The 56,980-nt window shown below is 64.8% G+C and carries 47 protein-coding genes and 3 tRNA genes (2 of these 50 cut by a window edge); 22 read left to right on the top strand and 28 right to left on the bottom strand.

Annotated elements, in window-relative coordinates:
- The 12 genes from NFI08_RS16465 to NFI08_RS16520 form a co-directional block, all read left to right on the top strand.
- Positions 1–564, top strand: the 3' portion of a protein-coding gene (locus NFI08_RS16465; protein WP_349590771.1) for an ERF family protein. Its footprint begins 183 nt before the window's first position; only the last 564 of its 747 coding nucleotides appear in the window; the start codon falls outside the window, past its left edge; it ends in the stop codon at positions 562–564.
- On the top strand, positions 548–1,159 hold the full coding sequence (locus NFI08_RS16470; protein WP_349590774.1) for a lambda exonuclease family protein: 612 nt from the start codon (positions 548–550) through the stop codon (positions 1,157–1,159). The genes NFI08_RS16465 and NFI08_RS16470 overlap by 17 nt, the downstream gene beginning before the upstream one ends.
- Before the next feature lie 10 nt (positions 1,160–1,169).
- Entirely contained in the window at positions 1,170–2,228 is a 1,059-nt protein-coding gene (locus NFI08_RS16475; RefSeq protein ID WP_349590777.1) for a coiled-coil domain-containing protein, read from the top strand.
- Between the two features lie 37 nt (positions 2,229–2,265).
- Positions 2,266–2,676 carry a hypothetical protein gene (locus tag NFI08_RS16480; RefSeq protein WP_349590780.1) on the top strand — a complete coding sequence of 137 codons (411 nt, stop codon included), beginning with the start codon at positions 2,266–2,268 and terminating at the stop codon, positions 2,674–2,676.
- A 231-nt stretch (positions 2,677–2,907) separates the two neighbouring features.
- Positions 2,908–4,368, top strand: a complete 1,461-nt coding sequence (locus tag NFI08_RS16485; RefSeq protein ID WP_349590783.1) for a DNA cytosine methyltransferase — start codon at positions 2,908–2,910, stop codon at positions 4,366–4,368.
- A 97-nt stretch (positions 4,369–4,465) separates the two neighbouring features.
- Positions 4,466–4,711 carry a hypothetical protein gene (locus tag NFI08_RS16490; protein ID WP_349590785.1) on the top strand — a complete coding sequence of 82 codons (246 nt, stop codon included), beginning with the start codon at positions 4,466–4,468 and terminating at the stop codon, positions 4,709–4,711.
- Between the two features lie 93 nt (positions 4,712–4,804).
- Complete coding sequence (locus NFI08_RS16495) at positions 4,805–5,011, top strand: hypothetical protein (RefSeq protein ID WP_349590788.1); 207 nt, start codon at positions 4,805–4,807, stop codon at positions 5,009–5,011.
- 77 nt (positions 5,012–5,088) lie between these two features.
- Positions 5,089–5,445, top strand: a complete 357-nt coding sequence (locus NFI08_RS16500) for a hypothetical protein (protein ID WP_349590790.1) — start codon at positions 5,089–5,091, stop codon at positions 5,443–5,445.
- 16 nt (positions 5,446–5,461) lie between these two features.
- Positions 5,462–5,776, top strand: a complete 315-nt coding sequence (locus NFI08_RS16505; RefSeq protein WP_349590793.1) for a Lar family restriction alleviation protein — start codon at positions 5,462–5,464, stop codon at positions 5,774–5,776.
- Between the two features lie 139 nt (positions 5,777–5,915).
- Positions 5,916–6,188 (top strand): ArsR/SmtB family transcription factor, encoded by a 273-nt coding sequence (locus tag NFI08_RS22910; protein ID WP_222516441.1) that lies wholly within the window; start codon positions 5,916–5,918, stop codon positions 6,186–6,188.
- A gap of 62 nt (positions 6,189–6,250) precedes the next feature.
- Positions 6,251–6,574: a helix-turn-helix domain-containing protein gene (locus tag NFI08_RS16515; RefSeq protein ID WP_181248717.1), complete on the top strand. Its 324-nt coding sequence runs from the start codon at positions 6,251–6,253 to the stop codon at positions 6,572–6,574.
- A 50-nt stretch (positions 6,575–6,624) separates the two neighbouring features.
- A complete protein-coding gene (locus NFI08_RS16520; RefSeq protein ID WP_349590797.1) occupies positions 6,625–7,467 on the top strand; it encodes a tyrosine-type recombinase/integrase in 843 nt (280 codons plus the stop codon).
- 6 nt (positions 7,468–7,473) lie between these two features.
- On the opposite strand, the gene NFI08_RS16525 is transcribed toward NFI08_RS16520, so the two are convergent.
- The 6 genes from NFI08_RS16525 to NFI08_RS16550 all read right to left on the bottom strand — a co-directional run bounded on the left by NFI08_RS16525 (position 7,474) and on the right by NFI08_RS16550 (position 11,125).
- A tRNA-Leu gene (locus NFI08_RS16525) sits at positions 7,474–7,560 on the bottom strand.
- A gap of 84 nt (positions 7,561–7,644) precedes the next feature.
- A tRNA-Cys gene (locus NFI08_RS16530) sits at positions 7,645–7,718 on the bottom strand.
- 25 nt (positions 7,719–7,743) lie between these two features.
- A tRNA-Gly gene (locus NFI08_RS16535) sits at positions 7,744–7,818 on the bottom strand.
- Positions 7,819–7,910: 92 nt separating this feature from the next.
- The gene (pgsA, locus tag NFI08_RS16540) at positions 7,911–8,459 is read right to left on the bottom strand and encodes a CDP-diacylglycerol--glycerol-3-phosphate 3-phosphatidyltransferase (protein WP_108133171.1); all 549 of its coding nucleotides are present in this window, start codon (positions 8,457–8,459) and stop codon (positions 7,911–7,913) included.
- Positions 8,460–8,553: 94 nt separating this feature from the next.
- Positions 8,554–10,368, bottom strand: a complete 1,815-nt coding sequence (uvrC, locus tag NFI08_RS16545) for an excinuclease ABC subunit UvrC (RefSeq protein ID WP_045994189.1) — start codon at positions 10,366–10,368, stop codon at positions 8,554–8,556.
- A gap of 112 nt (positions 10,369–10,480) precedes the next feature.
- Positions 10,481–11,125: a response regulator gene (locus tag NFI08_RS16550; RefSeq protein ID WP_045994188.1), complete on the bottom strand. Its 645-nt coding sequence runs from the start codon at positions 11,123–11,125 to the stop codon at positions 10,481–10,483.
- Between the two features lie 537 nt (positions 11,126–11,662).
- On the opposite strand from NFI08_RS16550, the gene NFI08_RS16555 reads away from it, so the two are divergent.
- Positions 11,663–12,412 carry a type IV secretion protein DotN gene (locus NFI08_RS16555; RefSeq protein ID WP_108450202.1) on the top strand — a complete coding sequence of 250 codons (750 nt, stop codon included), beginning with the start codon at positions 11,663–11,665 and terminating at the stop codon, positions 12,410–12,412.
- Between the two features lie 14 nt (positions 12,413–12,426).
- On the opposite strand, the gene NFI08_RS16560 is transcribed toward NFI08_RS16555, so the two are convergent.
- The 4 genes from NFI08_RS16560 to NFI08_RS16575 form a co-directional block, all read right to left on the bottom strand.
- On the bottom strand, positions 12,427–17,853 hold the full coding sequence (locus tag NFI08_RS16560; protein ID WP_349590803.1) for an ankyrin repeat domain-containing protein: 5,427 nt from the start codon (positions 17,851–17,853) through the stop codon (positions 12,427–12,429).
- Positions 17,854–17,875: 22 nt separating this feature from the next.
- Positions 17,876–19,348 carry a type IV secretory system conjugative DNA transfer family protein gene (locus tag NFI08_RS16565; RefSeq protein ID WP_349590806.1) on the bottom strand — a complete coding sequence of 491 codons (1,473 nt, stop codon included), beginning with the start codon at positions 19,346–19,348 and terminating at the stop codon, positions 17,876–17,878.
- 51 nt (positions 19,349–19,399) lie between these two features.
- Positions 19,400–20,227: a hypothetical protein gene (locus NFI08_RS16570; protein ID WP_349590809.1), complete on the bottom strand. Its 828-nt coding sequence runs from the start codon at positions 20,225–20,227 to the stop codon at positions 19,400–19,402.
- 201 nt (positions 20,228–20,428) lie between these two features.
- Positions 20,429–22,288, bottom strand: a complete 1,860-nt coding sequence (locus NFI08_RS16575; protein ID WP_349590812.1) for a hypothetical protein — start codon at positions 22,286–22,288, stop codon at positions 20,429–20,431.
- A gap of 441 nt (positions 22,289–22,729) precedes the next feature.
- Between NFI08_RS16575 and NFI08_RS16580 the strand changes: the two genes are divergently transcribed.
- From NFI08_RS16580 to nanR, 5 genes are all read left to right on the top strand, one after another.
- Positions 22,730–23,728 (top strand): sialic acid TRAP transporter substrate-binding protein SiaP, encoded by a 999-nt coding sequence (locus NFI08_RS16580; protein WP_045995038.1) that lies wholly within the window; start codon positions 22,730–22,732, stop codon positions 23,726–23,728.
- Positions 23,729–23,774: 46 nt separating this feature from the next.
- Complete coding sequence (locus tag NFI08_RS16585) at positions 23,775–24,341, top strand: TRAP transporter small permease (protein WP_108133178.1); 567 nt, start codon at positions 23,775–23,777, stop codon at positions 24,339–24,341.
- A 24-nt stretch (positions 24,342–24,365) separates the two neighbouring features.
- Complete coding sequence (locus NFI08_RS16590) at positions 24,366–25,745, top strand: TRAP transporter large permease (RefSeq protein ID WP_108450206.1); 1,380 nt, start codon at positions 24,366–24,368, stop codon at positions 25,743–25,745.
- A 105-nt stretch (positions 25,746–25,850) separates the two neighbouring features.
- The gene (locus tag NFI08_RS16595; protein ID WP_349590817.1) at positions 25,851–26,927 is read left to right on the top strand and encodes an Ldh family oxidoreductase; all 1,077 of its coding nucleotides are present in this window, start codon (positions 25,851–25,853) and stop codon (positions 26,925–26,927) included.
- Between the two features lie 143 nt (positions 26,928–27,070).
- The gene (nanR, locus tag NFI08_RS16600) at positions 27,071–27,802 is read left to right on the top strand and encodes a transcriptional regulator NanR (RefSeq protein WP_108450207.1); all 732 of its coding nucleotides are present in this window, start codon (positions 27,071–27,073) and stop codon (positions 27,800–27,802) included.
- 162 nt (positions 27,803–27,964) lie between these two features.
- Here nanR and NFI08_RS16605 read toward each other — a convergent pair whose 3' ends face one another.
- The 13 genes from NFI08_RS16605 to NFI08_RS16665 all read right to left on the bottom strand — a co-directional run bounded on the left by NFI08_RS16605 (position 27,965) and on the right by NFI08_RS16665 (position 44,110).
- Complete coding sequence (locus NFI08_RS16605; RefSeq protein ID WP_108450208.1) at positions 27,965–29,113, bottom strand: mannitol dehydrogenase family protein; 1,149 nt, start codon at positions 29,111–29,113, stop codon at positions 27,965–27,967.
- A gap of 49 nt (positions 29,114–29,162) precedes the next feature.
- Entirely contained in the window at positions 29,163–30,848 is a 1,686-nt protein-coding gene (locus NFI08_RS16610; RefSeq protein WP_108450209.1) for a UxaA family hydrolase, read from the bottom strand.
- A gap of 142 nt (positions 30,849–30,990) precedes the next feature.
- A complete protein-coding gene (locus NFI08_RS16615; protein ID WP_240184330.1) occupies positions 30,991–32,046 on the bottom strand; it encodes a zinc-binding alcohol dehydrogenase family protein in 1,056 nt (351 codons plus the stop codon).
- On the bottom strand, positions 32,043–32,894 hold the full coding sequence (locus NFI08_RS16620) for a fumarylacetoacetate hydrolase family protein (protein ID WP_108133184.1): 852 nt from the start codon (positions 32,892–32,894) through the stop codon (positions 32,043–32,045). Before NFI08_RS16620 ends, NFI08_RS16615 begins: the two co-directional genes overlap by 4 nt.
- A 253-nt stretch (positions 32,895–33,147) precedes the next feature.
- Positions 33,148–33,897 (bottom strand): SDR family oxidoreductase, encoded by a 750-nt coding sequence (locus NFI08_RS16625; RefSeq protein ID WP_108450210.1) that lies wholly within the window; start codon positions 33,895–33,897, stop codon positions 33,148–33,150.
- A gap of 747 nt (positions 33,898–34,644) precedes the next feature.
- Positions 34,645–35,256, bottom strand: a complete 612-nt coding sequence (locus NFI08_RS16630; RefSeq protein ID WP_045995046.1) for a cytochrome P460 family protein — start codon at positions 35,254–35,256, stop codon at positions 34,645–34,647.
- Positions 35,257–35,948: 692 nt separating this feature from the next.
- The gene (locus NFI08_RS16635) at positions 35,949–36,968 is read right to left on the bottom strand and encodes an IS110 family RNA-guided transposase (protein ID WP_108450237.1); all 1,020 of its coding nucleotides are present in this window, start codon (positions 36,966–36,968) and stop codon (positions 35,949–35,951) included.
- A 136-nt stretch (positions 36,969–37,104) separates the two neighbouring features.
- Entirely contained in the window at positions 37,105–38,265 is a 1,161-nt protein-coding gene (locus NFI08_RS16640) for a fumarylacetoacetate hydrolase family protein (RefSeq protein WP_108133187.1), read from the bottom strand.
- A gap of 39 nt (positions 38,266–38,304) precedes the next feature.
- A complete protein-coding gene (locus NFI08_RS16645; RefSeq protein WP_349590826.1) occupies positions 38,305–39,726 on the bottom strand; it encodes an FAD-binding oxidoreductase in 1,422 nt (473 codons plus the stop codon).
- Positions 39,727–39,784: 58 nt separating this feature from the next.
- A complete protein-coding gene (locus NFI08_RS16650) occupies positions 39,785–41,041 on the bottom strand; it encodes a TRAP transporter large permease (RefSeq protein WP_349590829.1) in 1,257 nt (418 codons plus the stop codon).
- Positions 41,038–41,529 (bottom strand): TRAP transporter small permease, encoded by a 492-nt coding sequence (locus tag NFI08_RS16655; RefSeq protein ID WP_045995049.1) that lies wholly within the window; start codon positions 41,527–41,529, stop codon positions 41,038–41,040. Before NFI08_RS16655 ends, NFI08_RS16650 begins: the two co-directional genes overlap by 4 nt.
- Before the next feature lie 59 nt (positions 41,530–41,588).
- On the bottom strand, positions 41,589–42,677 hold the full coding sequence (locus NFI08_RS16660) for a TRAP transporter substrate-binding protein (RefSeq protein ID WP_124804835.1): 1,089 nt from the start codon (positions 42,675–42,677) through the stop codon (positions 41,589–41,591).
- A gap of 119 nt (positions 42,678–42,796) precedes the next feature.
- The gene (locus NFI08_RS16665) at positions 42,797–44,110 is read right to left on the bottom strand and encodes an L-fuconate dehydratase (protein ID WP_108133201.1); all 1,314 of its coding nucleotides are present in this window, start codon (positions 44,108–44,110) and stop codon (positions 42,797–42,799) included.
- Between the two features lie 244 nt (positions 44,111–44,354).
- Here NFI08_RS16665 and NFI08_RS16670 point away from each other — a divergent pair, with 244 nt between their 5' ends.
- Positions 44,355–45,320 carry a LysR family transcriptional regulator gene (locus tag NFI08_RS16670; RefSeq protein ID WP_083970676.1) on the top strand — a complete coding sequence of 322 codons (966 nt, stop codon included), beginning with the start codon at positions 44,355–44,357 and terminating at the stop codon, positions 45,318–45,320.
- 531 nt (positions 45,321–45,851) lie between these two features.
- Here the strand turns inward: NFI08_RS16670 and NFI08_RS16675 are convergent.
- From NFI08_RS16675 to NFI08_RS16695, 5 genes are all read right to left on the bottom strand, one after another.
- Entirely contained in the window at positions 45,852–47,429 is a 1,578-nt protein-coding gene (locus NFI08_RS16675; protein ID WP_349590834.1) for an aldehyde dehydrogenase (NADP(+)), read from the bottom strand.
- A gap of 131 nt (positions 47,430–47,560) precedes the next feature.
- The gene (araD1, locus tag NFI08_RS16680) at positions 47,561–48,577 is read right to left on the bottom strand and encodes an AraD1 family protein (protein WP_108450233.1); all 1,017 of its coding nucleotides are present in this window, start codon (positions 48,575–48,577) and stop codon (positions 47,561–47,563) included.
- Between the two features lie 176 nt (positions 48,578–48,753).
- Positions 48,754–50,058: a TRAP transporter large permease gene (locus NFI08_RS16685; protein ID WP_124804832.1), complete on the bottom strand. Its 1,305-nt coding sequence runs from the start codon at positions 50,056–50,058 to the stop codon at positions 48,754–48,756.
- Positions 50,058–50,765 (bottom strand): TRAP transporter small permease subunit, encoded by a 708-nt coding sequence (locus NFI08_RS16690; protein ID WP_253029529.1) that lies wholly within the window; start codon positions 50,763–50,765, stop codon positions 50,058–50,060. The genes NFI08_RS16685 and NFI08_RS16690 overlap by 1 nt, the downstream gene beginning before the upstream one ends.
- Positions 50,766–50,915: 150 nt before the next feature.
- Positions 50,916–51,950 (bottom strand): TRAP transporter substrate-binding protein, encoded by a 1,035-nt coding sequence (locus NFI08_RS16695; RefSeq protein WP_108133327.1) that lies wholly within the window; start codon positions 51,948–51,950, stop codon positions 50,916–50,918.
- Positions 51,951–52,191: 241 nt separating this feature from the next.
- Here NFI08_RS16695 and NFI08_RS16700 point away from each other — a divergent pair, with 241 nt between their 5' ends.
- The 3 genes from NFI08_RS16700 to NFI08_RS16710 form a co-directional block, all read left to right on the top strand.
- A complete protein-coding gene (locus tag NFI08_RS16700; RefSeq protein ID WP_239452616.1) occupies positions 52,192–54,003 on the top strand; it encodes an IlvD/Edd family dehydratase in 1,812 nt (603 codons plus the stop codon).
- Between the two features lie 72 nt (positions 54,004–54,075).
- On the top strand, positions 54,076–55,878 hold the full coding sequence (locus NFI08_RS16705) for an IlvD/Edd family dehydratase (RefSeq protein WP_349590839.1): 1,803 nt from the start codon (positions 54,076–54,078) through the stop codon (positions 55,876–55,878).
- 514 nt (positions 55,879–56,392) lie between these two features.
- Positions 56,393–56,980, top strand: partial view of a LysR substrate-binding domain-containing protein gene (locus NFI08_RS16710; protein WP_124804829.1) — the 5' portion only. It continues 342 nt past the right edge of the window; the window shows 588 of its 930 coding nt (coding positions 1–588); its start codon is at positions 56,393–56,395; the stop codon falls past the right edge of the window.

Here is a 56,980-nt window from a genome sequence, read left to right on the forward strand (position 1 = left end):
GAATACAGCGCAGCGATGGCAGCCATGCAGACGGAAATGCCGAGCATCGCTGAGCGCGGCAAGACGAACAACGGGAAGTACGCCACGCTCGAGGACATCGTCGACACCGTTCGGCCAGTGATGCAGAAGCACGGCTTCGCGGTCAGCTTCCGCGTCAAGACGGTCGACAAGGGGATCGAAGTCACGGGCGTGCTGATGCACAAGGGCGGCCATCGGGAGGAGACCGCAATGCTGTTGCCCGCCGACACCAGCGGCAACAAGAACGCCGTCCAGGCCTTCGGCTCGACCACCAGCTACGGCAAGCGGTACGTGCTGTGCGCACTCCTGAATATCATGACTCGCGGCGAGGACGACGATGGCGTGTCGGCAGCGCCAACCAAGACTGTCACTGCGTTCCAAGCCGGGCAGATCGCACAGCGCTTGGCCCAGTGCCCCGAGAAGACTCAGGCATGGTTTGCCGAGACCTATGGTGACGCCAGCCGCGTCCCGCGCACCAAGTTCGACGGAATGATGGCGCAGCTCAACAAGATCATCCAGGAGGCCGGTGATGCAGATCATTCATGAACTTGAGCAGGGCACGCCCGAGTGGCACGACGCCAGGCTGGGCATCGTCACGATGTCCAGGCTCAAAGACTTGTTGGTCAATGGCAAGGGTCCTGGGGGCTTTGGTGCCGGCGCAATCAGCTACATGCACGAGCTGATCGGCGAGCGTATGACCGGCGAGCCTTCCGATGCTTTCCAGGGCAACCGCCACACCGAGCGCGGGCACGAGATGGAGCCGGTGGCCCGCGACTTGTACCGCCAGGCCACCGGCAACCAATCCAGGGAGGTCGGCATCGTCCTCAACCACGGCGCCGGGTACTCGCCTGACGGGCTGATCGGTGAAGACGGTGCGCTCGAGATCAAGAGCAAGCTGCCCAAGCTCCAAGTCGAGGTGCTGCTGGCGGATGAGATCCCCAAGGATCACATCGCCCAGTGCCAGGGCGGGCTATGGGTCAGCGAGCGTGAGTGGATCGACTTCGTCAGCTACTGGCCTGGGATGCCGCTTTTCGTGAAGCGGGCATATCGCGACGAGAAGATGATCCGAACCATCGCAGAGCGCGTCGATGCGTTCTACGAGGAAATGGAAACCCGAATGGGCCGCGTACTGGCGGCATGAGGAGGAGAGCATGACCGCAGTAGCTGAGAAAGAATCAACAGAGCTGGTCACCGTGCCGTCCAAAGAGACGGCGCTTGAGGTGTTCAAGGCTGATAAGGGCTTGGACCCATACCTGGCAACGATCCGCGAGGAGCTGGACGCTTTTCTCGCCGAACCGCCCACCCTGGATACCGCAAAGGGACGACAAGCCTACGCCTCCATGGCGCACAAGATAGCCCGAAGCAAGACTGCAATCGACAATATTGGCAAGGAGCTGGTGGCCGACCTCAAGCAATTGCCAAAGACCATCGACGCCGAACGGAAGCGGTGGCGTGACCAGCTGGACGCATGGCGCGACGAAGCGCGTGGGCCGCTGAATGAGTGGGAGGCCGCCGAGGAGGCGCGCAAGGCTCGCCATGGACAGGCTGTTGATTTGCTCCGCTGGACCGCTGCCGAACTGGACGATCTGGGCAGCGAAGAACTGAAAGAGCGCCTGGCGAAAGCCGAAGCCACCAAAATTGACGAGAGTTGGGAGGAATACGAAGCCGAGGCACATCGCACCAAGGAGCATGTCGTCGCCACGCTGCGGACCGCGCTCAAGAGCGCGCAGGAGCGTGAGGCTGAACAGGCCGAGCTAGCCCGGCTGCGCGCCGAAGCTGAGGCGCGCGAGCAGAAGGAACGCGAGGAACGCATTGCGCGTGAGGCCGAGGAGCGGGCCCGCCGTGAAGCCGAGGCGGCCGCCCAAGCAGAGCGTGACGCTGCCGCTCGCCGGGAAGCTGAAGCCAAGGCAGCGGCGGAGCGGCGTGAGCGTGAGCACAAGGAAGCAATTGAACGTCAGCGCCGGGAAGCAGAAGCAGAGCGTCAGCGCATCGAAGACGAGCACCGCCGCCGCGAGGAGGAGCGCCTGGCCGATGAGCGTCGCCAGCAAGATGAGTTGGCCCGACGCCAGGCCGACAAGGAGCATCGCGCCCGCATCAACCGCGCCGCCCTTGAGGCCATGATTGACGGTGGGATGCCGGAGGACTGCGCCAAGACGGCTATCACGCTCATTGCGAAAGGGCAGATACCCAGTATCACCATCAACTACTGACAGGCCCCACACCGGGGCCTTTTTTGTGGGAGGCGGTATGGAACAACACCAATGGAAGACCACAGAAAAACAGTACGTGAAGCGCCGTCTCGATGAGGGCGCCACCTACAAGGACATCGCAACAGAGTTGGGGCTTGGGCGAGACCAGGTCCATGGCCTGGCCAAGCGCAGCGGCTTTACTGATCCCCGTCGCCGCGGCGCGTGGCGACGGCGAGATTGGTCCGAGATCGACCAGACAGTGCAGGACTGCATCGAAGTCCAGTGCATGTCCATTCGCCAGGTCGTCAGCCATCTGCAACGGCAGGGTATATCGACCTGCTACTCCAGCATCAATAACCGGGTCAAGCTGATGCCCGCGTCGGTCCAGTTTCAGGCCAGCGTCAACGCGGCCCGTCGCCAAGCCAGCAATGCCTATCGAATGCGCCTGCGGATCAAGCGGGCGGCATGAATAAACGCGCCGTGCCCGGTGGCGCTGAATGACCGGGACGAGGCCAGGCCACCGTGTCTCAAAACGGAGTCAGCCCGCTGGCCGCCGTCTCCTCAGCTCTACCCGTGCTGAGCGCGGGCGAGTTCACTGCACAGCAGTAGGCGGCAGGGCGGGCCGGGTGCCGCACGTGAAGCGGCAATTTCTTTCCAGCCTCGGCACACGCCGGGGCTTTCTCATGCCACGGAGAGACGCATGACCAGTCTGAACCTGTTCGGCCACGAGCTGGTGGTCGACAACTTCGCCGGCGGCGGCGGAGCCAGTGAGGGGATCGAGCAGGCCCTGGGCCGGCCAGTAGACCTCGCCATCAATCACGACGCCACGGCCATCGCCGTGCACACCGCGAATCACCCAGGCTCTGAGCACAGTATTGCTGACGTATGGGATATCGATCCCGAGACGGCCGCCGCTGGTCGTCCGGTGGGGCTCGCCTGGTTCTCGCCCGACTGCCGCCACCACAGCAAGGCCAAGGGCGGGCGCCCCGTCAGCAAAAGCGTGCGCGGCCTGGCATGGGTTGCCGCGCGCTGGGCCGCCAAGGTGAAGCCTCGGGTCATCGCGCTGGAGAACGTCGAAGAATTTCTGGACTGGGGCCCGTTGATCAAGAACGCCAAGGGCCAATTGGTGCCGGATCCAGCTCGAAAGGGGCAGACCTTCAACGGCTTTGTGCGCGCCTTGCGTCGGCATGGGTACCAGGTGGATTGGCGGATCCTGAAAGCCTGCGACTTCGGAGCCCCAACCATTCGCCGTCGGCTATTCCTGGTGGCCCGCCGTGATGGTCTGCCCACCAAGTGGCCGAAGCCAACTCATGGCGACCCGGGCTCGCCTGCCGTTCGGAGGGGGAGGCTGCAGCCCTGGCGCACCGCCGCGGAGTGCATCGATTGGTCGATTCCGTGCCCGTCGATCTTCGAACGTACTCGCCCGCTTACCGATGCCACCCTGCGCCGCATTGCCAAGGGCGTGATGCGGTACGTGGTCGAGAGCGGCGACCCCTTCATCGTGCCAATCGCCAACTACGGCAATGGCTCGGAATTGGTCAACGCTATAGGCGAACCTCTACGCACCGTCACGGCCTGGCCAAAGGGCGGCAGCTTCGCCCTCGTCTCCGCATTCCTCGCCAAGCACTACGGCGGCGTTGTAGGGGCGGACCTACGGGATCCCCTCCCCACGATCACAGCCACAGATCACAGCGCGCCGGTGGCCGTCAGCTTGGTGAACCTCAAGGGCAGTGAGCGAGGCGGTCGGGATCCGCGGCAGCCGATGCCCACCATCTGTGCCGGCGGCACCCACGCGGCGGCCGTGGCTGCCTTCCTGGTGAAGTACTACGGCCGCGGAGTAGGGCAATGCCTGGAAGACCCAATTCACACCATGCCGACCCGGGACCGCTTTGGCTTAGTCACCGTGACCATCGCCGGCGAGCAGTACGCCATCGTCGACATCGGCATGCGGATGCTGCAGCCCCATGAGTTGGCTGCAGCGCAGGGCTTTCCAGATCACTACGAATTCGCCCAGGTCAACGGCAAGCCGGTGCCGAAGTATCAGCAGGTGAGGCTGATCGGCAACAGCGTGTGCCCGCCGCTGGCCAAGGCCATCGTCGAGGCGAACTTCACACACGAGCGTCGGTTCATGCCGGCAACTGAGCAAGGGGAGGCCGCATGACACCAGCCGAGTGGGTCGAAGACATCGAGGTCTGGGGCGAGGTCGGCGCCAGAGCTGTCGAGCAGGCGCTGGCCGATCAGATGTGGAGGGAGTGGGTATGCAGCGAGTAGACAGGCTGCGCGGCCTGGTGTCCGTGCAGCAGGAGATCAGGGTGCGGGAAGGACTGCCGGTGCGGTTCAGCGCCCGGCACGTGGCGGCGGGCCTCGGCGCCGTGATGGGCCAGTACCGGTTGGTGAAAGCGCCCGAGGCAGCCCAAGAGGCGATCCGGCAGTGGCACGAGCACGGGCGGATTCAGCGCGACGGCACGCTCGACGGGATACCGGCTTGGAGGAAGGCGACATGATCGCGGCCATCGTTCTCGGCCTGCTCATCATGGCCGGCGGGGCGCTGGTCCTGAGAGAGGCGAAGCGGGCGTACACAGAGCAGGAGAGTCGACATGGGTAGGTGCATCGAGAAGGCGCGGATGCCAGAGGGTGAACTGGACCCCGATGGCAAGAGCGAACGGGAGCGGCTGCTGGAGCGGAAACTCTGGCGGCTGCGAGAAGACGTCAGGGCGGCACGGGAATGGGCGGGCGACAACCTGCCGGCCAATGTCGGGCTGACGATGGTCGGCAAGCTGGAGAAGGCGCTGGAGGATCGGTGATGGCCACATTGCAATGCAGCCGCTGCGGCGGGACGCGATACGACACCAGCCACAGATGCGAGAAGGGGTGCGGGGTGATGACAGCGAGTAATGAGGTGGAGAGTCTGAGGGAGAGGCTGGAGAAGGTGGAAGCCGAGAGGGATGCGCTGTGGGAAACGTTCATCAAGGTTGCTGACATGCTCGAGATTGATGCAGAAAAAGCCCGCACAGCGCCTGGCAAGCCGAGTGATGTATTCGCGAACTACCTCGCCCGCCACGATGCAGAGCTTCTGAACAGGCCGTTCGAAGGGCTGCCTGGTTGTACCGATGGGGGCTGTGTCGTGAAAAAGCCCAACGGCATGCACACAAACGGTGGCTGTCAGTGCATCAAGCACCAGACTGCCAGCACCATCGTTCAGCGTCTTGCGCACCTTCGCGACCAGCGCCGGCGTTAGGCCGAGGGAGGCGGCGATGAATAAGCTCTTGCCCTGTCCGTTCTGCGGAGGAGAAGCCGAGTTCGAGCGCATAGGCACGCCACGACAGTCCTGCATCGTGGCCTGCACTGACTGCGGTGGACGGCTCGAGTCCAACGAGGAGGGTGGCGCGTGCGGCTCTCAGTGGAACGATCGCCACGTGCCAGACGGCTGGCAGGTGGTGCCGGTGAAGCCGACGCGGGAGATGGCAGAGTCAGGCCAGCTTGCTTCGGAAGCTGGGTGCCATGTCGAGGGCATCTACTGCGACATGATCGCAGCGGCGCCGAAGCCGGGAGGAGGCGATGAACCTTAGCTGGTGCGGTTCCTGGTATGCCAGGTATAGATTCAGCGGCGCCCGTGGAAAACAGAGTGAGCCTGGTGAGCATCATTGTGCCCACCCGAGCAAGGGTTGCGGGGTATAGTAGGTGAAACGCAAAAACTGGAAGCCATTCATGTCCTTCGATGTCGACGAGCTACTGTATCTAGCCGCTTTCCCTACTCGTGCCGAAATTCTTAATGTAGTCCAAAAATTCGATCCGATCTGTGTGTCTAGGATTTCTGAGGTGCTATCTCTGACCCAGAATCAGACCAGCAAGCATCTCACCAAAATGCGCGAAGCAGGTCTTGTAAAGGCGGATCGGTCAGGCCGTACCGTGTACTACCGCCTTGCAGATGAACCTTGTTTACGCGACTTCCTTGAATGGCGGCGACGATACCGCCAGTGAACTGCCGATCATCATGCCGCCCACCGAGGCGGCTTTCTTTTGCCCTGAAGGAGAGCTTGATCATGACACCCCTGATGCCGCCGAGCGAGGTGGCGGAACTCTTGGCCATCAGTGAGCGCAAGGTCTATGCGATCAAGCACCTGATTGGCTATGTCGCCCTGGGCGGCAACGTACGGTTTGAGCGAGAGGCGGTCGACGCTTACATTGAGAGCTGCAAGCGCGGCCCCTCACGAGGGGAGCAACAAAAATGGGTATCACGGTTCGATACCGCGCATCTCGGAACAGGTGGGTCGTCACCGAGTCGGGTGAGCGCGGCAGATATCAGCGAACGTTTATCACGGAAAAGGAAGCAAGGCAGTTCGCCACGAAGCGAGAGGCTGAACTAAACGAGGCTCAATTCAATGGCCTCATGGGGCGGCAGGAGCGGAGGACCTTCATGGAGGGACTTCTGCGCTGGGTCGACGAGTACGATACGAACAGCCAGGGCGCGAGCATTCGTGCAGTCGCCCGCTGGTTCGACGAGAACGCACCAGACGTGCTTCTTGGTCAAGAGGTGTTGGATGTCGCCCGGTCGATGCAGAAGGATATGCGCAGGAAGCGGCTCAGCCAAAGCACAATCAATAACCGGACCCAGGTGGTCAAGCGAGTGCTGAGCCTGGCGTATCGGGAGTGGGATTGGCTGGATCAGCCGCTGGACGGCAAGCTGCGCAAGCCTACCCCGAAAAACGAGCGCCACGTCTACCTGACGGCAGGAGATATTCGGCGTTTGGTTGAGGCTGTGCCGGAAGAGTATCCGGAGGAGCGGCGAATCATCACGCTGGCCGCTTTGACGGGACTGCGCCGCGGCGAACTCCTGTCGCTGGACCCTGGCAACATCCAGGGTGGTCGCATCGTGTTGCGACCAGGGCAGACCAAGAGTGGCAAGGCCAGGGTCGTGCCGCTGCCGGAGGATGGTGCGGCATTGGTGGCCAACCTGCCGTTTGCATCTGACGCTCATCAATTGCGTAAGGCGTTTGAAGCTGCCCGGCGGGCTATAAAGCGTGATGATCTGCGCTTTCATGACCTTCGCCACACCTACGCCAGCCTGCTAGCTGAGGCGGGGGAGGTGATGACGACGGTGCAGGCGCTACTTGGCCACAGCAGCTTGGTGGTGACCAGCCGGTACGCGCATATGTTCGACTCGCGCTTGGATCAAGTGGCTGGCAGGCTGCCGAAGCTTTGCGACCAAATTGCGACCAGAGAGGAGGGTGTCGAGGGACTAGGTAGCGTAAGGCATTGAAACGAATGGTGCCCGGAGCCGGGCTCGAACCGGCACGGTGTTGCCACCGAGGGATTTTAAGTCCCTTGCGTCTACCAATTTCGCCATCCGGGCAGGAACGTCGCCAGAGGTAAGGCGATAGGGTCCGAAGGGATCGGACACGGCTTCTGGGAAGCGGGGCACACCTGAAAGGAAAAATGGAGGCTGGAGTCGGAATCGAACCGGCGTACACGGAGTTGCAGTCCGCTGCATAACCACTCTGCCATCCAGCCTCATGAGTCATCCATCGTCTGATGATGGAGCGGGAAACGAGATTCGAACTCGCGACCCCAACCTTGGCAAGGTTGTGCTCTACCACTGAGCTATTCCCGCCTGACTCGAGGACGTATTATACGGATAAGTCGGTGACTGTCAAACGCTTTTCCCTGAATTTTCGAATAGGCCCCGGATCGCCAGAGCGCTGCCTACAGCGAGCGGCTCAGGTGCGGCCAGGCGGCCCGCAGGTACTGGATCATCGACCACAGCGTCAGTATGGCGGCGGCGTACAGGGTGACAACGCCCAGTTCGGCGATCAGGTGGCCGGGAGGGAAGGCCAGCAGCAGCAGCAGGGCGACCATCTGCAGGGTGGTCTTTACCTTGCCGATCCAGGACACCGCGACCGAACCGCGCTTACCCATCTCCGCCATCCACTCGCGCAGTGCCGAGATGACGATCTCGCGGCCGATGATCACCAGCGCCGGCAACGTTAGCCAGGCGGCGTCGTAGCGCTCGATCAGCAGTGCCAGCGCCACTGCCACCATCAGCTTGTCCGCCACTGGGTCGAGGAAGGCGCCAAATGGCGTCGACTGGTCCCACTTGCGCGCCAGATAGCCATCCAGCCAGTCGGTGATGGAGGCCAGGCCGAACAGGGCGGCGGCGGTCAGCATGCTGTATTCGAAGGGCAGGTAGAACAGCACCACCAGCAGGGGGATGAAGACGATGCGTGCCAGGGTCAGAATATTGGGAATGTTCATCGATACCGCTGTCCTTGCTGGAGGGGGGCGACAAGAAGCGACGGACGACGTTGGCGCCCGTCAAAGTGGTTCATTCTATCCGTGATACCTCAACTCATCCATGCAGGGCACGATGAATTGTGTCTGCCATGGTGGCGCTGATGCCGGGGACCCGAGCCAGTTCATCGCGGGTGGCCTGCTTGATGCCCTGGAGTCCGCCGAAGAAGCGCAGCAGTTCACGTCGGCGTTTGGGGCCGACGCCGGGGATATCCTGAAGTGTCGAGGTGCGCCTGGCCTTGTCTCGCTTGGCACGGTGGCCGGCGATAGCGAAACGGTGCGATTCGTCGCGGATGTGCTGGATAAGGTGAAGACCCGGCGAGGTCGGTGGCAGCGCCAGAGAGCGATCCACGGTCTCGACAAAGAGGGTCTCGAGGCCAGCCTTGCGGGTGGTGCCCTTGGCCACCCCGAGCAGAATCACGCCGTTGATGGCGAGCTCGGCGAGCACCTCCCGCGCCATGTTCAACTGGCCCTTGCCGCCGTCCACGACCAGGATGTCGGGTAACACGCCTTCCCCTTCGTTGAAGCGCTTGAAGCGACGAGTCAGCGCCTGCTGCATCGCTGCGTAGTCATCGCCGGCGGCGACTCCCTTGATGTTGAAACGCCGATAGTCGCTCTTGCGCGGGCCGTCCTGGTCGAACACGACGCAGGATGCCACCGTGGCCTCGCCGTGGCTGTGACTGATATCGAAGCATTCGAGCCGTTGCGGCGTCTCGTCGAGCTCGAGTGCCTGGCGAAGATCTTCGAAACGTTTGGCGAGCTGGGTCTGGTTGGCCAGTTGGCCAGCCAGTTGCTGCTCGGCGTTGGTGCGGGCGAGTTCACGCCACTGGGCGCGGTGACCGCGGACCTTGTCGGTCATGCGTACCCGGCGTCCGGCATGCTCGCTCAGCGCCCGGGCGATCAGTTCGGCGTCGGGTACGGCGTGGCTGGTCAGCACTTCGGTGGGGATCTCCCGGGCCTGTCCGAGGTAGTACTGGCTGACGAAGTCACCCAGCAGTTCCGGCTCCCCGAGATCGAGGCTGTTGGCGGGGCTGTAGTGCCGCGCCCCCAGCAGACGCCCCTGACGAATCGACAGCACCGAGATGCACAGGGCACCCGGCTGGGAGGCCAGGGCAAAGGCGTCGGCGTCTCCGCTGCCGGTATCCACCACCTGGCGCTGCTGCAGACGGCGCAGATCCTGCAACTGGTCGCGCAGACGTGCCGCTTCCTCGAAGTCGAGGGCCTGGCTTGCGGCCTCCATGTCGCGGGTCAGCTCCTGGCTGACCGATTCGCTGCGTCCTTCCAGGCACTGGATGGCGTGTTCGATATCGCGGCGGTAGTCTTCTTCGCTGATGTAGCCCACGCAGGGGGCGCTGCAGCGCTGAATCTGATACTGCAGGCAGGGCCGGGTGCGGTGTGCGAAGACGCCGTCCTCGCAGTTGCGGATACGGAACACCTTCTGCATCAGTGATAGCGTTTCGCGCACGGCGCCGCTGGAGGGATAGGGCCCGAAATAGCGGCCGTCATCGTGGCGGGTCCGTGCGCGCTTGTGTTCCAGAGCGGGGAAGGGATGACGGTCGGTGACAAACACAAAGGGGTAGGACTTGTCGTCACGCAACAGGATGTTGTAGGGCGGTCTGAGCTGCTTTATCAGGGTCTGTTCGAGCAGCAGCGCCTCGGTCTCGCTGTTGGTCACCGTGACCTGGATGTCGTGGATGCGAGCGACCAGCGCCTGAGTCTTGGTATTGAGTGCGCCGCGGAAATAGCTCGCCAGGCGGGCCTTCAGGCGGCGAGCCTTGCCGATATAGAGGGTATTGGACTGGTCATCGAACATCCGGTAGATACCGGGTGATTCGCTGACGGTCTCGAGAAAGCGTCGGGCATCGAAGGTCATGGTCTGGTAAGGCTCACCCTGTCACATCACGTCAGGGAGCTCATGCTACCAGAGCCTGGCGGGGGACGTATCGTCCCCGACGGCACATTGGGTAAGAGCCTCAGGCTGGCTGTTAGTCTTCCTTGAAGCCTTCGACCAGCCCATGCCGCAGCCCCAGGTGGGTCAGCGCCACGTCGGAGTTGACGCCGAGCTTTTCGAAGATGCGATAGCGGTAGGTGTTGACCGTCTTCGGGCTCAGGAACATGCGATCGGCGATGTCGGCTACGCGTTGGGCGTTGACGATCATCATCGCGACCTGAAGCTCGCGCTGGGACAACTGATCGAACGGATTTTCCTCGTGGTCGATGCGCGACAGTACCAGCCGTTGAGCGATCTCCGGGCTGACGAAGCGCTGTCCGGCGAACACCGCGCGGATGGCCTTGACCATCTCGTCGTGCTGGGAACCCTTGCTGATGAAGCCGTGGGCACCGGCCTCCAGCAGCCGCTGGGCAAAGGCTTCCTCGATAAAGGCCGTCAGCACAAGAATACGGATGTCCGAGGTCAGTCGGCGGATCTTGCGAGTGGCCTCGAGCCCGCCGATGCCCGGCATGCGAATGTCCATCACCACCACGTCGGGATTGAGGCGGCGAGTCTGAGCAATGGCCTCTTCTCCGTCCGCGGCTTCCCCGACGACATTGATGTCCTTCTCTGCATTGAGCAGATGAACGATGCTGGTGCGTACCAGGTGATGATCGTCAGCGACAAGAACCCTGATCAATGCCGATACTCCTGGAAAAGGTGAAAACTGGGATCATGGATTTGACCGAGGCGAGCCAATGCTCATTGCGGGGTCTTCTCATGATGATTCGCAGTAGACTGTCACAAATTGATCCTAAGGGGAATTGGGTCTCCGGGGGGCGACGGCGTTTTCAGCATAGCTGCATTGATAGTGTGCTATATCTCTGATAGCGGCGCGCCGCGGTATCGGGCGCTTGCCGCCCGGGACTGCTGCATGAGCCCCAACGTCCTGGTTGGCTTGATGTGATGCCGCCTGTCGCGTCATTTCATGTTACCAGCCGCAGGGCGGGTGTGCAGTGTCGTAGGCGTGAACCGGGCGCCGCCACGGCGAGACCATGGCGATGGACGGGCGAAACCGTCATGCGGACGCGCCGGCAGGCTATGCTGAACTTGACCGGCGTCAATGAAAGCACGATTGCGTCCACGACACGCCTTGATCTGGTGCGCACTGGCTGCGTAGTGCGGCCCCGTGTCCCGATCGAGTCCTCTGGATGGCCAGTCTGGCCAAGGTTGCGCCATGTCCTGTCCCCTGTATGAACAAGACTCCCTGCTCGCCGACAAGTTGCGTTTTCGCCTGGCGCGCCCCACCAGCGCCTATGACGTCCTTGGCTATCAGTGCACGGGGACACCTTGCGCCCCGCCAGGCGCGCGTGAAGCGGTCTGGGCCAGGGACGACTACCGTTGTCGCTTTTGTGGCTTTCGCAGCGCCAAGTATCAGCAGGCGGTGACCCTGGGGACTGACAGTCGCAATGTCGATGATATCGTGACGGCCTGTCTGTTCTGTGATCAGGTGAATCGCCTGGATCTGGTGCCTTCCATGCGTTCCGGTGTACTGGTGTGGCTGCCCGGCGTGACCCAGGCGGACCTCAATCGGCTGGCCCCCGTCATTTTTGCTGCGCGCCTCGACAGGCGGCTGCAACTGCGAGCACGCGCCCTGCTGGAGCGTGTGATGGAGGCGCGAACCGCCGCCAGAGAACGCTTCGGTAGCGACGATCCCCTGGCCCTGGTCGAGTTGCTGAGAGCGAGGGGAGAGGGGCGAGCGGACGGCCTGATGCAGCAAGGCTTGCGCCTTTTTCCGCTGGATCGGCGGGTCGTCGGTCAACAGGGGCTTTGCTTCAATCAGTTCCCGCAGATTCTGGCGTACTGGCGCTCGAGGAAGGGCCCGCTAGGGGGCGAGCGAATCGCCGAAGCGCTGGCGATGAGCGAATCGCGGCTGATGGCCGGGGGCGGTTCAGATGCCACCGCCTCTTCGGTTCCGTCGTCCTGACGTCCGTAGCTTGGTCAGTCCAGCGGCGCGTGGATGCGCTCGGGCAATCCGGCAGCGATGGGTTCGTCATCGAGCATCTCGATGTTGCCGCTGGCGCTCAGCATGAAGCGGGCGAGAAAAAAGGCGTCGGCATAGTAGAGCGTCGCCAGGTAGCGATAGACGTCTTCGTCATCGGCCGGGTCCTGGCGCGGCGCGTGACAGCTTCCGGCGACGATGGCCTGAATATCGGGATGGGCCGGGAGCAGCGGATCCTCGAGCGAATCGACAATATAGAAGGGACCGTCCGGCCCCCTGACGAAGAAGCAGAAGAAGCGCAGGTAGCCGAGCGCATTGGCAGCGCAAAGCTGGATCGGCTGGCGAGCGTTCAACTCGTGGATCGGCGGGGCAGTACCGGTCAGCCGGGTCAGCGGGCGCGGCGCGTGGTCTCCAGCCGCACCTTCCTCGACGAAGTACAGCGCCAGGCCCTGCATCCAGTCGGGATGTTGCAGGCGTATCAGGGTGGCGTCGGGGTACCAGGGCAGTCGGCAGGCGTCGGCCACCAGTCTGTTGTCGGCGAGATGCTTTCCATCAATACGGCTGCCGCAGGGCCAGTGGGACTCGACAAATGCCGGCCTGCAGCGCCGCCAGGGGTACTGCCAGGGGTTGCCTTCCAGGGTCGGGGCGAGAGCGCCGCGGGCAATCGCTGGATCGGGGTCCATGTCGTTGGGCGAGGTGCCTGCGCACTGTTCCTGGTCCCCATCCGCCGCAGGGGCGCGCAAGGCCGCCACCGCTTTCTCGATAACCGCGGTGGACTGACCCGCGCCTTCGAGCCAGGCAAGTATCCTGGGGTCGGCCACCGGGCCGTCCTCGAGGGCGCGTCCAGCGTCGTCGCGAGTGCATGTCCGGGTCAGACGTTCAGCGTATACCTGGGCGACGCTGCGTCCGTCGCGAGTTCGCATGGCCGCATCGGCGTTTCGCTGAATCAAGGCCAGCGCCAGTGGAAACTGGCCTAGTGACAGCGCGATCAGCACCGGTGCATCGCGGTCACGAGTGGCCATGTCAATATCGGCTCCGGCGTCTGCCAGCACGATAGCGATGTCCTTGTAACCGCCTTCGGCGGCCAGTTGCAAGGCGGTGACGCCTGGCTGTTCTGCGCAGGCATCGACCTCTGCGCCGGCGGCTACAAGCCGTTCGACCAGGGTTTGGTGATTGAACTGTACGGCCAGGTGCAGAGGGTGCCAGCCCTCGGCGTCGCTGGCGTCACAGTCTGCCCCCGCCATGATAAGCGTCTCGACCAGGTCCAGCGCGCCGCCGACACAGGCTAGGTGGAGCAGAGTGGGGGCTAGGGGCGCCTTGGCGCTTTCTCTTGTGGCAACGCCTGGCTCGGTTGCCTGCTCGATGTCCGCCTGCTCGATGACCCCCTGCCCGATGAGCAGGACCTTGGCCGCCTCGCTCGCGCCCTTGAGGCAGGCGAGCTGCAGGGCGCTCATGGCGTGCTTGTCGAGGACATCCACCGATACGCCGCCGAGATCCAGCAATGCCGTGACGACCTCGGCTCGATTGGCCAGGGCGGCCAGGTGAAGCGCCGTGCGTCCATCCGGGGTGGTGGCCTGCATGTCGGCCCCGTGGCGAGCCAGCAGCCTGATTGGCTCGGCATGTCCCTGATCGGCGCACAGGTGCACCAGGTTCCAGCCGGCAAAGGGGCTGCGACCAGGCCAGTGCAATGGGGTGTTCGGGTCGCTGCCGGCGCGTAGCAGTACCTCGGCACAGGCGACATGACCACCGGTCACCGATGCCTGCAGCGCGGTCTGATGGATCGGTTGCTCTGCCTTGGTGTCTTCTCGATGGTCTCTGGCGTCGAGTGTGGCAGTTGTATGGCAGAGCAGGGCCAGGGTATCCGGGTGGCCGTGCTCGGCGGCCAGGTGCAGCGCTGTGCGGCCGTCGCCGATCGCCGCGGCGGGATCGGCCCCGTGCTCGAGCAACAGCTCGGCCACCCTGGTGGCTCCGCGGGCGGCGGCGATGTGCAAGGGGGTGTGTTCGAAGTCGCCGAGCTTGCCTGACGGGACTCCCTTTGCGCCTTCCTTGCGCCAGGCATCCAGCCGTTCCCGGGCGCTGCTTTCCTTGCCCCAGTCCGCGGCGAGCGCGAGGGCACCGAGGTCGGCGCCGCGTTCAATCAGCCAGCGGGCTATTTCCGGATGATCATTGTAGGCGGCCAGGTGCAACGGCGTGGCGTCGTTGGCCAACCTGGCGTCGATCTCGAGTCCTTGGGCCACCAGCGCCTCGGCGGCCTTCACATGATTGCCGCGGGCGGCGAAGTGCAGATAGCTCCAGTGCGTCTGATGGGGGGCTGCCGGGTCGGCCCCGAGGGCAATCAGGTGGCTGATGGTGTCGGCTCGATCGTTGGCGATCGCCTGTTCCAGCGGGGTCTGACGGTTGGCGTTGGTGAGGTCGGGGCTCTGGCCGCGTTGCTGTATCAGGTAGTCGAGCACCCTGTGCTGGCCGGCGAGCGCGGCCAGGTGCATCGGTGTCTGGCCGTGGGGCGCTTGCTGTGCGTCCAGGCTGGCCCCTGCTTCCACCAGACGCTGCAGGCAGTCGACGGCTCCTGCCTGTGCCGCCAGGTGTACGGGGCGCCAGTGGTCCTCATCGGCGTGGTCAGGATCGGCACCGGCCGCCAGCAGCGGTTGCAACAGGTCGAGGCGGTTTTTCCAGACCGCCCAGAAGGTCGCGGTGCGGCCATCCTTGCGCGGTAGATCGACCGCCTCGGGCCTTCTAGCCACCATTGCCGCGATGATATCGGCGCGCTGGTAGAAGGTGGCCAGGATCAGGTGTGTCGGCTTGCGAGGGCTCTGGGTGACCACCGCTGCAGGATCGGCTTCCAGCAGCAGCAGGGTGAGGCAGAACTCCCGCAGGCGGGCAAGCTCCTTGGTCGTTGGCGGGCCTTCGCCGAGCACATCATGCCAGATCGCCAGCACCCGGGCCGCGCGATCCAGGTAGAGCAGGCGATAGGCGTTCCAGCGCGCGGCGTCCGGCGGGCTGGCAAGACAGTGCTCGGCTTCCCCCACCAGTTGGCGGACGCATTCGCGTACCGGGCGCTCCCGTTCCAGCCACTCGCTGGCCTGGGGCCAGTGGTGGAGTACCGCTTCGTGGACCAGGCGGACACGCCCGTGGCGTTCATCGATCAGCAGGCGCCGCTCGCGCAACGCCCGGGCCAATTGAAAGGCGTCTGTGGCATCCGCCGCGGGGAAGACCGTGGCGGGTAGCGTAAAATGCTTTTCGCCGACCTGGCGCCAATCCACCAGGCGACGTAGCAGGTCACCGACGACGCTATCCGACCACAGTGCGCCGGACGCCGCCTTGGCCTGCTCGAAGGCCTCATTGGCGAGTTGGGTGATGGCGCCTTCGATACTGTCGTGGCCCTCGGCGTTGGCGGTGTCCAGTACCCACAGGGGGGGCTCCCGCTGGCGGTCGCCCCCGTCGGGGGTACGAAGGTGACCGGTGGTCTGGAAGGCCTCGGAGCCAGACGCGCTCTCGGTGAAACCTGCTCTGGCGCTGGTGCCGAGCTCTTGGGTGTCGTCGTCGGCCTGGCGGTCCCCACTGCGGCCAAAGCTCGTGGTGATAGCGTCACCCAGGGACGCCGAGTCAGCGATGGTGGCTTCTTCGGCGAGCCGCAGGCCGTGCTCGTAGAGATTGCGCAGCGCCAGTGACAACAGCGGCAGCAGGCTGTCCTGGGCGTCGCCTCGACCATGATGGCCGCGAATCCGCTGGATATTGTCCTTGAGCCGGGCCACCAGGGCGTCGCTGATGGCCAGGCGTCCGGTCAGCCGAAAGGGCTTGCGAATAATTTCGTCGAGACTGTTGTCAGGAGGAAACGACATCCTCGTTACCTGGCCAGTGGCATGGAGTTCGTTGAGCAGACTGTCGCGCTCCACCAGCTCCTGACGGTTTCCCTGGAGGGTGACAAAGATGCCCAGACGCGGGGCCAGGGCGCGGCATGAATGGGCCGCGTGGAGCCACTGCACCAGCGGATCCCAGAACTCGGCTTCCTGCTGTTCGCCATACAGAGCGTCGACGATCTCCTCGAACTGGTCGAACCCCAGCAGCAGACGAGGAGGTCGAGCCAGGCGCGTGGTGGCGGCGTCCAGCAGCAGACACAACTCCTCGTTCAGGGCTTCGATACGCAGGTCCGTTGACGTCCTTCCCAGCAGACGGCGAGCTCGCCTGGCAGTTGGTTCATCGCACCAGCCGGCGCCTTCCAGGCGTTTCACGATGGCGTCGAAGAGCATTGTCAGCACGCATCTGTCGCCGCTTGCTGTGTCCGTGGCTCGGCTATCCGGGGCCAGGTCGGAAGGGCGCAATATGCAATCAAGGCAGCGATGATCGGCGCTGTCCGCTACCAGGGCACCGATGATGCCGGCACGCAGGAACGACGACTTGCCCGAGCCGCTTCCGCCCTCGACCCAGACCACGGGGACCCGGTCCTGCTGGTTCCAGCGCTGCTTGAGTTCCTCTCTCAAGGTGCTTCGCTGGTCGGAGCGCCCGCAGAAAAGCGCGTGGTCCCCGACGTCGTAGGACTCCAGACCCTTGAAGGGGTCTCGGTCCGACGCCGTCAGGGCCAGGTTCAGGTCCCGCTCCATGAAACGTCTCAATTCACCGATAAAGGCGTCCTGAGAATCGATGACACGAATGACGTGGCCGCGACGTTGCACGAAGGCAACCAGATTGATCAGTTGCTTGAGCTGCTGGGTGCGGTCTTCCAGGCGCCGGGTGATGCAGGCCGAATCCGTTCCGCACTTGTCCTGGCATTCATGAAAGTGACGATAGTTGCCCCAGGCGGCTTTCAGTGGCTCGGTGGTGTCCAGCAGTTCCCTCGGCCCGACCAGACACAGCAGCAGTGGCAGTGCGCGAGATCCGGCCGATGCCTCCTGGCGCTGTCGCTCGCGGTAGGCCAGGGTGGCCAGCAGTTCAAAGGTGGAACCGGTAAGGGCGAATCCACCACGGTCGGCCCAGGCGTTATCCCAGGGAATCACCAGGCCTGGGGTATCGCCGCCGTCGTCGGGCTTGATGGGATCGAGGACCCGCAGGTCATCGATGGGGTGCTGGCTTGCCAGAGGGCTACCGACCTTTTCACCGAAAAGGCAGATCACCCCTCTGCAGAGGGGATCCGAGGGGTGGGGAATCTGCTGCTGGGCCGGCACCGCATCATCGAAACCGTCTTCGGCGGTATCGACCTCCCAGGCGTAGAGCCGAAGGCCGTGATCGTCGGCGGCCTGGTGATGCAGCGTCTCGATCTCGTCCCTGCAGGCGCGGCGCAGGTAGGCCACGTCACCGGGTGACGCAAGAAAGATGCTGGGGTGTTCCAGCGACGGAAAGGTGTTTTCAGATGAACCGGATGAGCCGGCTGTCCCGGGAGGGGGGAGGTCGGTCGCTGTGGCGTTCGGGGGCTCGCGGGAGACGTCGCTCATGGGCTGGGTCCTGTCCCGGGCGTCAGGCCCACTGCGCCAGCAGTCGATCCAGGAAGGCAGGATCGACCACCGGTGGTGGCGTAGGCTTGGGCCGTGCCGGACTGACTCTGCGCAGACGACGTTGCGGACGCAGCGCCTGGGGCATGATCTCTCGGCTGCTGTCGTGCAAGGGGTTGCGGTCGAACTGGCCACGAAACAGCGGGTCGCTGCGGTATTCCGGTCGCCTGGCCAGGCGTGCCTCGTCGCCGGCGATCAGCAAAAGCATCTCGTCGAAATCCAGGTCGAGCAGCTCCTCCGGGCGCGGGAAGCCGGTCAGGGTCGCCAGGTCCATCGCCGCGTTCATGTTGGGTACGCCAAAGGACTGCACCACCCGACAGTTGTTGAGCATGGTCTGCCAGTCCTGGGGATACAGCTGTCGCAACTGGCTCATGTCCTGCCAGAAGCTCCAGGTCTGCAGGCCGTAGCCGCGCAGCAGGGTGATGGCCTGTCGCAGCTGCGGCAGAGGACCGAGCTGGGGCGCCTCGTCGAGCAGGAACAGGGTACGCAGCGCTGGCGCCCGGCGTCGGCGCACTACCGCCGCGATCAGTACGCCGATCCACAGTCTCAGCAGGCGGCCGTGGGATTCGAGCTTCTCGGGGGGAATCACCAGGTAGATCGACACCAGTTCCCCGCGGGTGACGTCGTCCAGCGAAAAGGTGGAGTCCTGGGTAGCCTCCAGTACCGCTTCACCGCGCAGGAAGCCGAGACTGTTCTGGGCGAAGGCCATGTAGCCGGCCAGGGTGGTCTCGGCCGGCAGAGTCAGACTGGCGGCGGTGGCTTCCAGGTCCGGATCCTGCATCTGGCGCATGCGCTCGGCCAGCTTGGCCAGCTCTTCGGTATCCTGGCTGACCATCTTGCGTAGCTTGCCGAGCAGCCCCTTGCGCTGTTCCGGCTGGCTGCGGATCAGGTAGAGCAGCAGACCATTGAGCACCTGCTGGGCGCGCTGCAGCCAGAAGCGGTCACGGCCGTCGAAGCCGTGTGACTCCATCATCAGCTCCGACAGCATGGCGATGTCATCGAGCTCGGTGCGTGAATTGGGGATGACGATGTCGGTGGGGTCCAGCCGATCTGCCGGCAGGTCGGTGATGCCCATGGGGTCGAGCACGATGACCCTGTGGCCCATCTGGCGGCGGCGACGGGCGGTCACCGCCGCGTTCTCGCCCTTGGGGTCGACCACGATCACCGGCCCCGGATAACGCAGCAGGGTGGGGATGATGCAGCCGGTTCCCTTGCCCGAGCCGGTGGGGGCAATGGTCATCAGATGGCCGCTGCCCTCGAACAGGATCGGATCGAGCTGCTCCTGGTTCGCGTTGGTGCTTGGCGCCCCGATGCGGAAACCGAACGGCTGATGAGGCTGACCCTGCTCCAGCGACCAGCCCACCAGCAGACCGTCCCCCTCCACCGATGACGGCAGGCGACGAGGGGGCAGAGGCGAATCATCCGGTACCAGGGTCATGGTGTGGGGTCCTCGTGGGCAGGCAAGGGGGCTCAGCGCAGGTAAGCTGATTCAGGGCAGGCGCACCGCGCCGATAAAGCGTTCCAGTCGCAGCGGCAGATCGTCGAGCAGGGTGCGGTCCTCCTCCATGTGGACCTCGCCGTCGCGCAGCACCGTGAAGTCGCAGTCCCACAGCGAGCGCCCGTAGACCACCGGTACCTGGATGTGCCAGGCGACGACCGGACTGTCGACGTCGCTGTTGAGGGAGCGCTGTTCAGCCAGATCCCCGCTGTGCAAGGTCATGGGGGCTGGCGCGTCGGCTTCGTCGTTGGCGCATACCACACGGGGGGGATAGCTCACCTTGGACAGCGCCTGACGGACCGCATCGAGCGCCTGAGGCGGCGGATCGGCATCGACCCAGGGAAAATAGTCGGCGGATTCCAGCACACGAAAACGGCCGCTCTCGGCACCTCCGATGATGAACCCGGTGAACAGGTGCAGGTATTCCAGCGCCGCGGCCGGGGAGGTGGCGGGGTCTCCATGGACACTGTTCAGTCGAAACAGCGCCTTGCTGGTCAGGTCCAGCGGCCAGACCCCGCTCTGGCCATAGATGAAGGCGAACAGGCCGGGGCCTTCTTCGGTCTCCAGCAGGACGTCGCAGAGCAGATGGCGGCGATAGCACAACAGCGGCATGGCGCGGATCGCCAGGGCGGTAAAGCACTCGCAGGTGGGCCGGATATCGTCGGCGAGCTGGGCCTGGGTCAGGTCCAGCAACAGCGGCAGACTGTCCTCGGGGGACAGCGTCTTCCAGTCCCCCGGGACGGGCGGCACGCTGGGAAAGGCCTGGTCTGCAGGCGTGAGGTGCTTCTCGAGAAATGTCTCCCAGCGATCTCGGTCCATGCAGGCCTCCGCCTGTATTGGGGCTACCGCTTCAGAAGCCCCGGTGGTGCAGCAGGGGCCGGGGGGCTGTCTTCACCCTAGATAGCCGCTGTCGTCTTGGCAACGGCTTCGGCGCCAAACAGAGCGGCAAAAATCTGGTGTCTCTCGATCATGAATCCCGTGTTCAAGGCGGCCAGGTCAGCAGGTACTTTTCCGACGGTCCTAGAATCCGGGCACCAGCTCCCGCTCGCTGTAGATCATGCTCCAGACCTTGAGGTCGTCGGCCATCGTCAGTTGCAGCTGACCGAGCAGACGACGGACCACGGGGCGCTCCGGTGTGTTCAGGCGAGAGGTCAGCTTGCTGCCCAGGCGCTTCAGGCGTTGACTCATGCGCCGGGACTGCTGAGCGGCGGCACGTAGATCGCCGGTTGCGCGGATGCCGAAGATGGCCGCGCCCAGCACCGGCAGAAAGCCGCCGAGCAGGGTGGCTACGGGCTTGTAGAGCTCCACCGGAAGTGCCGGACCGTTGAGGTAGACCAGATAGCACACCAGGTACAGGACGCCACTGGCCAGCGTCAGCCAGAGCGCCCCCTTCGCCAGGTACTCGAGGCGATCGTCCTGAGTCTCCAGGCGCTCGGCGGTTTTTTGGTGATAGCCGATCTGGCCGTCGATCTCTTCGTGCAGGGCCACGTCCAGGGCCCGCCTGAGGCTATCACCGGAGACGACGGCGTCGGGTGGGCCGATTTCCCGCAGTGAGCAGCGCACGTACCAGGGAATCCAGTCGAAGCGACCGTTGTCCACCGGCGGCTCGGCGGCGCCGACGGGTGAGGTACCGATCAGCAGCGATAGCCGTGCCGGTCGGATCGCCTCGGCCAGGCTGCGGTAGGCCAGCCAGCGGCTCTGCCACTGCCCACGACGCCCGAGCCAGGTGATGAGCAGGATGCTGGCGATGATCGCAAGCTCCGTGCTGACCAGCAGCGCCTTGACGCCCTTGCTGTCCCACGCCAGCACCGCCAGCAGACCTACCAGCACGGCGAGCGCTGCCAGCAGGAAGTTGGTGGTGTAGGCGCTGCGAAAGCGGTGAGCGTAGTCGATGGCGCGATTGTCTGCGGCGATCCAGCGTTGTCGCAGGCGCTGGTCCAGGGTCGCCTCGTAGCTATCACCGCCAAGATGGTGTGCGGCTCTGAGTGTTTCCTTCCAGGCTCCGCTGCGTTCACGTTCAAGCCCGAGGTCGACCGATGCGGCGAAGGGTACGTCGCGCACCAGCAGGGCACGCAGCCACTCATGAACACAGTGACGGGTGCGCGGCCGTGGGGACTGGCGGGCAAAGTCGCCAAGGCCCTTGAGCGGGCAGCTGGCGTCGTCGGGGCCGCGGCCCAGCAACAGCAGCTGCTCGAGTCGGTCGTTCAGTAGCTGGCTGATGTCACCTGGCGTCAGGGCTTTCCAGTCGCCGTCGTCGAGGGGCTCGACGACGTGTTCTCGGGGGACCCACAGGTGCAACTGGCCCTGCAGGTCGAGCCGCAGTGTGATCAGGCCACGCAGGCGTGCCTCGTCGATGATCTCGGCGGTACCTCCACGCCCTCGGGAGGGCTTGCCGTCCCATACCGCCAGCAATACGTCGGAATGCGCCAGCACCAGATGGCCGGCCGCCTCGTAACCGGCTTCCCGCTGATCGCCGGGCTCGCCGAGGTCGAGTTCGGTACAGCTGGTCACCGCCGGATGCTCGAACCAGCGCCAGTAGTCGGCCAGGGCGTCGCCATCGAAGTCGTCGGCGTATTGCCGACGTCGAAAGGGCAGGATCAGGTTGATCTCGTAGCCACGTGAGGCCGCCGCCTCGGCGACCAGCCGGTCGGCTCCCTCGGCGATGGCGCTGGCCAGTCGCATGCAGGCAGGCTCATCGGCATAGAGGCCGGGTTCGGCCTGTTCTCCCAGCCGGCGCGTATCGGTGGCGAGGCGTTCGAGTATGTCCTGGGCCGCCTTGCCCAGCGCATCATGGTCGGCCTCCGCCAGGTCCTTGGGGCGGTGCCCGGTCACGCCCACGCGCAGGGTGAGTCGAGGGGTAAGATAGGCATTGTCGGTCACGGCGTGTCTCCGGGCTCGTCGAAGGGATCCTCTGGGGATCGCGTCGTGGCTTACTGGAGCATAGGTGAGGTCGCCTCGTTTCGCCGGCCAGCGAGTCTGACGGCAGGCTGCTGGCGTCCAGGGCGAGCGTCTGCGGGACCAGGCTCAGGCCGGTGATGTCAGGGCGATGCAGGATAAGTCCCAGGTCCTGTGGGTAGGCGCCATGATCTTCCGCACACGCCTGCAAAGCCCCCTTGCACTGGCACCTCGTCATGGCCGACGTTGGTGGAGCATCGACCAAAGTCTCGTCGTCACTTCCTTGCATGGGCCAGTGGGGACAACTAGATTCAGTCTCGGTGGTATGACACGTATACAGTCGCCCAGGCATGGAGCCTGTCGATTCGATTGCGTGCATCCACCTTGCACACTCCACACGCCACAAGAGCCCGGGAGAACAACAAGATGCGCCCCAATCACTGCCAGCCGCCCGCCCGCTTCATTCGTCGTAGCCTGATCGCCGCCATGGTCGGCGTCAGTCTGTCGGCGGCCGCCCAGGCGGAAACGCTGACCTTCGCCCACGTCTACGAGACTTCGGAGCCTTACCACGAGTGGGCCGTCTGGGCCGGCGAAGAGATCGAGAAACGCACCGATGGCCGCTACTCGGTGGAGGTGCACCCAGCCTCTTCACTGGGCAAGGAAGCCGACATCAACGAGGGGCTGAGCCTCGGCACCGTCGACCTCATCTTTACCGGCAATCAGTTCGCCGGCCGTTCCTACGGTCCCATCGGCATCGCCGGTGCGCCCTACATGTTCCGTGACTTCGATCACTGGCAGGCCTACGTCGACAGCGACCTGTTCGCCGAGATCGCCCAGGGCTATGAGGACGCTACCGGCAACGTGCCGCTGGCGATGAATTACTACGGCAAGCGCCACACCACGTCCAACGAGCCGATCAATACGCCGGAGGACATGCAGGACCTGAAGATCCGCGTCCCCAATGCGCCGATGTACATGATGTTCCCCGAGCAGGTCGACGCCAATCCCACGCCGATCGCCTTCGCCGAGGTCTATCTGGCCCTGCAGCAGGGTGTCGTCGACGCCCAGGAAAACCCGCTGCCCACGATCAAGGCCAAGGCCTTCTACGAGGTGCAGGACGTCATCAACCTGACCGGTCATATCACCGACTCCCTGATCACGATTGCCGGCGGTCCGCTGTGGAATCGCCTGTCCGAAGAGGATCGGCAGATCTTCCGCGACGTCTATGAAGAGGCCGGCGAGAAGATCACCGCCGACATCGTGCAGCAGGAGCAGGACCTTGTGGCCTGGTTCGAGGAGCAGGGCGTCACCGTCAACGAGGTCGACACCGCACCGTTCCGCGAGGCGGTGATGCCGGCTCACAACGGTGACGCGGCGACCTGGGACCAGGAAACCTACGATCGCCTCCAGGCTATCGGCCAGTAAACGACGGAGGGGAGGGCGCCGTGCGCCCTCCCTCGGGAGATCCTTCATGACCCGATCTGACGTGAGTGACCCTGGCGTCGAACACGAGACCACCAGCGCCTTCGAGGTGCCCGATGACGACGACCGGATCCGACCGGGTGACTACGGCATCGAGGACTATCTGACGCTGGTGGTCTTCTGGCTGCTGGCGTTGGACGTCTTTGTTCAGTTCTTCAGTCGCTACGTGCTCGGCAACTCCATCGCCTGGACCGAGGAGATCGCCCGCTACCTGCTGGTAGCGGTGGGCTTTCTCGGCAGCGCCATGGCCGCCCGCAAGGGCTCGCATATCGCCGTGGAATTCTTCTATCGCTACCTGTCGGAGCCCACCGCCCGGGTCATGTGGACCCTGGTGGATCTGGTGCGTATCGCCTTTCTCGGCATGCTGGCCTGGATCACCTGGCAGCTGGCCCAGCGCACCAACTCGATGATGGTGTCGGTGGACCTGCCCAAGAGTCTGCTCTATTACGTGGTGCTCTTCGGGGTGGTGCTGATGCTGGTGCGCTCGATCCAACTGGCGGTGCGTCACTGGCGCACCGGCGAGAGTGAATTGATGTGTCGCGATGAAGACGACTGAGCGCCTCGAACAAGGAACAACCCCATGACTGAAGCAATGATCAGTGCCCGGCGCGGATCGCCAGTGCCCCCGGTGGTGGCGGCACTGGCGGTCGTCGGCTGCATCGCGCTGGCGTTTTTCGAGAACTACCTTTCGTTTCTGTTTGCCGCCCTGTTCACCCTGCTGGTCTGCGGGGTGCCCATCGCCATCAGCCTGGCCGGCTCCTGCCTGATGTACGTTCTGCTGACAGGACGCGTGCCCGACGTGGTCGTGGTGCACCGCATGGTCAATGGCATCGACAGCTTCCCGCTGCTGGCGATCCCTTTCTTTATCCTCGCCGGCAACCTGATGAACAACGGCGGCATCACCACCCGCATCTTTGACTTCGCCAAGGCGCTGATGGGCTGGATGCGTGGGGGCTTGGGCCACGTCAACGTCGGTGCCAGCATCGTCTTCTCGGGGATGTCCGGTGCCGCCGTGGCCGATGCCGGTGGCCTCGGCACCATCGAGATCAAGGCCATGCGCGACGCCGGCTACGATCAGGAGTTCGCCGTAGGCATCACCGCAGCGTCTTCGACCATCGGCCCGATCATTCCGCCAAGCCTGCCCATGGTGATCTATGGGGTGATGGCGTCGGTCTCGGTGGGGCAGCTATTCGCCGCCGGCCTGGTGCCGGGCCTGCTGATGGGTCTGACGCTGATGGTGATGATCACCTGGCTGTCGCGGCGTCGCGGCTACCAGCGCGATGCACGGTTCTCGGTCTCGGTGCTGGGCAAGACGTTCTCGCGGGCCTTCCTGTCGCTGCTGACCCCGGTGATCATCGTCGGCGGCATCGTCACCGGTGCCTTTACCCCGACCGAGGCGGCGATCGCGGCGGTGGTCTATGCGCTGATTCTGGGGGGACTGGTCTACCGTACCCTGACCTGGCGGCGACTGTTGAAGGTCAGCATGGAAACCATCGAGACCACCGCGGTGATCCTGTTCATCGTTGCCGGCGCCTCGATCTTCGCCTGGATCCTGACCAGCAACCAGGTCACCCAGCACGTCATGGGACTGCTGGGGCCCTTCCAGGACAATCCCATTGCCGTGCTCCTGATCATCAATCTGGTGCTGATCGTGGTGGGCTGCTTCATGGAGACCATCGCCGCCATTACCATCCTGGTGCCGGTGCTGCTGCCGGTAGCGGTGGCCTCCGGGGTGGACCCGGTGCACTTTGGTGTGATCATGGTGCTCAACCTGATGATCGGCCTGTTGACCCCGCCGGTGGGCATGGTGCTCTACGTGCTGTCGCGGGTGTCGCATATCTCCTTCGAGAAGTGCATGCGCGGCACCCTGCCTTTCCTGATCCCTCTGGTGGTGGCGCTGTTGCTGGTGACCTTCATTCCGGCGATTTCGCTGTGGTTGCCGACGCTGGTCTACCGCTGAGTCCCGGGTCGCCGCTGCGGCGGTGACGCGGTATGGCCGAGTCAAGGCGGCGCCGAGCGATCGGCGCGCGCCTTGCGGCCCTTATCCCCCTCACAAGGAATCCCCATGAGTGCCAGTCAATACGAGGCCTGTCGGGTCGATTACAAGGATCTGCATCGCTTTATCGAACAGGCGCTGGCGGCTGCCGGCGCCGATCAGGCCTCCCGGGAAGCGGTGGCCAAGGCGTTGGTCACGGCCTCGCTGATGGGCACCGACAGCCACGGCCTGAGGCTATTGCCGCACTACCTCAACGCCCTGCAAGGCGGGCGGATCAAGGGCAGCCCGACGCCGAGCATCAAGCAGCGTCTGGCCGGCACTGCGGTACTGGACGCCGATGATGGCTTCGGCCACCTGGCCGGGTATCGGGCCATCGATCATGCCGTCAGCATGGCCCGGGAGGTCGGCATCGGTGCGGTGGCGGTCGGCAACTCGTCGCACTTCGGTGCCGCCGGCTGCTACGCCCTCGCCGCGGCAGAGCAGGGCATGCTCGGCATGGCCTTTTGCAATTCCGATCCGTTCGTCCTGCTCCACGGTAGTCAGCGGGCCTTCCACGGCACCAATCCGATCGCCTTCGCTGCACCGGTGGCCGGCGAGGATCCGTATCTGCTGGACATGGCCACCAGCTCGGTGCCCATGAATCGGGTGCAGCAGTATGCGGCCATCGGACGGCCCTTGCCGGCGGACATCGCCGCGACCAGCGACGGCAGCACGACCACCGATGCCCGCCAGGTCAGCGCCTTGTTGCCGGTAGGTGGCGCCGGCTTCGGTTTCAAGGGGGCCGGGCTCGGTGGCATGGTCGAGGTGCTGAGTTCGACCCTGGCCAACATGGTCCACGGTTTTCGCGTGCTGCCGATGGGCGGGCCGGACATGTCGACTCCGCGCGGCGTCGGCCACTTCTTTCTGGTGATGGACCCGGGCGCCTTCGAGGAGCGCAGCGCCTTCGAGCGTCGCCTGGCCGAGTACCTCAAGGATCTGCGCCAGATGACGCCGGTAGAGGGTCAGCGGGTGCTGGCGCCGGGGGATCGCGAGTGGCAGACCCGCGATGAGCGCAAGCAGACCGGCATTCCCCTGGACCATGCCCAGCGCGATCAGTATCGCCAGATCGCCGAGCGCTTTGCGCTGACGGCGCTGACCGAGCACTGACCGAGCGCCGTCGAGGCTTGGCCTGGCCCGGGGGGTGAGTGTGCCGCAGTGACGCCTTGCTGCCCAGGGGGTGCGCCTTGCAGTACCATGTGCGCCGTGTCCCGGAGACGCTCCGGGTGATGGATCGAGGGAGACCCGCGTCGATGAGCAAATATCGGGTGGAGCGCAAGACGCTGTCCGAGCAGGTGGCAGAACAACTGGAGGCTGAAATCCTCGAAGGGCGGCTGGGCGAGAACGATCAATTGCCGTCCGAACGTGAATTGATGGAGCAGTTCGGGGTCGGGCGCCCGGCGGTGCGGGAGGCGCTGTTCTACCTGCAGCAGCTAGGCTTGATCGCGATCAACAGCGGCACCCGGGCACGGGTTATCCGGCCCACCGCCGAGGCCGTGATGGCGAGGCTGTCCGGGGTCACCCGGCAGTTGTTGGCCAAACCCGAAGGGCAGCAGTACTTTCAGGAGGCCCGGGCGCTTTTCGAGGTCGCGCTGGCCCGTCAGGCGGCGCAGCACGCAAGCGATGAGGAGATCCAGGCGTTGCGCGACGCTCTGGCTCATCAGCGTTCGGTGATCGGCGATGAAGCCGCCGTCAAGCGGGCCGATAACGACTTTCATGGCGTCCTGGCGAGTATCGGGCACAACCCCATCTACGACGCCATCCATCAGGCACTATCCGAGTGGCTCGATGACCGTCGCGCCCTGGCGCTGCAGCAGCCCGGGGAGGACCTGGCTGCCCTGGAGGCCCACACCGAGATCGTCGAGGCCATCGCCGCCCGGGACCCGGAAGCCGCCGAGGCCGCCATGCGACGGCACCTCGATCGTCACTACGGCACCTATATGCAGCTCAAGCAACGCCTCAAGAGTCGCCAGGACGACGCCTGAGCCTGAGGGAGCGGAAACTCGCGTGCTGCACCGGGCAGCGAGAACGGCCTTGGGCCAGAAACGTGAGCCGTAGCCATACGCCGCCGCCGGATGACATCCGGCGGCGGCGTGTTATTGAAGGGTGCCTTGTTGGAGTGATCCGCCAGTTTGCCCAGGACGTTGTCAGGTCGAGGACAGGGACGAGGTCGACGCGGAAGCCGTCGAGGGGAAAGCGCTGGCCAGGCGTGGTACGTCCCGACCCTGGCGGGCGGCCATCTGTACCACCGGCGCCAGCCTTCGCTCCAGCTTCTGGGGATGATTCTGGGCGATATCGGCCAGTCGGTGGTCCAGCCATGGATTGCGGAAACGATCCAGAATGCTGTCGACGTAGTCCTCGAGTTCCATGCCCGGAAGTTCCTGATCGAGCACCGGTACCACCTCCTGGCGCAGCATCTTCTCCAGTTCGTCTCCCAGGCGGGGGTCGTCTATCGCCTGGCGAACCAGTGTCACCTCCTCGCCGAGACCGAGATCCATGACGCGAGCGACCAGCCAGGTATGAGCCAGGTTCAAGAGGTGCAGCTTGCGCCGCTCGAAGGGACGGATATCGTCGACCAGATGTACGTCCGGGTGGGAGAACGGCATCACCAGCCCGGGCGTTTGCTGAATCGCCCAGAGGCCATAGGGCTCGGCGACGGCGCCCACCGGATCCAGCTCGGCGGAGACGATGCGGTCCACCAGGGTCACCGCCCACACGCAGTCCCGCTCGAGCCATGCCATGAAGCCATCGTCGTCGTAGTGGGCCTGTGCCAATTCCAGGATGACGTCCTTGAGCTTGAGGGCGTTGTCGGTCAGAAGCTCGCATGGCAGCAGGGTGACGCCGGGACGGCCGGCGTCGAAGCGGGTCTTCAACAGGTGCGTCAGCTTGGCGGGGAAGCTCTCGGGGCAGTCCCGCCGTGGGCCATCGCCCGCCGGGACCTGATAGCCCGCCTCGGAGGTGTTGGAGACCACGTGAGTTACCTCATCGCGAAAACGCCGCTCCACTTCTGCCCAGGCTTCGCTGGCAACCAGCGCGGTGGTGATGCTGTCGACCTGATGGGTGGTATCGATCAGTTCGCCATCACGTCGGCCGCGCATCTTGACCGGGTAGACCGGGTCCCTGGCCAGGGCGTGGGCCTTGGTTCGCCCGGCCGCACGGTTTGAGCTCTGTACCGCAATGATACGGATATCACTGCCGTGTTCGTCCCGGGCCTGGCTGGCGAACAGGTCGACGTGGGCCAGCAGAAAACGGCCGATGCCGAACTGCATCAGGGTGACGGTGGTTGCGTTTTGCATGTTGCCAGTCTCTCTCAAGGGAAGCTCACAGGCTCTTTCACAGGAACGCTCACAAGGACACCCCGCGCTTCCAGGGAATGAAGTCGTGCTGGGCCAGCCCCACGGCGCGGGTGGTGTAGCGCCCAGACGCGGTCTCGATGCACAGCGCCAGCAGGTCATCGGCGAGCTCGTCGATGGAGGCCTCGCCCCGGATCACTGCTCCGCTATCGAAGTCGATGATGTCCGCCATGCGGCGGGCCAGGTCCGAGTTGCTGGCGACCTTGAGGGTCGGTGCAACGGGGTTACCCGTGGGCGTGCCGAGCCCGGTGGTGAAGATCACCAGGTTGGCGCCGGAGCCGACCAGAGCGGTAGTGGACTCGACATCGTTGCCGGGACTGCACAGCAGCGCCAGGCCGGGTCGCGTGGCGGTCTCGGTGTAGTCGAGGACCTCGACCACCGGGCTGTCGCCGCCTTTCTTGGCGGCCCCGGCGGACTTCATGGCGTCGGTGATCAGACCATCGCGGATATTGCCCGGCGAGGGGTTCATCGAGAAACTCGCGCCGACGGCGTCGGCGTGGCGCTGGTAGGCCTGCATCAGCGACGAGAAACGTTCGGCGGTGGCGTCGTCGACGCAGCGCGACAGCAGTTCGTGCTCGACCCCGCAGAGCTCGGGAAATTCGCTGAGGATGCCGCTGCCGCCAAGGGCAACCAGGCGATCGATGACACCGCCCACCACCGGGTTGGCCGACAGACCCGAGAAGCCGTCGGACCCGCCGCACTCCACCCCGATGCGCAGGGCCGATAGCGGCGCCGGCTGGCGGGTCACCTGGTTGGCCTCGCGCAGGCCATCGAAGATGGTGCCCAGGGCCTGTTCGATCAAGGCGTCTTCGCTGGTGCTGGCCTGTTGCTCGAGGTAGTGCACCGGGCGCAGGCCCTGCGGGTCCTTGCTTGCCACCGCCTGCTTGAGCATGGCGATCTGGGCCTTCTGGCAGCCAAGGCTCAGCACCGTGGCGCCGGCCACGTTGGGGTGGGTGATATAGCCCGCCAGCAGGTTGCACAGCGCCTGGGCGTCGTCGTCGGTGCCGCCACAACCCAGGGTATGGGTCAGAAAACGCACGCCATCCACGTTGGGAAAGGGCGAGGAGGGAGGCTCGGTCACATGGCTCGGGCTATCGCCATGAAGCATCTGGCGTGCCATCTGCTTGTAGTCGCGGAAAGGGTCGTCACCCAGGGCGTCCGCCACACACTGGCGAAGCACCTCGATATTGCGGTTCTCGCAGAACACCAGCGGCACCACCAGCCACAGGTTGGCGGTGCCCACGCCACCGTCCGGACGATGGAAGCCATCGAAGGTGTGATCCTCTAAGGCGGAAACGTCCGGTGCCTGCCAGTGTTCCCGGCGGGTGACCGGGGTATCCGAGTGGGTGAAGTGCTCCAGGTTGTCGGTGCGGATCACGCTGCCACGGGCGATCGCCCGGGTGGCCCGGCCGACGGTGACGCCGTACATGGTGACGGTGTCACCGACGGCCAGATCCTCGAGGGCGAACTTGTGCTTGTGGCGGATGGCTTCCACCAGCGTCAGGGTGTCGGCACCCTCGTCGATGCGGTGCCCCTGGGGCAGGTCGCGCAGGGCGACACGCACATTGTCGGCAGGATGGACCCGCAGGCTTTCCTGGGCGGGCTGGTCGCTGGCGATGGTCGCGTTGGACGACGCTTCCTTGTTCGATGCAGCGGTGGTCGATGACTGTGTGGACATGGGACGGTCCTCGGCAAAGGCGTTGACGTTGTTATCGTGACGGCCTGGTGATCGGGTGCAGCAGATGACGGTGGGTGCCGTACGCCGCCTGGTGAAAGAGTGTTCGGTGCCCGTCGAAGGGGGCGCCGGTGCTGGCGCCGACTTATCGATCGAGGTGAATCATCGCCTTGATCACGCCGGCCTCACCGCCGCACCACACCGGCATGGTCTCCGGCAGGGCCTCGAGCTTGGCGCGATGGGTGATCATCGGGCGCACCTGGATACGGCCTTCTTCCAGCAGTTCGGTGACGCAGTCGAAGTCTTCGCGGGTGGCGTTGCGGCTGGCGAGCAGGGTCAGTTCTCGGCCGTGAAAGCTCGGGTCGTCAAAGCGAATGTCTGACTTGACGATGCTGACCAGTACGTAGCGGCCGCCGTGTCCGGCCAGGCCGAAGCCGGCCTCCATGGCGCTCGGGTTGCCGGTGGCGTCGAACACCACGTCGGCCAGTGCGCCGTCGTTGAGACTGGCCAGGCGCGCCTGCGGATCGTCCTCGCCCACTACCAGGGTCTGCTCGAAGCCGAGCGCTTCGCGGCAGAAGGTCAGGCGTTCGGCGCTGGTATCGAGCAGCAGTACCCGTGCACCGCGGGCCCGCGCGACCTGGGCGACGCCGATGCCGATGGGGCCGGCGCCGACCACCGCCACCAGTTCATCCGCTTCCACCGCGGCCCGGCGCACCGCGTGGGCACCGATGGCCTGGCACTCGATCAGTGCCAGCTCGTCTGGTTCCAGTGCCGGGCAGGCCACCAGATGATCGACCGGAACCTTCAGCCACTCGGCCATACCGCCGTCGCGATGGACGCCGATCACCTGCATCGCCTGACAGCAGTTGGTCTTGCCGCGCCGGCAGGCGCGACACTCGCCACAGTGCAGGTAGGGGATCACGTACACCGGCTGGTGCTCGAGGCGGGCACGGGTCGCCTCGTCCACGTCGTCGGCAAGGGCCTCCACCGTACCGGCCAGTTCGTGCCCCAGCACCCTGGGGTATTCGAAGTAGGGCTGGTTGCCGCCGAAGGCGTGGATATCGGTGCCGCAGACCCCGATGCGCGAAATGCGCACCAGGGCCTCGCCGCCGGCAAGCTCGGGGCGGGGGCGCTGTTCCAGGGCCATCTGCCCTGGTTCAACGCACACCGCCACGGTCATGGGCACGTCGCGCTGGCTCATGCGTCCGAATCCGCCACGACCTTCTGGGTCTGCACCCCGAGGCCCTCGATGCCCAGGCGCATGGTCTGACCCGGACGCAGGAACACCGGCGGATTCTGGCCCAGGCCGACACCAGGCGGCGTGCCGGTGGAGATGACGTCGCCTGGCTGCAGGCTCATGAAGCGGCTCAGGTAGCTGATGAGGTAGGCCACCTGATAGACCATGGTGCGAGTATTGCCGTCCTGGTAGCGCTTGCCGTCGACCTCGAGCCACAGGTTCAGCGCCTGGGGATCTTCCACTTCATCCGGGGTCACCAGCCAGGGGCCGAGGGGACCGAAGGTGTCGCAACCCTTGCCCTTGTCCCAGGTACCGCTGCGCTCCAGCTGGAATTCCCGCTCGGATACGTCGTTGATCACGCAGTAGCCCGCCACATGCTCGAGGGCGTCGGCTTCGTCGATATAGCGACCGCCCTTGCCGATGACCACGCCGAGTTCGACCTCCCAGTCGGTCTTGGAGGAATCGCGGGGAATGATGACGTCGTCGTCGGGGCCGCAGATGGCGCTGGTCCACTTGTTGAAGATCACCGGCTCCGGCGGCACCTCGGCGCCACTCTCGGCGGCGTGGTCGGCGTAGTTGAGGCCGATGCAGATGAACTTGCCGACCTGGCCGACGCAGGGGCCGATGCGGGTGTCGGCGGGAACCTCGGGCAGGCTTTCCAGATCGAGGCCGGCGATGCGCGCCAGGCTGTCACGTCCGAGGGCCTCTCCGGCAACGTCATCGATGACGCCGGACAGGTCACGGACACGTCCGTTGGCGTCGAGAATACCGGGAGCTTCCTGGCCGGGGGCGCCGAATCGCAGCAGTTTCATGGGGTGTCCTTTGTCGTTGATTGGATGGATAAGGTCGAAGGATAGGGTCGATGGATTGATGTCGTTGTGTCGTCTTTTACTTCAGCCAGCCGCCATCGATGATCTGGCTGGTGCCGGTGACGTTATATCGCGCCGACGTCATGGCATTGCGTCTACTGATGTCTTCACGCTAGCCAGCCGCCGTCGATGATCTGGCTGGTGCCGGTGCCGTTATATCGCGCCGACGTCATGGCATTGCCGTCGATCAGTGTCTTCACGCCAGCCAGCCGCCGTCGATGATCTGGCTGGTACCTGTGGTATACGCCGATTCATCCGAGGCCAGATAGACGGCCAGTGCGGCTATTTCCTCGGGCCTGCCCAGGCGTCCCATTGGCTGGCGGTCGAGGAAGGCCTGGCGCACCTGGGCTTCGTCCTGTCCCTGAGCCTCGGCCTGGGCGCGAATACGCTGCGCCAGGGAGGGCGACTCCACGGTACCCGGACAGATGGCGTTGCAGCGGATGCCGTGGGTCACGTAGTCCGCCGCCACCGAGCGCGTCAGACCGATGACGGCGGCCTTGCTGGTGCCGTAGGCAAAGCGTCGGGCAACACCTTTAAGGCTGCTGGCGACCGACGCCATGTTGATGATGCTGCCACCACCGGCCTCCAGCATACCGGGAAGAAAGGTCGAGATGGTGTGGTACATGGCGGTGACGTTGATCGCCATGGAGCGATCGAAGTCCTCGATGGAGCACTCGAGCAGGCTGCCGCTATGCACGTAACCGGCACAGTTGAACAGGATGGTCGGTGTCGGAATCTTCGCCCCCAGCTCGGCGATCGCCGCAGGGTCGGTCACATCCAGGGTGTGGCAGCGGACACCCCGGCGATCTGCCAGATCCTCGAGCTTGGCCGGATCGAGGTCGGTGGCGTGGACCTCCGCGCCCTCGGCGATAAAGCGCTCGACGGTGGCGCGACCGATGCCCTGGCCGGCGGCGGTGATCAAGGCGGTCTTTCCTGACAGACGCATGATGTCTCCTGTTGGCAGGGGCGACGAGGTTGTTGTCATGGCGGCGAAACATCAGGTGTCGTAGTGACGAAGGCCTGGTGCTCTCCCTCTAGCTGAAGCCTGCTGGTGCCGCGAGTTTTCGCTAGGTGGTATGACAGGCTGCTAGCATGACGTTATCCGTAGTATGGCGCAGGTTGGCTGGATTGCAATTGGCGCCAAGGGCCGACTTTGGTCGCAAGGGATCAAGAGTGCCGGGGTAGCGGAATATGGCTGATAGCAAAGAGCGGGGACGGATATCGCTGGTCCGCGGGAAGAGGGCGCCGAGAACATAAAAAAAGGCGGCCGGGGAGGGCCGCCAGGAGGGCAGGGAACGCAAGAAGGATGGCGGATATCGCTGCCGAGAGACATCCTTCTCTCGGGGCAGCCCCTATGCCACTTCTGGACTCCGGGGCGAATCCAGTGGCTCGCCGGTAGACGTACCCTGCAAGGCCACAGGGTGACGCAGGGTCACCGCCATCGCTTCATGCTCGGTGGTGCCAGGTGCTTGTCTTGCCGGCCTTCGTGCTACTGGGTATCGGGTGTTTATATGTCTATACGGCCGGCTGCGGTTCGCATGTGCACGTACCGCACGTTTCTACATAGCACCTTTCATTGGCACCTTTCATTGGCACCTTTAGGCACCATATTCCAGATGGTCCCCGTTCCTGACTCTGACTCCCTGGCCGATGGTTCAGGCCCTGGACTGTCGGAACGGGGCCAGACAGGCGATCAGCCGTCGTTGCCAAGCTGGGACTGGGTGCCGCCACCGGCGTCGTCGCCGGCGCCCTTGCCGGCGGTCAGTACCGGGTAGTACTGGGTAAAGACGAAGTCGTCGGCTGCCGCCGCCGCGTGGCAGGCGTTGCAGGCCGCGGTGGGGAAGGGCGCCGCTGTCTCCTTGAGACTCGAGTGGTCCGGCGTCGAGAAGCTGTAGTAGGCCCAGTTGCCGGGTTCATCCGGGAAGTGCTCGCTGCTCTTGATGGTCGCCTCGAGGCCGATGTATTCGCCCATGAAGTAGCCGTTGCCGCTGGCCGCCTGCTTGCTGCCGACGCTGATCAGCTCCTTGATCATGATGGCGCCATCGCGGAATTCACCGGTTTCCTTCCAGTGGTCCCAGCTTTCCGGATCGATGTAGACGGCGTGGAACTCGGGAAAAGGCGCCTTGCCGTTGTTCATGTCATTGGGCGTGAGCGGGGTACCGACGAACACCCATTCGCGGAAGCCGGTGGGGCGCGTGAGCTCCCCGTCGGTGATCTCGAAGTAGGTCTCGGCGACCGCGTCAAAGGCGATCAGGCTGGCGCCCATGGCGGCGGCGAAGGCGGTGAGACGGGAAATCCTGAGCATGGTCTGTCCTCCTTGGTCACCGAGGCGCACCTGGACGCATCCATCCACGGGTGCTGCGCTGACGGCGACGAGTCACGGCAAGGGCGGCGCAGGCTTCTTGGGTGGCCTTTGGCTTGCTCCCTGTCCTTTATCCGGGCCTTGAGGCCCTTGTCTGATGATGGTCGATGTTCCTTGGTCCCCTCGCTCGCGCGAGTGCAGCGATGACGTTGCCGGTCTTGTTCCTGACCTTGCGTTGTTCCTGATCTTGCGTTCGCGATGCAACGCGCCTTGCGCAAGAACAACCGTCATATGTCGAAACACTGACTGACATCGGCGGGAGGGGTCTTGAAGGTATATGTCAGGCCCATGTCACTCGCCATGTCCGGCGCGGGAACTCGCATACCGCATGCGCGAATGCTTGAGTAGCAGCGCGTAATGGCACAGTTGGCGGCCTGAAACAAAATGTATGGTCAGCCTGGCTTTTGCAACGTGGATCTACGACATTGACAAAGTGGGCTTGCGCCAATGTATTCGGGCTCTCGATGGGCACGCATCACTGGCGCCCGGCCCTCGATGAGAAGCCGCGCCTGTCCGACCTCAAAAAAGCCTCAGCATCAATGTGCTGTTTTTGTTGTCAGGTTCTCGGACAGGCAGTGAGCCGTTTGTCGTCATCGTGATCCTACGCCGCAAAACCCGTGACAGGGTATCTCCTCTCAGGCGAGTGTCGCCCCCGGCGATGGACGGAACTCACCCCCTTTGGCCAGGATCGCCCAGGCGATTCTGGCCATCTTGTTAGCCAAGGCACAGGCCACAACATTCGAATGCCGTCGGCAACCCAGTGCTCTCAGCCAGTCACCTAATTGATCGTTACGCTGATCCTGGCGCTGCATCACCGCGCGGGCACCCTGCACCAGCAAGCGTCGTAGATGGCCATCGCCGCGTTTGCTGATACCCAGGAGTCGCGGCTTTCCGCCGGTTGCGTACTGGCGAGGCACTAGCCCCAGGGCGGCGGCGAACTCACGCCCCGAACGGTAGTGCGAGGCATCACCTACCGCGCCGACGATGGCGCTGGCCGTGATGGGTCCGATTCCTGGCACCGTCATCAAGCGGCGGGCACCATCGTTACAGCGGGTATGCTGCTCGAGCGTTTTCTCGAGAACCGCGATCTCGTCACTTAGCCAGGTATAGTGCCCTTGGAGGCGTTGAGCCAACGCCACGAAAGCGGGTGGCAAGCCTTCCAGATAGCTCGTGAGACGACGGATCGCCGCATGCCCGACCGGCAAGGCCACCCCGAATTCGAGCAGGAAGCCGTGCAGGCGATTCATGATCGCGGTGCGTTCGGCGACCAGCCCTTGGCGAGTACGGTGTAGCGCACAGAGGATCTGCTGGTCTTCGCTCTTGATCGCTGCGAAGCGCATGGCCGGACGTGAGGCCGCTTCGCAGATCGCCTCGGCATCCACGAAATCGTTCTTGTTGGTCTTGACGAAGGGCTTGACGTACTGGGGCGGAATCAGCCGTACGTCGTGCCCTAACGCCTGGATCTGGCGGGCCCAGTAATGGCTTCCGGCACAGGATTCCATGACCACCCGACAGGCAGGCTGCTGGGCCAATTGCGACAGCAGTTTCTGGCGTGACAGCGCCTTGCGGAACAAGGGTTTGCCGTGGCGAGTTTGAGCATGCAGATGGAAGCTGCGTTTGCCCAGGTCGATACCGATGATGGCGGGAGCGGTCATGAGCGTGGTCCTCTGAAAAGAAGAAGCCCAGCAAGCATAGCCTGCTGGGCTTCGAGGTCAGGCTGACCATCTCATTAAAGCCTCGCCGAGGGCGAGGCAGAAGGGAGATGTCGGTTCGTGCGGGTCTTGCGTGGTGTCAGCCGCGCTGGTGGGCGAGCCAGGCGCGGATACCGTAGGTCCAGGGGGGCAGCTGGTCGGAGCGTTCGACGCGATTGACCAGAGCGCCCAGGCTAGGCGTCGAGATGGTGACCACATCACCCAGGTGATGGGTAAAGCCCTGGCCGGGCCCGTCGCGGTCCTGAATCGGCGAGAACATGGTGCCGAGGAACAGCATGAAGCCATCGGGGTACTGGTGATGCGCGCCGATGGTCTGGCCCACCAGGTCCAGCGGGTCGCGACTGATCTCGCGCATGTCGCTCTGGTCCTCGAGCAGGAAGTCGTCGTCGTTGCCTTCGATGCGCAGGCTGACCATGGCCGAGCGCACGTCGTCGATCGAGAAGTGGTCATCGAACAGGCGAATGAAGGGCCCGATGGCACAGGAGGCGTTGTTATCCTTGGCCTTGCCCAGCAGCAGGGCACTGCGTCCTTCGACATCGCGCAGGTTGACGTCATTGCCCAGCGTCGCGCCGCGGGCGTTGCCTTGTGCATCCACCGCCAGCACGATTTCGGGCTCGGGGTTGTTCCAGCGCGATGACGGGTGCAGCCCCACCGCCGCGCCCTGGCCCACCGCGGACAGCGGCTGCGACTTGGTGAAGACCTCGGCGTCGGGGCCGATGCCGACCTCCATGTACTGGGACCAGGCGCCACGGGACTGAAGCTCGGCCTTGAGCGCCATGGCCTCGTCGGAGCCGGGACGGATCTTCGACAGGTCACCGCCGATCACGCGCTTGAGTTCCTCGCGCAGCTCGCCGGCGCGGGCGGCGTCGCCACCGGCCTGCTCCTCGATGACGCGTTCCAGCAGGCTGACCGCGAAGGTCACTCCACAGGCCTTGATCGCCTGGACGTCGCAGGGCGCGAGCAGGTGCGGGGCGCGCTGGGGTGTCTGGCAGGAATTTTCCAGCAGGCTGTCCAGGCTACCCAGGGACTCGCCCTCGGCGTTGGCGATCAGCTCGGCGGCGTCGTCGCGTTCGAGCAGGTCGGCCATGACATTGATGGTGGCCGACAGGTCGATAAGCTGGCCATCGCGAACGGTTACCAGGACGGGGCCTTGCTGGTCGTCGCGCCACACTCGGCCGACCAGCAGGGCACGGTCGGCGTCGTCGGGCAGGATGTCGCGGGCGGTAAGGCGGGGACTCATGTTAGGACCTCTATCTGTTGAAAAGGGGAAGTCGATGGCTCAGCGCTGCATTCTCGGCAGGATACGCCCGGGGCTCATCAGGCCGCGGGGGTCCAGCAGGCGCTTCAGGCCACGCATGATGTCGTGCTCCGGCGCCGACAGGCTTTCGAGGAAGTAGGGCTGCTTGACGCGACCGATGCCGTGCTCGGCGCTGATGCTGCCGTCGAACTCGGCGACAATGGCAAACAGCTGCTCTTCCAGCTCATGCAGTAGACTGCGCTTGTCGTCGTCGTCCAGATGCGCCGGCGGCAGGATATTGAAGTGCAGGTTGCCATCGCCGACGTGGCCGTAGGCGATGACCTGAGAGTCTGGCGAGGCCTCGGCGATCGCCGCCTCCGCCTGGTCATGGAAGGCGGTAAGCTGCGAGATTGGCAGCGAGACATCGGTACGCAGGTGCTCGCCGCGGCGCTGCTGGCCTTCCAGCATGGCCTCGCGCAGCTGCCATAGCTGGGCCGCCTGGGTGTCGCTTGTGGCCAGCACACCATCCTCCAGCAGGCCGTCCTCGAGTCCTCGCTCGAATAGCGCCTCGATCATGCTGTCGAGATCGGCAGGCCCGCTGGCGGCGACTTCCATCAGTACGTACACCGGGTGGGGTGCATCCAGCGGGTCCGGCAGTGAGGGATCGGCCTCCAGGGCAAGCTCCATGCAGGCCCGCGGAATCAGCTCGAAGGCGGTCAGCAGGTCGCAGCAGCTGCGTCTTGCCTGGGCGTAGAGTTTCAGCACCGAGGCCACGTCGGGGCAGCCGATCAACGCAGTGCGTGTCACCTGGGGACGGGGGTAGAGCTTGAGTACCGCGCCGGTGACGATGCCCAGGGTACCCTCGGCACCGATGAACAGCTGCTTCAGGTCGTAGCCGGTGTTGTTCTTGTGCAGTGCCTTCATGTCGTCGAGCAGGCGGCCGTCCGGCAGTGCCACCTCGATACCCAGTACCAGCTGGCGCATCATGCCGTAGCGCAGCACGTTAAGGCCGCCGGCGTTGGTGGCGATATTGCCGCCGATCTGGCAGCTGCCCTGGGCGCCGAGGGCCAGCGGAAAGGTGCAATCCTCGGCCTCGGCGGCGTCCTTGATGGTCTGCAGTACGCAGCCGGCGTCGACGCTCACGGTGAAGTTGATCGGATCGATGGAGCGAATTTTATTAAGCCGCTCCAGGCTGATGACCAGCTCCGGTGTCTGGCTGTCCGGCAGGGCGCCTTCGACCAGGCCGCTGCCGCCGCCCTGAGGGACCACCGGAATATCGTGGCGATGGCAGTAGCCGAGTACCTGCGCCACCTGCTCAGAGCTCGCCGGGCGAGCCACCGCCAGCGGCAGACCGCCGCGGGCGCCGGCCCAGTCGACCCGATAGCGCTCGAGGTCGTCTGTCAGCACGCCGGTGCTGCCCAGGGTCTCTCGCAGAAAGGTCAGCAGGTCGTCGTTGGCGCTCATCGGGGGCTTCTCCGCTCGGCGGGCGGCCAGGGGCCGCCCAGGTTGTTCAAGTTCGGGGTTATCGGAACCACAGCACCACTCCCGGGAACAGCAGGAACACGACCAGCAGTGCCACCAGGGTGAAGTAGAAGGGCAGCAGGCTCTTGACCAGGCTTTCCATGCCGACCTTGCCGACGCCACAGCCGACATAGAGCACGGTGCCCACCGGCGGGGTGATCAGGCCGATACCCAGGATGAAGGACATCAGCACGCCGAAGTACACCGGGTCGATGCCAAGCTTGACCACCACCGGCGTCATCAGCGGTGCCAGGATCACCATGGCAGGGGTCAGGTCCATGAAGAAGCCCACCACCAGCAGGAAGGCCGACAGGATCAGCAGCAGCAGAAGCTTGTTCTCGGTGATGGCCGACAGGCTCACTACCAGTTGCTGGGGGATCATGTTGGCGGTCAGAAGCCAGGCCAGCACGCTGGCGAAGGCCAGCAGCAGCATGACCACACCTGTCAGGCGACCGGTGCTCACGCACAGCTCAAAGAAGCGCTTGAGCGATAGGCTGCGATAGACAAAGAAGGACACCGCAAAGGCATAGACCAGCGCGATGGCGGCGCTCTCGGTGGGGGTGAAGACCCCGGTGAGGATGCCACCGACGATGATCACCGGCAGCAGCAGCGCCAGGATGGCGTCCTTGAGGGCACTGGCGAGCTCCGGGAAGGAGAAGGCCTGGCCTTTGCCGTTCTTGCGTGATTGCACGTAGGTGGTGGCCGCCAGTCCCAGGGTGATCAGGATGCCGGGCACGATGCCGGCCAGGAACAGCTGGGAGATCGAGGTGTTGGTGACCACGCCGAACAGGATCATCGGGATCGACGGCGGGATGATGATGCCGACCACCGAGGCCGCGACCACGATGGCGGTGGCCATGGGCGCGCTGTAGCGATGCTGCTTCATCGGCTCGATCATCATGCTGCCGACCGCCGAGGCGTCGGCCACGGCGGAGCCGCTGATGCCGCCGAAGAACATCGAGGTCATCACCGCCACCTGACCCAGACCGCCGGCGACGAAGCCGACCATGGCGCTGGCCAGTCGGACCAGACGGGTGGCGATGCCGCCTTCGCTCATCACCTCGCCGACCAGGATGAACAGCGGAATGGCCAGCAGCGGAAAGGAGTCCAGGCCATTCACCGCCTGGGCGACGATGGGCGACAGCGAATAGTCGAAATAGAAGAAGATGAACAGGCTGATGGCGCCGAGGCCAAACGAGATCGGCATGCCAATGACGATGCAGATGGCAAGCCCGATAAGGATGCTCCACAGGATCATGGTTCGGACCTCCTGAGCAGGGCCACCAGGGCCAGGGTGTTGGCGATCAGGGTCAGCCCTGCCATCACCGGCATGGCGCTATAGAGCCAGGTCTTGGGGATGCCGAGCATGGGGGTGGCGCTGGTATAGCCGGAGATCAGCTCCTTGAAGCCGAGCAGGATGCAGATGCAGACGAGGTAGATCACCGCCACGGCGGTCAGTCCCAGCACGCGGCGCAGCCCGGCCGGGGCCAGGTCCTTGAAGTAGGTCACCGCCACGTGTTCCTTCTCGAGGCTGCCGAGCCCGGCGCCAAGCAGTACCAGCCAGATGAACAGCACCCGGGATAGCTCCTCGGCCCAGGCGTAGGACGTATTGAGCACGAAGCGACCGAAGACGTTGGCGGTCACGCAGAACACCACGCCGAGCACCAGCAATCCGACGGCGATGCGCAGCGTGGTAATCAACCACCCCAGGAGTCCCGGGGTGGAAGTGGAGGATAGGGTGGTCATGGGTCACCTCCGTGGTGACGACGACCCCGCCGCCGACAGCGGCGGGGTCGGGCTAGGGCTTACTGGGAAACAGCGCGGATATCGTCGATCAGCTCTCCGCCGATCTTCTCGCGCCACTCGTCATAGACCGGCGACAGGGTCTCCTGGAAGGTGGCCACCTGTTCCGGGGTCAGCTCGGTGATGTTCATGCCCTCGTCCATCAGCTCCTGCTTGATCTGGTCGTTGAGGGTGCGGCTGACTTCACGCTGGTAGTCGCCCATCTGCTTGGCGGCGTCGGACAGCAGATCCTGATAGCCCTCGGGCAGACGGCTCCAGAAGCGCTCGGAGACCAGGGTGATAAAGGGCGTGTAGACGTGGTTGGACTCGGTGGCGTAGTCCTGCACTTCGTTGAACTTGGACGACTGAATGGTGATCCAGGGGTTCTCCTGGCCGTCGACCACGCCCTGCTCGAGGGCGGTGAACAGCTCGGCGAAGGACATCGGCGTCGGGTTGGCGCCCAGGGTCTTCCAGATATCCAGGTGGATCGGGTTCTGCATGGTCCTGACCTTGAGGCCATCCAGATCCTCGGGCGAGGCCACCGCGTTCTGGCTGTTGGTCAGCTGGCGATAGCCGTTCTCGGCCCAGCCGAGGGCCTTGAGGCCGTTGGTGCTGGCGGTTTCCAGCATGCGGTCACCGATCTCGCCGTCGAGCACCTCGTCGGCCACTTCCGGGGTGGGGAACAGGAACGGCAGGTCGAACACCGCGAATTCCGGGAACATGTTGACCAGCGGCGACGTGGACGGCGCGGTCATCTCCAGGGTGCCGGACTGCAGCGCGCTGACCGCCTGGAGGTCATCGCCAAGCTGTGCGCTGTGGAACAGCTCGACTTGGATATGGCCGTCACTGCGTGCCTCGACGATGTCCTCGAAGTACTCGAGGCCACGGTACTGGGCGCCGGACTGGGTGGTGCCGATGCTGAACTTGAGGGTGTAGTCGTTGCCGTCACCCTCGGCCACGGGGCCGTCGACCTCGGGGATCGGCGGCATCTCGCTGGCGGCCTGGGCGGTGGCAACACCACCCAGCGTCAGGCTGCCGATGGTCAGGGCGGCGATGGCCGCGCCCAGGCGGCGACGGGTGAAGGGGGCGACGGACGTTGTGATTGTTGTCATGCTTCTCTCCAATTTGCGTGGCGTGCTGGCCATTGCGTAACGCTCTGGCCCTTGCTTGGCGTGCTGGCCAGCGGCTCCGGGAAGCGTTTCATCCCGGGGCCGCTGGCCGGTGGAGCGGCTCAGGCGTCTTGCCAGGCCGCGCCTTCGGGGTAGCGATGCATCTCGAGGGACTCGGGCTTCATGGTGATGCTGTAGCCCGGCGCCTCGGGCACCAGGTAGCGACCCTGACGGATACGCACCGGGTCGACAAAGTGCTCGTGCAGGTGGTCGACGTACTCCAGCAGGCGACCTTCCAGCGAACCGGAGACGGCGATGTAGTCGAACAGGGAGATGTGTTGGGTGTATTCGCATAGGCCCACGCCACCGCCGTGGGGGCAGATCGGCACGCCGTACTTGGCCGCCAGCAGCACCACGATGATGACCTCGTTGAGCCCGCCCAGACGCGCCGCGTCGAGCTGACAGAAGTCGATGGCGCCTGCCTGCAGCAGCTGCTTGAACATCACCCGGTTGTGGCAGTGCTCGCCGGTGGCGACGCCGATGCCACCTTCCAGGCCGCCCCTGAGGCGACGACGGATCTCGGCGTGACCGAGGATGTCGTCGGGGCTGGTGGGCTCCTCGATCCAGTGAGGATTGAACTCGGCCAGACGGCGCATGTTGACGATGGTCTCGTCCACATCCCACATCTGGTTGGCGTCCATCATCAGGGTGCGTTGTTCGCCGATCTCCTCGCGCAGGATCGCCGCGCGCCGGCGATCCTCCTCGATGTCGCCACCGACCTTCTGCTTGAAGTGCTGCCAGCCCTCGGCCAGGGCTTCGCGGCACAGTCGACGCATCTTTTCCTCGGAATAGCCAAGCCAGCCCGCGGAGGTGGTATAGCCGGGGTAGCCCTCGGCCTTCATCTCGGCCTCGCGCTCGCCCTTGGTGCCGGCCTTGCGACGCAGCAGGGCGATGGCCTCCTCGGGGGTGATGGCGTCGGTAACGAAGCGGAAGTCCAGGCAGCGCACCAGCTGTTCCGGGCTCATGTCGACCAGCAGCTTCCAGATCGGCTTGCCTTCACGCTTGGCCCACAGGTCCCAGATAGCATTGACCAGGGCGGCGCTGGCCAGGTGCATCACGCCCTTTTCCGGACCCAGCCAGCGCAGCTGGCTATCGCCACTGGTCAGCTCGCGCCAGAAGGTGCCCATGTCGGCGGTGATGTCCTCGAGCTTGCGGCCCACTAGGGTGGGTGCCAGGGCGTTGACCGCAGCGACGCAGAGATCATTGCCGCGGCCGATGGTAAAGCTCAGGCCGTGGCCCTCGTCTTCCTGATCGGTGTGCAGGATGACGTAGGTGGCCGAGTAGTCCGGCGCCTCGTTCATGGCATCGGAGCCATCGAGCTGGCGTGAGGTGGGGAAGCGGATATCGCGGGCGTCGACCCGAGTGATGGTGGTCATGCTGGCGGCCTTGTGGTGAATATTGTTGGTTGTCCGACGAGTGGCCAGGGAAAGCATTGTGGGCGTCGATCAGCGGTTGGCTCCTTGCGGAAAGCGCCTGCCTCTCTGGTTGCTATCTCGCTGACCTCTTGCTGCTGTCTCTCGCTGCTGTCCCGTCGTTCTATTGTCAGTGAGGGCAGTCTAAACAGAGCGCTAAAAGAACGGCCAATCCAAGTTTTTGGCCATTTGATAACCTCAGGTTATCATGTGTTTTTCAATCATCGGGATGATGCGCTACATGCCCCATGACAGCGGTATTCACGCCAAGACGTGGCTGCGGATCAGGCATATGGTATTGCTGGTCGCCTTGGACGAAAGTCGTAACATGCACGCGGCTGCAAGGCAGCTGAACATCAGCCAGCCGGCGGCCAGCAAGATGCTCAAGGACATCGAGGGATTTCTCGGAATACCGCTGTTTCTGCGTGAGCCCGGGCGGATGGAACCGACCGACGCAGGTGTGACGGTATTGCGCTATGCACGGCGTCTGCTCAACGACACCGATCGGCTGGTCGAAGAACTGGCTTCACTGCGCGAAGGTGGGCACGGTCGGCTGGCGCTTGGCTCGGTACCCGGTGCCGCCCCGGTGATGTTGCCAAGGGCCATGGCGGAGCTGAAGTCGCACCGGCCGCGGCTCGCGATCTCGTTGATCGAGAACTCCAGCGATCGACTGCTGGTGGATCTCGAATACAAGCTGCTCGACGCCGTCATCGGCCGCTATACCGAGCCGTCCCAGCGTCATCTGTTCGACTTTCTGCCGCTCAAGGAGGAGCCGGTGTCGGTGGTGGCACGACCCGACCATCCGCTGTGTCAGGGGACGCCTGAGTTGGCCGAGGTGGTGCGCTGGCCCTGGGTGCTGCACCCCATGGCGAGCCCCATGCGCGGGTTGTTCGAGGCGGCCCTGGCCGAGGCCGGCGTCGCCTCGCCGCGCAACGTCATCGAGACCACCTCCACCCAGGCCTCGCTTCAGCTGGTGGCGAGTACCGATACCCTGTCGCTGTTGCCAAGCTCGGTGGTCAAGACCACCTTCTCTCAAGGCCGTTTCGCGGTACTGCCGCTGACCATCGGTGAGCCGCTGGGCTACTACGGCGTGCTCACGCGCAAGGGCGAGCCCTGGCCTGAACTGCTGACCGAGTTTGTCGCCAGCCTGGTCGGAGAAGAGGATGCGCCCTGAGCAATATCGTGGGCAGGAATGATCGTGGGCGTGAAAGGATGTTTCGGGGATGTCTTGGCCAATAAGTTGGGCGTTTCATGCCGTCAATAATGACCAGAATATTCGCTGAATAAGCGTGAAATGTCACCGATTATGGATTGGGTGTGATTGCAAAGGCAGGAGGGAACGGTAGCGGGAGGATGTCTGGATAGGTGTCTGGATAGATGTCTCGATGACTGTCTTCAAGGCTATCTTGATAAGCGACGTGATTTGGGGGGTAAGTGTGCCAATAGCCGTCGCTGAATCATGAGCCAAGGCCATCGTTCCCTGCAGGTCTTTATCAGGCGATACGGACCGAAGGACGATGACAGAAAGGCGGGGCCAGAAAGACCAGGACAGAATGACAAGAACAAGAAAAAGAAGACGAGACAGGAGGCGCCGATGATCGGCGCCTCCGTCCGTTCGCTTCAACTATGGCTTCAGCTACGTGTTCAGCCATGTCTTCAACTACGTCATTTCAAGACCCTTGGTTGAAGACGTGTGCCAGGCGGTTTACGCCTCGCGCTTGCCGTCCACCAGGCGGCTGACGTTCAGCGGGTTGCCGTCCTTGAGCGCTTGCGGCAGCAGGGCGTCCGGCAGGTTCTGATAGCACACCGGGCGCAGGAAGCGGTGGATGGCGGCGCTGCCGACCGAGGTGGTGCGCGAGTCAGAGGTGGCCGGATAGGGGCCACCGTGGACCATGGCGTGGCACACCTCGACCCCGGTGGGCCAGCCGTTGGCCATGACCCGACCGGCACGCCGCTCGAGGATCGGCAGCAGGCCACGGGCCGCGTCGATGTCGCCGTCGTCCATCTGCAGGGTCGCGGTCAGCTGGCCCTCGAGCCCTTCGGCCAGTGCCTTGACCTCGTCCAGGTCAGCACACTCGACCACCAGCGAGGTCGAACCGAACACCTCGGCCTGCAGCGCCTCATCATTGAGGAAGTCGCTGGCCTTGGCCACGAACAGGCCGGCCTGGCACTGGTTGGGTCCGTCGCCCTGGGGGCCGCGCGCCACTTCACGGGCCTTGTCGCTGCCGCCCAGGGTGTTGACGCCCTGGGTGTAGGCGTCGTGGATGCCCGGCGTCAGCATGGTCTGGGCGCCGGCACCCTTGACCGCTTCGGCGGCGGCCTCGACGAAGCCGTCGAGCGCCTCGCCCTTGACCGCGATCACCAGCCCCGGGTTGGTGCAGAACTGGCCGGCCCCCATGGTCAGCGAGCCGACGAAGGCCTCGCCCAGCTCCTTGCCACGGGCCTTGAGCGCCTCGGGCAGCAGGAACACCGGATTGATCGAGCTCATCTCGGCGTACACCGGGATCGGCTCGGGACGCGCCTGGGCGGTCTTCATCAGGGCGGTGCCACCGCTGCGCGAGCCGGTGAAGCCCACCGCCTTGATCCGCGCGTCGCTGACCAGGCCCTGGCCGACCTCGCGACCGGAACCAAACAGCAGCGAGAACACACCTTCCGGCAGTTCACAGCGGGTCACCGCCTTCTGCAGCGCGCGGCCGACCAGCTCGGAGGTGCCGGGGTGGGCGGAGTGGGCCTTGACCACCACCGGACAGCCGGCGGCCAGGGCGGAGGCGGTGTCGCCGCCGGCCACCGAGAACGCCAGCGGGAAGTTGGAAGCGCCGAACACCGCCACCGGACCCAGCGCGATATGGCGCTGGCGCAGGTCGACCCGCGGCATCGGTTCACGGTCCGGCAGGGCCGGATCGTGCCGCACGTCGAGCCATTCGCCGGCGCGCACCACCGAGGCGAACAGGCGCAGCTGGCCGCAGGTACGGCCGCGCTCGCCCTGCAGACGTGCCTGGGGCAGGCCGGACTCCTGCATGGCGCGCTCGATCAGGGTGTCACCGAGCGCCTCGATCTCGTCGGCGATGGTCTCGAGAAAGGTCGCGCGGGCCTCGAGGCCGGTCTCGCGGTAGCTATCGAAGGCCGCCCAGGCCAGTTCGCAGGCGCGCTCGACCTCGGCCTTGGAACCTGCCTTGTAGCCAGGCTCGAGGGTCTCACCGGTGGCCGGATTGACGGCGTGGATGGGCTCGCCCTTGGCCTCGACGGCCTGGCTGCCGATCAGCTGCTTTCCTTCCAGAGTCATGTTGGCTCCTTTTCGCTTGCGGGGATGGGGTTGTCGGTGTGCTGTCTGGTACCAGTGTCAACGCCGGCTCGACCTGCGTTCAATGCTCGTGTCGTCATTGTGCGGGACGGTCGAAGCCTGTCGCCGGTCGATTACATCGGCGTGACGCTGGTCTGTTCTTCGTCCTCGGTGGGCGGCGCCAGCGGATTGCGCAGGGGACGCCCGAAGGCCGGTAGCTCGATCTCGTAGCGCTCGCCCGGTTTGACACTGACACCGTCGGCGAAGCTCAGGGTGGCGGTGCCGAAAAAATGGACGTGGACGTCACCGGGCCGACGGAAACCTGGGTACTTGAAGTGGTGGTGCTCCAGGTTGGCGATGGTGTGCGCCATGTTGTCCTCACCGGTCAAGAACGGCTTCTCCCACAGGGTCTCGCCGTCTCTGGTGATACGCGAAGTACCCTCCAGATGAGAGGGTAGTTCACCGATCAGCAGTTCGGGGCCGAAACTGCAGGCGCGAAGCTTGGAGTGGGCCAGCCACAGGTAGTTGTAGCGTTCGGTGATGTGATCCGAGAATTCGTTGCCGATGGCGAAGCCCAGCCGATGGGGGCGGCCCTGATCATCGATGAGGTAGAGCCCGGCGAGTTCCGGCTCTTCGCCTGCATCCTCGGCAAAGGATGGCCAGGGCAGCGGCGCCTCGGGGGCCACCACGCAGTCACCATCCCCCTTGTAGAACCACTCGGGCTGGGCGCCCACCTGACCTTCGGCGGGCTTGCCGCCCTCGACGCCGAGCCTGAACATGCGCATGGAATCGGTCAGCTTGGCGTCGTCGGTTTCGGACGAGTCGGCGTGCATGGCGCTGCGGGTATCGGCGCTGCCCAGATGGGTCAGGCCGGTGCCGGTGACCAGGCAGTGCGCGGGATCCGGATGGGTCAGCGGCGGCAGTAGCTGACCGCTCGCGACCAGATCGGCGTAGTCGAGGGTCTCGTCACCGAGGCTTGCCTTGACCGTGGTCGCCAGGCCCTTGCCCTCGGCCAGCGCACGGCGTGCCAGGGTATAGGTGTCGGCATCGGTCAGTCGCACAAAGTCCGGTCCTTCGACCAGGGCGGCCCTGACGCTGCCCTGGTGGCGGCACTGGATGATGCGAAGGGTCTCGGGGGTGTCATGATGCATGGCGATATCCTTGCGTGACGTGGGCGCCTTGTCCCGGTTCACGGTTGGCCCCAGAGGCATCTTACGCCCCTGGGGTGGTGTATGGTCAACATACAAAGGTATGGGTTGACGTTATGGAAAGGTGGCTTTGCTGGCGTCTAGCCTGGCGCCTGGTCCCGGAGAGGGGCCGATCCGCTTCATTGCACCAGCCACATGGCCATTTCGGGCCACACCAGCAGCGCCGCGAGTACACATAGCTGCAGGGCGATAAAGGGCAGCACCGAGACGAAGATGTCCTTGAGGCTGATCTCCGGTGGCGCCACGCCCTTCAGGTAGAAGGCCGCGGGACCGAACGGCGGCGACAGGAAGGACACCTGCATGTTCACCGCGAACAGGATGCCGAACCAGATCGGGCTGTAGCCCAGCTGCACGATGATCGGCACGAAGATCGGCAGGGTCAGCATGGCCACCCCGATCCAGTCGAGGAACATGCCGAGCACGATCAGGATCGCCATCATCACCAGGATGATCACGATGGGCGAGACGTCCAGATCCATGATCATGCCGGAGATGAAGCGGTTGCCGCCCATCAGGTTGTAGACCCCGACCAGGGCGGCGGCGCCGATGCCGATCCAGATGATCATGCCGCAGGTCACCAGGGTCTGGGACAGGCTCTGGTGCATCATCGAGAACGAGAACTCGCCCCGGGCCAGCACCGCCAGCAGCACGCCGAACACGCCCATGGCCGCCGCCTCGGTGACCGAGGCCACGCCACCGTAGATCGAGCCCAGCACCATGAAGGCGATCAGCGCCGGCACGATGATCGAGCGCAGCGCGGCACCCCTGGAGGCGAAGCCGGCGTTGCGGTCCTCCTCGCTCATCGGCGGGCCCATGGCGGGGTTGCGCAGGCAGCGCACCAGCACATAACCGATGTAGGACAGCATCAGGATCACCGCCGGGGTGATCGCCGCGGTAAACAGGTCGGCGATGGAGACGCTGGCGATCAGGCCGTAGATGATCAGCACGATGGACGGCGGCATCATGGTACCGAGCGCCCCGCCGGCGCAGACCACGCCGATCGACAGGTGCTTGTCGTAGCCGAGGCGGAGCATCTGCGGCAGCGCCAGGATGCCGAGCAGCACGATCTCGCCGCCGATGATGCCGGACAGCGCGGCCAGGAAGAACGCCACCACCACGGTCTGCACGGCGACGCCCCCGGGCAGTCGCCCGGCGAACACCCGCATGGCGTTGAACAGATCCTTGGCGATGCCCGATCGGTCGAGCAGCGAGGCCATCAGCACGAACATCGGCACCGCCACCAGCGAGTACTCGGTGACGAAGCCGTAGACCCGGCTGGTCACCAGCGGCAGGGCGTTGGGGCCGAACCAGCCGAAGGTAAAGGCCAGCGCCACCAGGCCGGTAATAAAGGCCAGCGGCAGGCCGGTGACCAGCAGCGCGAAGATGGCGCCGACCAGCAGCAGGGTTCCGTCTGCGATGCTCATCAGTCAGCGCCTCCTTCGGGTGCGTCGGGGGCGGGCTTGCCCTTGATCGACTGGATCAGGTGAATCAGCGCCTGGACGCACATGATCGCCACCGCGGCGAGGATCATGCCCTTGACCAGGGCGGGGAACGGCGGGTTCCAGGAGGTGCCGGAGCGCTCCAGTTGCCACTCGCCGAGGGGGTTGTGGGAGGCGCCGTAGAACATCACCCAGGCGGCGTAGGTCATGCCCAGGCAGAAGCCGAAGGTGACTAGGTCATTGAAGCGGTCGAGCCACAGCCGGAACCTCGGGCCCACGGCGTCGTAGAGCACCTTGACCCGGATATGGCGGTTGGAGGCCAGCGCGGCCGGGCCGCCGAGACAGAAGCTGACCGCCACCAGCATGACCACGCTCTCGTGGACCCAGGAGGTGGGCGCGCCGAAGCCGTAGCGCATGATCACCTCATAGACGCTGATGGCCATGGCGATAAACACCAGCCAGGCGGCGAACTGGGCCACCCGAACCACGCCACGGTCGAACCGACTGCGCACCACATCGGGTGCACGCTCGGGCGTCCTGTCCGCCGACGGGTCGGGGTTCGGGCCGCGAGAAGGCTCGGGTGAAGGATCATGCGAAGGCTCGTGCGAAGGCTCTTGTGACGGATCAGGCGGCCGCCCGGCGCCGTCATGTGGCGATCCGGCGGGGGTGTTGTGGGAGGAGGGAGGCGTCATGGTTGCTCCAGGCCGCTGGCGGCGTTGGTCAACAGGTTGAAGGTCACGACCACGGGTGCGGTCAGCAAGTCGTCACGGATCTGCCCCCCGGTGTCAGCAGGCTGGACCGGGGGGCAGGGCCCCCATCGGGGGCAGGACGGCTGGCGAGGCTTACAGTTGGCCGCGGGCGGTCAGGAAGCCGGTGGCGGCGTCGTAGACCTTCTGGGTCATCTCGTTCTTGCCGGCCCACTCCTGCCATTCCTGTTCAGCCGCCTGACGGAAGGCCTTGCGTTCTTCGTCGGGCAGGTCGAACGGGTGAACCTCCGGGTCCGCCTGGAGACGGGCAAGCGCTTCGATGTCCTGGGCCTTGAGTCGGGCGATCAGGTCGTAGGCCATGGCGTCGAAGGCGGTCTCGAGGGTGGTCTGAAGGTCTTCGGGCAGGCCGTCCCAGATATCCTTGTTCACCGATACCGCGATCATCGGCATGGAGTGGAAGCCCGGGTACAGCGGGTAGGGCGCAAAGGCATGGAGGCCCTGGGCGTCGTTGTTCGACAGCACCGTGGAGTCGGCGGCGTCGATCACGCCCTTCTCAAGGCCGGTGTAGACCTCGGAGCCCGGCAGGTTGACAGGCGTGGCGCCGATGCGCTCGAAGATGTTGTAGACCATGCCCTGGGGCGCACGAATCTTGAGTCCCTCGAAGTCTTCCAGCGACTCGATGGCCACCGTGGACGGGATCGACTCCAGCGGGAAGGTCGCCGCCGCCACCAGATGGGCGCCGTAGGGCTCCACCAGCTCGTTGTAGAGATCCTCGCCGCCGGCGTTGTTCATGAACTCGAGGAAGTCGTAGGGGTCGTTCCAGGCGCCCACCAGATTGCCGAGCATGCCGAAGGCCGGGTTCTGGCCGGAGAAGTAGCTGGGGTCGGTCATATGGCCCTGCAGGATGCCGGAACTCACCGCCTGCAGGGTTTCGGTGGGACCTACCACCGAGTTGATCGGCAACACCTCGATGGCCACACGGCCATCGGTCATGGTCTCGATGCGCTCGGCCCACTCCTGCTTGATCTTGAAGCTCGGCTCGCCGGCGGTCTCGGAGGCCTGGAAGGTCCACTCGTATTCAGCGGCCTGGGCACTGGCGGCAGCAGTGATGGCGATGGATGCCGCACCGATGGAGGCGGCAAGACGGGAAAGCCTGGGGATAGCTCGCATGGTCGATCTCCCTGATGAGAGCGTGATCGTTATTGGTGTGGCGGCAAGTCTTGACCGAGTTGCGAGTATGTTCAACATATACTTTCGTATGTGTGTACTTTGTGGCGCCCGCGACGTAGGCTTGCCCAGGACCCGACGAGCGGGTCGGTATTCGCCATGACGTCAAAGGCCAGCGATTGGCCCGAGACAGCAGGCAGACCGGTTGCCGCTCGCCCCGTGACAGAGTTGAAGGAGCCAGGCAATGGCCGATAGTGATCAGGATTCCCCAAGCGTGGGTGTCGAGGCAGCAAGCGACGAAGCGGCGACCGAAGTGCCCCAAAAGGCACGCTTTCGTAGCGCCGAGTGGTTCGGCAGTGCGGACAAGAACGGCTTCATGTACCGCAGCTGGATGAAGAATCAGGGGATTCCTGACCACGAATTCGATGGCCGCCCGATCATCGGTATCTGCAACACCTTCTCCGAGCTCACACCGTGCAACGCCCACTTCCGCAAGCTGGCCGAGCACGTCAAGAAGGGGGTGCTGGAGGCGGGCGGCTACCCGGTGGAGTTCCCGGTGTTCTCCAACGGCGAATCCAATCTGCGTCCCACCGCCATGTTCACCCGCAACCTGGCGAGCATGGACGTGGAGGAGGCCATTCGCGGCAATCCGCTGGACGGCGTGGTGTTGCTGACCGGCTGCGACAAGACCACTCCGGCGCTGTTGATGGGGGCGGCCAGCTGCGACATCCCGGCCATCGTGGTCACCGGCGGGCCGATGCTCAACGGCAAGCACAAGGGCCGGGATATCGGCTCCGGCACCGTGGTCTGGCAGCTGTCCGAGGAGGTCAAGGCAGGCAAGATATCGATCCACGACTTCATGGCCGCAGAGGCCGGCATGTCACGCTCCGCCGGCACCTGCAACACCATGGGCACGGCCTCCACCATGGCCTGCATGGCGGAATCGCTGGGGGTGTCGCTGCCCCACAATGCGGCGATTCCTGCGGTGGACTCGCGCCGCTATGTGCTGGCGCACCTGTCGGGCAATCGCATCGTCGACATGGTCAAGGAGGACCTGCGGTTGTCTCGGGTGCTGACCCGGGAGGCCTTCGAGAACGCCATTCGCACCAACGCCGCCATCGGTGGCTCGACCAATGCGGTGATCCACCTCAAGGCGATCGCCGGACGCATGGGCGTCGAGCTCGAGCTCGATGACTGGAACCGGGTAGGGCGTGGCACCCCGACCATCGTCGACCTGCAGCCGTCGGGGCGCTTTCTGATGGAGGAGTTCTACTACGCCGGCGGGCTTCCGGCGGTGCTGCGGCGCCTCGGTGAGGCAGACCGCCTGCCCCACAAGGAGGCGCTGACGGTCAACGGCCAGACCCTGTGGGACAACGTCAAGGATGCGCCGCTCTACAACGATCAGGTGATTCGTGAGCTGGACAACCCGCTGGTGGACGACGGTGGCATGTGCGTGCTGCGCGGCAACCTGGCGCCCAAGGGAGCGGTGCTCAAGCCCTCGGCGGCGAGCCCCGAGCTGATGCGTCACCGTGGTCGCGCGGTGGTGTTCGAGAACTTCGACGACTACAAGGCACGGATCAATGACCCGGATCTGGAGGTCGACGCCGACAGCGTACTGGTGATGAAGCACTGCGGTCCCAAGGGCTACCACGGCATGGCCGAGGTGGGCAACATGGGCCTGCCGGCGAAGCTCCTGGCCCAGGGCGTGACCGACATGGTGCGGATCTCGGACGCTCGCATGAGCGGTACCGCCTATGGCACCGTGGTCCTGCATGTGGCGCCGGAGGCGGCGGCCGGCGGTCCCCTGGCGGCGGTAGAGAACGGCGACTGGATCGAGCTGGATGCCTACGACGGGCGCCTGCATCTGGACGTCGACGAGGCCGAGCTCGAGCGGCGCCTGGCCGCCAGCGATCCCACCGAGGCGTCGCGCCGTATCGCCTCCAGCGGTGGCTACCGTCAGCTCTACATCGAGCACGTGCTGCAGGCCGATGAAGGCTGCGACTTCGACTTTCTGGTGGGCTGTCGTGGCGCGGACGTTCCGCGACACTCCCACTGAGCGCTCCCGACCTTCGCACCCAATGGCAGACCGTTGCCGCTCGCATGCCGGCGGCAACCGCAGGAGAACACCATGACCCAGCGCCCCCGCCTTACTCCCGACCAGCTGCGTTCCCGCTGGTGGTTCGACAATGCCGACCACCCGGGCACCACTGCGCTGTGCATCGAGCGTTACCTCAACTACGGGGTGACCCTCGATGAGCTGACCTCGGGCAAGCCGATCATCGGCATCGCTCAGTCCGGTTCCGACCTGACCCCCTGCAATCGTCACCACATCGAGCTGGTCAAGCGGGTCAAGGATGGCATTCGCGCAGCCGGCGGGGTGCCCTTCGAGTTCCCCCTGCATCCGATCCACGAGAACGTGCGCCGGCCCACGGCGGCGCTGGACCGCAACCTGGCCTACCTGGGCCTGGTGGAGGTGCTGCACGGCTACCCGCTGGACGGCGTGGTGCTGACCACCGGCTGTGACAAGACCACCCCGGCCTGTTTGATGGCGGCGGCGACGGTCAACATTCCGGCCATCGTGCTGTCCGGTGGCCCCATGCTCAATGGCTGGCGGGGCAACGAGCGGGTCGGCTCCGGCACCATCATCTGGGAGCTGAGAAAGCGCCTGGCCGCCGGCGACATCGACTACGCCGAGTTTCTTGCCCGGGCCAGCGACTCGGCGCCTTCGGTGGGCCACTGCAACACCATGGGTACCGCCTCCACCATGAACTCCATGGCCGAGGCGCTGGGCATGAGCCTGCCGGGGTCGGCGATGATTCCCGGGCCCTACAAGGAACGCGCGATGGTCGCCTACGACACCGGCCAGCGCGCGGTCGAGATGGTATGGCAGGACCTGCGCCCGCTCGACATCCTGACGCGCGAGGCGTTCGAGAACGCGGTGGTGGTGTGTTCGGCGCTGGGGGGATCGTCCAATGCGCCGATCCACGTCAACGCCATCGCCCGCCATGCAGGCGTTGCGCTCGACAACGACGACTGGCAGCGACTGGGCCACCGGATTCCGTTGCTGGCCAACGTGATGCCGGCGGGTGCCTACCTGGGTGAGGAGTTCCATCGTGCCGGCGGGGTGCCGGCGGTACAGCACGAGCTGCTCGAGCGCGGTCTGCTGCACGGCGACGTCACCGGCGTCGACGGCCGCCGCCTGGCCGACAGCATCGCGGGCCGCGAGACCCTGGACGAGAAGGTCATCCGACGCTTCGACAATCCGCTGGTCGAACACGCCGGCTTCCTGAACCTCAAGGGCAACCTGTTCGACTCGGCGCTGATGAAGACCAGCGTGATCTCGCCGGACTTTCGTCGGCGGTTTCTCGAGAACCCGGACGACCCGGAGGCCTTCGAGGGTCGGGTGGTGGTGTTCGACGGCTCCGAGGACTACCACGCCCGCATCGACGATCCCGAACTCGGCATCGACGCCAGCACCATCCTGATCATGCGTGGGGCGGGGCCGGTGGGCCATCCTGGCGGCGCCGAGGTGGTCAACATGCAACCGCCGGAGGCGCTGATTCGCCAGGGGATCGAGTCGCTGCCGTGTCTGGGTGACGGACGCCAGTCGGGGACCTCGGGGTCGCCCTCGATCCTCAACGCCTCGCCGGAAGCCGCCACCGGCGGGCCGCTGGCGCTGGTCCAGACCGGCGATCGACTACGCGTGGATCTGGGACGCTGCGAGGTCCGCCTGCTGGTGGACGATGACGAAATCACCCAGCGTCGACAGCGTCTCGACGCCCAGGGCGGCTATCCCTATCCGGCCCACCAGACGCCGTGGCAGGAGATCCAGCGCACCCTGATCGAACCACTGGATCGCGGCATGACCCTGCGCGGCGCCGACGCCTACCGTGACGTGGCGCGCCAGAGTCCGCCCAGGGACAATCACTGAACGACGCACGTCAACCCGTGCTGATACCCCCAGCCAGCCCGCCCCCGTCGTTGACGGGGGCGGGCTGTTTTGTCGGTGGGTGCCCGGGCAAGTTGACGGGCAGGGTGTCGGATCAGGTTCGTTCGTCATGCCGGCGCAAGGCTCGCCTGACCCAGCGCTCCAGGGTCGAGATCAAGCCCAGCGGCGGAGAGCATGGCAGCACGATCTCGGGTAGCCGAGTCGAACGTCTGCGTCTGCGATCATGCTGGTGCAGGGGAGGATCAAAAGGGCGCATGGTCTACCTCCAGAGTGTGGTTCAACCACCGTCTGCACGGGGTGGCCAGTTCGCAACGTTGGCGCGCGGGCAGGCGGTGAGACGTCGTCGCTGTTCGCGCTCGCAGGAAGCGCATGGCGCACCTCCTTGCGTCCTTTCCCGATCAGTATCGGGATGTCTGCCAGCATGGTCGTCCTCTCTGGTTCATTCCAGCGAAAGTCTCTACACTTTATTTTCAGATAAATTGAAAATAGTAGTGACATGCACAGCGACCATTTGAGCGCACGTCCGTTGCCGCTGCTGGATCTCGACATCGTCCGCAACTTCGTTGCCATCGTGGAACATGGCAGCTTTTCCCGTGCGGCAAGACAGGTGCATCGCACACCCTCTGCCCTGAGCATGCAGGTCAAGACCCTCGAGGCGACGCTCGAACAGCGGCTGCTGCTGCGCCATGCGCGTCGAGTGGTGCCGACGCCCGAGGGCGAAAAGCTTTTGGGCTATGCCCGGCGTCTGTTGCAGCTCAACCACGAGACGGTCTCCCAGTTTCTGCAGGCGCCGCTGCAGGGCGGCGTTCGCCTGGGCACCTCTGACGACGTCGGGACCCGGGTACTGCCGTGGGTGCTTTCGCGGTTTGCGCGGAGCTTTCCCGAGGTCCAGGTGGACGTGACCGTGGCACCGAGCGAGGATCTGGTGGCGCGGCTGGACGCTGGCGAGGTCGACGTGGCGCTGATCACCGCCGGCACGCAAGGCCTGGCTGGCGCCCGGGGTGAGGTGGTCCACCGGGAAGCGCTGGCATGGGTCGGACGCGGAGGAGGGGCGGCGCACCAGCGGCGACCGCTGCCGCTGGCG

It is taken from the genome of Halomonas sp. EF61 (genome assembly GCF_040147045.1).
Classification (GTDB): Bacteria; Pseudomonadota; Gammaproteobacteria; order Pseudomonadales; family Halomonadaceae; genus Halomonas; species Halomonas litopenaei.

Excerpts from the sequence above, each read along its gene's own strand:
- NFI08_RS16470 (WP_349590774.1), top strand. The coding sequence starts at position 548 with ATGCAGATCATTCATGAACTTGAGCAGGGCACGCCCGAGTGGCACGAC.
- NFI08_RS16475 (WP_349590777.1), top strand. The coding sequence starts at position 1,170 with ATGACCGCAGTAGCTGAGAAAGAATCAACAGAGCTGGTCACCGTGCCG.
- NFI08_RS16480 (WP_349590780.1), top strand. The coding sequence starts at position 2,266 with ATGGAACAACACCAATGGAAGACCACAGAAAAACAGTACGTGAAGCGC.
- NFI08_RS16485 (WP_349590783.1), top strand. The coding sequence starts at position 2,908 with ATGACCAGTCTGAACCTGTTCGGCCACGAGCTGGTGGTCGACAACTTC.
- NFI08_RS16490 (WP_349590785.1), top strand. The coding sequence starts at position 4,466 with ATGCAGCGAGTAGACAGGCTGCGCGGCCTGGTGTCCGTGCAGCAGGAG.
- NFI08_RS16495 (WP_349590788.1), top strand. The coding sequence starts at position 4,805 with ATGGGTAGGTGCATCGAGAAGGCGCGGATGCCAGAGGGTGAACTGGAC.
- NFI08_RS16500 (WP_349590790.1), top strand. The coding sequence starts at position 5,089 with ATGACAGCGAGTAATGAGGTGGAGAGTCTGAGGGAGAGGCTGGAGAAG.
- NFI08_RS16505 (WP_349590793.1), top strand. The coding sequence starts at position 5,462 with ATGAATAAGCTCTTGCCCTGTCCGTTCTGCGGAGGAGAAGCCGAGTTC.
- NFI08_RS22910 (WP_222516441.1), top strand. The coding sequence starts at position 5,916 with ATGTCCTTCGATGTCGACGAGCTACTGTATCTAGCCGCTTTCCCTACT.
- NFI08_RS16515 (WP_181248717.1), top strand. The coding sequence starts at position 6,251 with ATGACACCCCTGATGCCGCCGAGCGAGGTGGCGGAACTCTTGGCCATC.
- NFI08_RS16520 (WP_349590797.1), top strand. The coding sequence starts at position 6,625 with ATGGAGGGACTTCTGCGCTGGGTCGACGAGTACGATACGAACAGCCAG.
- pgsA (WP_108133171.1), bottom strand. The coding sequence starts at position 8,459 with ATGAACATTCCCAATATTCTGACCCTGGCACGCATCGTCTTCATCCCC.
- uvrC (WP_045994189.1), bottom strand. The coding sequence starts at position 10,368 with ATGACCTTCGATGCCCGACGCTTTCTCGAGACCGTCAGCGAATCACCC.
- NFI08_RS16555 (WP_108450202.1), top strand. The coding sequence starts at position 11,663 with ATGTCCTGTCCCCTGTATGAACAAGACTCCCTGCTCGCCGACAAGTTG.
- NFI08_RS16560 (WP_349590803.1), bottom strand. The coding sequence starts at position 17,853 with ATGAGCGACGTCTCCCGCGAGCCCCCGAACGCCACAGCGACCGACCTC.
- NFI08_RS16565 (WP_349590806.1), bottom strand. The coding sequence starts at position 19,348 with ATGACCCTGGTACCGGATGATTCGCCTCTGCCCCCTCGTCGCCTGCCG.
- NFI08_RS16570 (WP_349590809.1), bottom strand. The coding sequence starts at position 20,227 with ATGGACCGAGATCGCTGGGAGACATTTCTCGAGAAGCACCTCACGCCT.
- NFI08_RS16580 (WP_045995038.1), top strand. The coding sequence starts at position 22,730 with ATGCGCCCCAATCACTGCCAGCCGCCCGCCCGCTTCATTCGTCGTAGC.
- NFI08_RS16585 (WP_108133178.1), top strand. The coding sequence starts at position 23,775 with ATGACCCGATCTGACGTGAGTGACCCTGGCGTCGAACACGAGACCACC.
- NFI08_RS16590 (WP_108450206.1), top strand. The coding sequence starts at position 24,366 with ATGACTGAAGCAATGATCAGTGCCCGGCGCGGATCGCCAGTGCCCCCG.
- NFI08_RS16595 (WP_349590817.1), top strand. The coding sequence starts at position 25,851 with ATGAGTGCCAGTCAATACGAGGCCTGTCGGGTCGATTACAAGGATCTG.
- nanR (WP_108450207.1), top strand. The coding sequence starts at position 27,071 with ATGAGCAAATATCGGGTGGAGCGCAAGACGCTGTCCGAGCAGGTGGCA.
- NFI08_RS16605 (WP_108450208.1), bottom strand. The coding sequence starts at position 29,113 with ATGCAAAACGCAACCACCGTCACCCTGATGCAGTTCGGCATCGGCCGT.
- NFI08_RS16610 (WP_108450209.1), bottom strand. The coding sequence starts at position 30,848 with ATGTCCACACAGTCATCGACCACCGCTGCATCGAACAAGGAAGCGTCG.
- NFI08_RS16615 (WP_240184330.1), bottom strand. The coding sequence starts at position 32,046 with ATGAGCCAGCGCGACGTGCCCATGACCGTGGCGGTGTGCGTTGAACCA.
- NFI08_RS16620 (WP_108133184.1), bottom strand. The coding sequence starts at position 32,894 with ATGAAACTGCTGCGATTCGGCGCCCCCGGCCAGGAAGCTCCCGGTATT.
- NFI08_RS16625 (WP_108450210.1), bottom strand. The coding sequence starts at position 33,897 with ATGCGTCTGTCAGGAAAGACCGCCTTGATCACCGCCGCCGGCCAGGGC.
- NFI08_RS16630 (WP_045995046.1), bottom strand. The coding sequence starts at position 35,256 with ATGCTCAGGATTTCCCGTCTCACCGCCTTCGCCGCCGCCATGGGCGCC.
- NFI08_RS16635 (WP_108450237.1), bottom strand. The coding sequence starts at position 36,968 with ATGACCGCTCCCGCCATCATCGGTATCGACCTGGGCAAACGCAGCTTC.
- NFI08_RS16640 (WP_108133187.1), bottom strand. The coding sequence starts at position 38,265 with ATGAGTCCCCGCCTTACCGCCCGCGACATCCTGCCCGACGACGCCGAC.
- NFI08_RS16645 (WP_349590826.1), bottom strand. The coding sequence starts at position 39,726 with ATGAGCGCCAACGACGACCTGCTGACCTTTCTGCGAGAGACCCTGGGC.
- NFI08_RS16650 (WP_349590829.1), bottom strand. The coding sequence starts at position 41,041 with ATGATCCTGTGGAGCATCCTTATCGGGCTTGCCATCTGCATCGTCATT.
- NFI08_RS16655 (WP_045995049.1), bottom strand. The coding sequence starts at position 41,529 with ATGACCACCCTATCCTCCACTTCCACCCCGGGACTCCTGGGGTGGTTG.
- NFI08_RS16660 (WP_124804835.1), bottom strand. The coding sequence starts at position 42,677 with ATGACAACAATCACAACGTCCGTCGCCCCCTTCACCCGTCGCCGCCTG.
- NFI08_RS16665 (WP_108133201.1), bottom strand. The coding sequence starts at position 44,110 with ATGACCACCATCACTCGGGTCGACGCCCGCGATATCCGCTTCCCCACC.
- NFI08_RS16670 (WP_083970676.1), top strand. The coding sequence starts at position 44,355 with ATGTGTTTTTCAATCATCGGGATGATGCGCTACATGCCCCATGACAGC.
- NFI08_RS16675 (WP_349590834.1), bottom strand. The coding sequence starts at position 47,429 with ATGACTCTGGAAGGAAAGCAGCTGATCGGCAGCCAGGCCGTCGAGGCC.
- araD1 (WP_108450233.1), bottom strand. The coding sequence starts at position 48,577 with ATGCATCATGACACCCCCGAGACCCTTCGCATCATCCAGTGCCGCCAC.
- NFI08_RS16685 (WP_124804832.1), bottom strand. The coding sequence starts at position 50,058 with ATGAGCATCGCAGACGGAACCCTGCTGCTGGTCGGCGCCATCTTCGCG.
- NFI08_RS16690 (WP_253029529.1), bottom strand. The coding sequence starts at position 50,765 with ATGACGCCTCCCTCCTCCCACAACACCCCCGCCGGATCGCCACATGAC.
- NFI08_RS16695 (WP_108133327.1), bottom strand. The coding sequence starts at position 51,950 with ATGCGAGCTATCCCCAGGCTTTCCCGTCTTGCCGCCTCCATCGGTGCG.
- NFI08_RS16700 (WP_239452616.1), top strand. The coding sequence starts at position 52,192 with ATGGCCGATAGTGATCAGGATTCCCCAAGCGTGGGTGTCGAGGCAGCA.
- NFI08_RS16705 (WP_349590839.1), top strand. The coding sequence starts at position 54,076 with ATGACCCAGCGCCCCCGCCTTACTCCCGACCAGCTGCGTTCCCGCTGG.